This is a genomic window from Citrobacter sp. wls717 (assembly GCF_005280955.1).
Taxonomy (GTDB): domain Bacteria; phylum Pseudomonadota; class Gammaproteobacteria; order Enterobacterales; family Enterobacteriaceae; genus Citrobacter; species Citrobacter werkmanii.
On sequence record NZ_SZWW01000030.1, the window covers coordinates 57672 to 115182 of the forward strand.

Genomic DNA, 57511 nt, shown 5'->3' on the forward strand with positions numbered 1-57511 from the left:
TACCGCGAGCTGCATCGCGATGTCTGTCGTTTTGCCAATACGTTACTGGATTTAGGCATTAAAAAAGGTGATGTGGTGGCCATATATATGCCGATGGTGCCGGAAGCGGCGGTCGCCATGCTGGCCTGTGCCCGTATTGGCGCGGTGCATTCGGTCATCTTCGGTGGTTTCTCACCGGAAGCCGTCGCCGGACGTATCATCGACTCTAATTCTCGCCTGGTGATCACCGCCGATGAAGGCGTACGCGCCGGACGCGCTATCCCGTTGAAAAAGAACGTCGATGATGCGCTGAAAAACCCGAACGTGAAAAGCGTCGAACACGTTATCGTTCTCAAACGTACCGGTGGAAAAACGGAATGGCAGGAAGGTCGTGACCTGTGGTGGTCCGATATTATTGAGAAAGCCAGCCCGGAACATCAGCCGGAAGAGATGAACGCCGAAGATCCGCTGTTTATCCTGTATACCTCCGGGTCAACCGGCAAGCCGAAGGGCGTGCTGCACACCACCGGCGGATATCTGGTCTACGCCGCAACCACCTTTAAGTACGTGTTTGACTATCATCAGGGCGATATCTATTGGTGTACCGCTGACGTAGGTTGGGTAACCGGGCACAGCTACCTGCTGTACGGTCCGCTGGCCTGCGGCGCAACCACGCTGATGTTCGAAGGCGTGCCCAACTGGCCTACCCCGGCGCGTATGGCGCAGGTTGTGGATAAGCACCAGGTCAATATTCTGTATACCGCGCCGACCGCCATCCGCGCTCTGATGGCAGAAGGCGATAAAGCGATTGAAGGTACTGACCGTTCGTCGCTGCGCATCCTGGGTTCCGTTGGCGAGCCAATCAACCCGGAAGCGTGGGAGTGGTACTGGAAGAAGATCGGCAACGAAAAATGTCCGGTCGTCGATACCTGGTGGCAGACCGAAACCGGTGGATTCATGATCACCCCGCTGCCGGGCGCCACCGAGCTGAAAGCCGGTTCCGCAACCCGTCCGTTCTTTGGCGTGCAGCCTGCGATTGTCGATAACGAAGGTAATCCGCTGGAAGGCGCAACCGAAGGCAACCTGGTGATTATTGACTCGTGGCCAGGCCAGGCGAGAACGTTGTTTGGCGATCATGAACGTTTTGAACAGACCTACTTCTCTACCTTCAAAAATATGTACTTCAGCGGCGACGGCGCACGCCGTGATGAAGATGGTTATTACTGGATCACCGGACGTGTGGACGATGTGCTAAACGTCTCTGGTCACCGTCTGGGCACGGCAGAAATCGAATCGGCGCTGGTGTCGCATCCGAAGATTGCCGAAGCCGCGGTGGTCGGTATTCCGCATAATATTAAAGGCCAGGCGATCTACGCCTACGTCACGCTGAATCACGGCGAAGAACCGTCGCCTGAGTTGTATGCCGAAGTTCGCAACTGGGTGCGTAAAGAAATTGGCCCGCTGGCAACGCCAGATGTGCTGCACTGGACCGATTCACTGCCGAAAACCCGCTCCGGCAAAATTATGCGCCGCATTCTGCGCAAAATCGCGGCGGGCGATACCAGCAATCTGGGCGATACCTCAACCCTCGCCGATCCAGGCGTCGTTGAGAAACTGCTCGAAGAGAAGCAGGCCATCGCGATGCCATCATAACCATAACCGTGAAATGTCCGATGGCGCGCTGCTTATCGGGCCTACAAATCCTATCCCTACCCCTCCCCTGAGCGGGAGGGAAATATAAAAACCCTCCCCCAAAGGATTTCGTGTTACAGGAAGGCGGCAAGCGAGCACATCCCCAGGAGCATAGTTCACTATGTGACTGGGGTGGGCGAGTGCGGCCAACGAACCTGTAGCGCGAAAGACGCAGGGGACCTCTGGAGAGCTCTGTGATGAATGACAATATTTATCAGCGGATAGAAGACAGTGCGCGTTTCAGGGAGTTAGTTGAAAAACGGCAACGGTTTGCCACCATTCTGTCCATCATCATGCTGGCAGTTTACATCAGCTTTATTTTACTGATTGCCTTTGCGCCTGGTTGGCTGGGTACTCCGCTGCACGCGGGAACCAGCGTCACCCGGGGTATTCCGATTGGGGTCGGCGTGATCCTTATCTCCTTCATCCTGACCGGGATCTATATCTGGCGGGCAAACGGTGAATTCGATCGCCTGAACAATGCGGTTCTGCACGAGGTTAAAGCATCATGAAGAGAGTCCTGACGGCGCTTGCCGCCACGCTGCCCTTCGCCGCAAACGCGGCGGATGCTATAAGCGGAGCAGTCCAACGCCAGCCAACCAACTGGCAGGCGATTATCATGTTCCTGATTTTCGTCATCTTTACGCTTGGTATCACCTACTGGGCGTCTAAACGCGTGCGTTCGCGTAATGACTACTACACCGCTGGCGGTAACATCACCGGCTTCCAGAACGGGCTGGCGATTGCAGGCGACTATATGTCTGCTGCATCGTTCCTCGGGATTTCCGCGCTGGTCTTTACCTCCGGTTATGACGGACTGATTTACTCGCTCGGCTTCCTGGTCGGCTGGCCGATTATCCTGTTCCTGATTGCTGAACGCCTGCGTAACCTTGGTCGCTACACCTTTGCCGACGTGGCCTCTTATCGCCTGAAACAAGGTCCGATTCGTATTCTCTCGGCGTGTGGTTCCCTGGTGGTGGTCGCGCTGTATCTGATCGCGCAGATGGTCGGCGCGGGTAAACTGATTGAGCTGCTGTTTGGCCTGAACTACCACATTGCCGTCGTGCTGGTTGGCGTATTGATGATGATGTACGTCCTGTTTGGCGGCATGCTGGCAACCACCTGGGTACAGATCATTAAAGCCGTTCTGTTGCTGTTCGGCGCCAGCTTTATGGCCTTTATGGTGATGAAGCACGTCGGCTTTAGTTTCAACAATCTGTTCACCGAAGCGATGGCGGTACACCCGAAAGGTTCAGCCATTATGAGTCCGGGCGGACTGGTGAAAGATCCAATCTCCGCGCTGTCGTTAGGTCTCGGCCTGATGTTTGGTACGGCGGGCTTGCCGCACATCCTGATGCGTTTCTTCACGGTCAGCGATGCCCGCGAAGCGCGTAAGAGCGTGTTCTATGCCACCGGTTTTATGGGTTATTTCTACATCCTGACCTTTATCATCGGCTTTGGCGCGATCATGCTGGTTGGTGCCAACCCTGTGTATAAAGACGCTGCTGGCGCGCTTATCGGCGGTAACAACATGGCGGCGGTACACCTGGCGAATGCGGTGGGCGGGAACCTGTTCCTCGGTTTCATCTCGGCAGTGGCGTTTGCCACCATTCTGGCAGTGGTTGCTGGTTTGACGCTGGCGGGCGCATCGGCAGTTTCTCACGACCTGTACGCCAACGTATTCCGCAAAGGCGCAACCGAGCGCGAAGAGCTGAAGGTGTCGAAAATTACCGTACTGGTGCTGGGTGTGGTTGCCATCGTGCTCGGCGTGCTGTTCGAAAACCAGAACATCGCCTTCATGGTGGGACTGGCATTTGCTATCGCAGCCAGCTGTAACTTCCCCATCATTCTGCTCTCCATGTACTGGTCAAAACTGACCACGCGTGGCGCAATGATGGGCGGCTGGTTAGGTCTCCTGACGGCCGTCGTGCTGATGGTGCTTGGTCCAACAATTTGGGTACAAATCCTGGGTCACGAAAAAGCCATTTTCCCGTATGAATATCCGGCGCTGTTCTCCATCAGCGTAGCGTTCCTCGGGATCTGGTTCTTCTCTGCCACCGATAACTCAGAAGAAGGTAACCGCGAACGCGAGCAGTTCCGTGCTCAGTTCATCCGTTCCCAGACCGGGTATGGCGTAGAACAAGGTCGCGCGCACTAATCTTCCCTCTCCTCCGGCTTCCGGGCCGGAGGATTACTGCCTTTCTCAGAACATCAGCCTTGCGACCAGCGGCGATACCAGCACCATCACCACACCGGAAAGCATCATCACCAGGCTAGCCACTACGCCCTCCTGTTGGCCGAGCTCATATGAGCGAGCCGTGCCTGCGCCGTGCGATGCTGCGCCAAAACCTGCGCCTTTCGCCATCCCTTCGCGAATAGAGAGCCGCAAAAACAGCACATCGCCGACCGCCATCCCGAATACGCCCGTCACGACCACGAACAATGCCACCAGATCCGGCTGACCGCCCAATGGCTCTGCCGCCGCCAGCGCAAATGGCGTAGTAACGGACCGCACCGCCAGACTGCGCTGAATTTCATCAGGCAGCATAAACAGGCGCGCCAACCAGACGGAACTGGTGACCGCCACCAGTGTCGCCGTCACCACACCCGCCGTCAGCGACATCCAGTGACGTTTAATCACGGCGAGGTTGTCATAAACCGGAACGGCGAAGGCAATGGTTGCGGGACCTAGCAGCCATAGCAGCCAGTGCGATTCACCAATATAGTTTTGCCAGGAGATATGTCCAAAGACCAACATCAGCACCAACAGCGCCGGAGTAAGCACTAACGGCATCAGCGGTAATTTACGAAAGCGGCGATACAGGCGCTTGTTGGCAAAATAGATGCCCAGCGTAATCACCAGACACAGCACGCTTAACTGGAAATTACTCACGGTTTAACCTGCTCATTTCATAGCGATACACTTTATCCACGACCCATGCCGTTGCGCCGAGCACCATCATCGTACTTATCGCAATAACGGCAAAAATACGCCATCCATCAACCAGTAGCAGTTGCGTATAGTTAACGACGGCGACCACCGCCGGGACAAAAAACAACAGCATTTCAGCCAGTAACCAGCGAGCGCCTGCGCGGATCCAGTTCAGCGGGATAACCCGGCAGACAATCAACGCCAGCATCAGCACCATCCCAACCAGGTTGGCAGGAAGCGGCAGATGCAGCCAGGAGACAAGATATTGAGCAAAAACAAAGAGACCTGCGTACAACAGAACCTGAACGGGGATCTGGAGTCGATGAATAACGGCAGGCGTCACGCGGCTTATCGCCACAGCCATGAGGGTATGTCCTTAAAAAATAGAGAGCGCCAGTATAGAGAGCCCCCGTCCAGGACTGAAATGAATTAAAATCATTGCAGGCATAGTCTTAAGGAATAATCATGGATATCAGAACGCTGCGATATTTTGTTGAGGTGGTGCGTCAGCAGAGCTTTACCCGCGCAGCGGAGAAACTCTTTGTCACCCAGCCCACTATCAGCAAAATGTTGAAGAACCTTGAAGACGAGCTTAATTGCACGTTGCTCATCCGCGACGGACGGCGGCTGTTGTTGACCGATACCGGCCAGGTCGTGTTCGAACGCGGCCTGGCGATCCTCGCCGAGTTCCGCCAGCTCGAAGCAGAACTCAGCGACATTAATCACCTCAACAAGGGAATATTGCGCCTCGGTATCCCGCCCATGGTGGGTATGTTGATGGCTAGCCCCATCAGCCTTTTTCGCCAGCGTTATCCCGGCGTGGAACTGAAAGTGTCTGAATTTGGCGGTTTAACCGTCCAGCAGGCGGTGATGAACGGCGATCTGGATGTTGCGATGACCGCGTTGCCGGTTGAAGAAGAGAGCGGTCTGGCGACCTTACCACTTTTCAGTCATCCGCTCTGCGTGCTGGTCCCCCGCTCCGGTCAATGGACAACGTGCGACTCCATTTCCCCCGAAGCGCTGGCGGAGCATCCGCTGCTTATCTACAACGAAGATTTCGCGTTGAGCCGTCAACTGCTTGAGTTGTTTAACCAGCACAACGTAAAACCGCGTATCGCTGTGCGCAGCGGGCAGTGGGATTTTCTGGCGGCAATGGTGCAAGCCGGCGTCGGGATCGCCATTTTACCGGAGCCGATTTGCCAGCGGTTGGATAAGCAAACGCTGCGCTGGATCCCTCTGGAAAGCGACTTACGCTGGCAGTTGGGCATGATTTGGCGCGAAGGTGTGTATCTGTCGCACAGCGCCCAGGCGTGGCTGAAATGCTGCGAAGGGTTTTGGTTAACGCAGGAGTCGTAAAATGCCGGATGCGGCTTAACGCCTTATCCGGCCTACAATGAGCTACCCCGTAGGCCTGATAAGCGTAGCGCCATCAGGCACGTTCACCCGCATTAAAATCCATTATTTCACCTGCCCAATTTTGCGGGAACAAACCACGCCTCACATCGCGATGAAATGTTGAAAAAGGCCATGTCTGTACCTGTTTTACCCACCCGTGCTTCACTGGGTTAATGTAAATATAATCAACATGCTGGCGATAATCGTGCTCATCGCGGAGAGTGTGTTCCCAAAAGCGAGGTTGCCAAATATGTCGGGCAGACAACGATCGAGTGAAATGCTTCTTAATTTCCCGCCAGCGGGATGAAAAATCAGCGTCATTTTCAGGCAAAGTCCAGATGCAATGCATATGCTCAGGCAATACGACCCATGCATTGATCCGAAATGGTCTAGCCGTTTTGACCGCAGCGATTGCACACCGAAGCGCGTGAATGTTGGCTGTCAGAAGCTGGCTTCGACGGTCCTGCAGATTCACCGTAAAAAACCAGGTTCCTCCGTTGATGTAATTTCGTCGATAGTTGGACATGTTTCCCCCTTTTCTCAACCGTATGGAGAAAAGAGGGAATCGACAAGACAAGCAGATCAGTTCAGGAAAGCGGCTCGCAAATTACATGATGGATAATTTTTTGTAGGCCTGATAAGCGCAGCGCCATCAGGCACATCTTTCGCCGGATGCGGCTTAACGCCTTATCCGGCCTACAACGAGCTACCTTTTATTGGTTCTCAATCAACAGCGCTTCCAGCAAATCCAGATCGTGCAATAGCTTTTGCAGCGTTTCATTGCTGATTTCACGCGTGGCGCGCAGATGATAAAGCTCGGCGCGTTCTGAACGCAGCGCCGCCAGACGGAACCGTCGCTCCAGGTTCTCTTCCTGCATTGAGCTTTCTACATCGTTTCGCCCATCGGCGCGACGACGCAGGTTACCAATGACACGGGAGCTCACCTCAGTCAGTAGCTGATTATCAATGTTCTCTTCGCTATCCGCAGCCAGACGCTCCTCCATTTTCTGGATCGCGACAATCGCGACTTCCGCCGTGGCAGCACGGGCAATGCGCTCCTCTTTTTGCTGTTGCGAGTGGTCTGCAACTTCCAGATGCTGTAGCAGAATCGGCAGCATCACCACGCCGACAAACAGCGAGAACAGAATCACGCCCGCGGCGAGGAAGATCAGCTCATAACGCGCCGGGAAGCCGCTCCCGTCCGGTAACAACAGAGGAATGGAGAGCACACCGGCGAGGGTAATGGCCCCGCGAACTCCCGCAAAGGAGGCAATCAGGATTTCACGCGTCGTCCAGGAGCCAAACTCCATCGGCTTTTTCTTCAGGAAGCGCAGGCTGAACTTCTTCATGGTCCACAGCCAGCCAAAACGTACCAACATCAGCGCGGCATAAATCAGCACGATATCGGTAAACAGCATCCAGATTTCAACGTTCGGATCGACTTCCGCCGCCGCCAAAGATGACTCCAGAATGCCCGGCAACTGCAGTCCTAACAACAAGAAGACCATGCCGTTAAACACAAACTCCAGCATCGCCCAGGTGCTGTTAGCACGTAAACGCATCGCCAACGGCGCGCGGCGCATCACGCCAGAGCGGGTAATCGTCATCCCGGCAGCAACCGCCGCGAGAATGCCTGAAACACCGATGTGTTCCGCAATCAGATAAGACGCAAACGGCAGCAGGAACAGCAGGACGATTTGCGTTGCCGGCTCATCGCCGCCCCAACGGCTAAGAAAACGCAGGGAGCGTCCGTATAACCAACTGACGACAAAACCGGCCAGGATGCCGCCAACCGCCACTTTGAAGAACTCAAGCGTCGCGCCGCCGACGGTAAACACCATCGTGCCCATCGCCACGGCAACGGCAAATTTCAGCGAGACCAGGCCGGACGCGTCGTTCATCAACGCTTCGCCCTGCAGGATACCCATGATTTTCTTCGGGATGCGCCCCTCACCCACAATACCGGAAAGGGCGACGGCATCGGTTGGCGACAGCACGGCAGCCAGCGCAAAAGCAGGAATGAGAGGGATCCCCGGCACCAGCCAGTAAATCATAAAGCCAATCCCGACCACCGTGACCAGAACCAGCGCCAGCGCAAGGCCGAAAATCTCTCGCCCGTGCTCCAGAAACTCACGCGTCGGCGTCTTCCAGCCATCGGCAAACAGCAGCGGCGGGATAAATAGCACCAGAAACAGCTCAGGATCGAATTCCACATGCAAACCAAACGTCGGCCACGCCAGCAAGGCGCCGATGGCGATCTGCATAAGGGGTAATGGGAGTTGGAAGGGCAATACGCGAGTAAATACCCCCGACAGCGAGACCACAAGGGTCATGATGAGTATGGTGAAAAAGATTTCCATGCGTTCCCTGTTTGCGATGTTTCTTATGATTGATGATAAAGGCGTCGTGCCTTAATTCTATCTACTTGAGAGTATCGCAAAAGACAACGAGTGTGTTCTGAAAATAAAAACGGGCGGCCTGGGCCACCCGTTTTCAGGAGCGTCATCGAAGCAAAATCAAATAGCCCAACCGCCCGCGTAAAAGGCCACCAGCGCGATAGCAATTACCACCGTACCGATGTTCAGTTTGCGCCATTCGCCAGAGACAATGCGACCAATGACCAGGGTAGCAAAACCAATCATAATGCCGGTAACGATGTTACAGGTCAGGACGATAAATACAGCAGTGACCAGACCCGCCATCGCGTCGACAAAGTCAGCAAAGTCGATTTTCGCCACGTTGCTCAGCATCAGCAGCCCCACATACATCAGCGCAGGCGCCGTTGCGTAAACAGGAACAAGATAAGAGAGCGGAGAAAGGAACAGGATCAGCAGGAACAATACGCCAACGGTGATCGCCGTCAGGCCGGTCTTGCCGCCTGCCGCCGTACCCGCTGCGGATTCAATGTAAACCGCCGCCGGTGCAGCCCCTACCAGACCAGAGAACACGCTGCTCAGGGAGTCGGTGGTCAGCGCTTTGCCGCCATCGATAATTTGTCCGTCTTTATCCAGCAGATTCGCCTGTCCGGCTACCGCGCGGATGGTTCCGGTCGCATCGAAGACCGCGGTCATAACCAGCGCCAGCACGCTCGGCAGAACGATCGGGTTCAGTGCGCCCATAATATCCAGGCTGCCGATCAGCGAGTTGCCGTTTTCATCGCTCAGCGACGGCATGGCAAAAATACCGGAGAAATGTACGGCCGGATCGAAAATCAGGCCGACGATGGAGATACCGATAATGGTCAGCAGGATGCCGCCCGGTACTTTCAGTTTTTCGAGACCAATAATCACCGCCAGACCAACCAGCGACATAATCACCGGGAAAGTATCGAAGTCGCCCAGCGCAACCGGCAGGCCGTCCAGCGGGTTCTTAATCACCAGACCAACGCCATTGGCCGCAATCAATAGCAGGAACAGGCCGATACCAATCCCCGTACCGTGCGCAACGCCCTGCGGCAGATTGCGCAGGATCCAGCTACGGATACCGGTCGCAGAAATGATGGTAAACAGAACCCCCATCAGAAACACCGCGCCCAGCGCTACGGGCACGCTAATATGTTGTCCCAGTACCAGGCTGAATGCGGTAAACGCGGTCAGCGAAATGGCGCAGCCAATCGCCAACGGCAGGTTCGCCCACAGGCCCATCACAATAGAACCGACGCCCGCAACCAGACAGGTTGCCACAAACACAGCGGCAGGCGGGAATCCGGCTTTACCCAGCATCCCCGGAACCACGATAACGGAGTAGACCATGGCCAGGAACGTCGTTAATCCGGCAACGACTTCTTGACGAACGGTACTGCCGCGATGCGAAATTTTAAACCAGGCGTCGAGTGAACCGCCGGTACGCGCTGAAGGCGTAGACATAGAAAACATCCCCTGAGAGTTTATTTTTTCGTCATTATGCGTGGTGGACAATCCACTGCCTGCTAAACGATTTCTCCATGTGCCAGCTTTGCGTCAATAGGGGTGTCGCAAAAAAGCAAACGTTTAGCTCCGCGCATAAAAAACGGGTGATAAAAAAAAGCAAACGATTATCCAGCGATCATACGTTGGTTTTCAACTGAACTTTGCCGCTTTTTACTCATTTCTTCTTATAATGCGCAAGAAATAGCCAGACGATGCGCAAACGTTATCGTCAATGCGCAATCTGGCAACAAATTTCGCTGAGTTATTACAAGATTTGCATTTATTTTTCACGCCTGCTCGCACAAAAAAATGCATGAAGATGCGGAAAAATTTTTGGCTAAAAAGCAATCAATTCACTGGCAAATAGAGAGGGGTGGCTTACACTTACATTATCAACACAGACCGGAACCTCCCCAAACGTGCTCGACTGAGGGGTGTTGATGTCGGGGGAAACCCTCCCGTGAACCAACGGGATAGAGTGAAAGACAAAGACCGGAACCAAACTAAAGCGCCCTCTGTGGCGCTTTAGTTTTATACCCGTTATATCCGCCACATACTTTAAACCAATCAATCATCTTCCAGCAGGCGCGCCCCGGTCCCCTGCTCGCCAAGCTGATCGCCAGGGTTACGCAACGGGCAATCACTGCGGGATAAACAGCCGCAGCCAATACACCCATCCAGCTCATCGCGTAACGCCACCAGAGTATGAATGCGTCGGTCTAACTCCTCGCGCCATTGCGAAGAGAGCTGCTTCCACTCTTTGGCGCTGAGCGAATGCCCTTCAGGTAATACACCTAACGCGTCGCCGATCGTGGCCAGTGGAATGCCGATACGTTGGGCAATCTTGATAATCGCGACATAACGCAACACATCGCGTTTGTATCGACGCTGATTGCCGCTGTTGCGCATACTGCTGATTAATCCTTTGCTTTCATAGAAATGCAGGGTCGATACCGCCACACCGCTACGCTTTGCAACTTCACCTGGCGTGAGCAACGCTTTTATCCGGGGTAATTTCTTTTCCATAAATCGCTTTACCTCAAGTTAACTTGAGGAATTATACTCGCCCACAGACAAAACGACGAATCGAACACTGAGAAAGAGGCAACTCTATGTCCCATCAGCAGATTATTCAGACCCTTATTGAATGGATTGATGAACATATCGATCAACCGCTGAACATTGAGGCGGTTGCGAAAAAATCAGGTTACTCAAAGTGGTATTTGCAGAGAATGTTCCGCACGGTGATGCGTCAGACGCTGGGTGACTACATCCGCCAACGTCGGCTTCTGCTGGCCGCCGTTGAACTACGGACGACCGAACGGCCTATATTCGATATTGCGATGGATCTTGGCTATGTATCGCAGCAAACCTTCTCGCGCGTATTTCGCCGAGAGTTTGATCGTACTCCCAGTGATTACCGCCACCGCCTGTAAAATTATTGCCCGCTCTGCGTCAGTATGGCGGGCGAGCGTTTTATCCAACGCATGAACTCCTGCGGCGGCAGCGCCTTCGCAAAATACCAGCCCTGGCAATACTGTACGCCGTGTTCAAGCAACCACCCGATTTGCTCCGCCGTTTCCACCCCTTCCGCAATCGTCTTCAGGTTTAGGCTTTGCGCCATCTCGATGATATGTTCGGCAATCAAGTGACTGGTGCTGTTAGTGGCCAGCGTGCTAATAAACGATTTGTCGATCTTCAGGATATCGATATTCAACGCTGACAAATTATGGAGGTTGGAATATCCCGTGCCAAAATCGTCAAACGCCACTTCAAAACCGGCCTGCCGAAACGCCTGGATGATGGGTGTCATTTTATGTACATCGATAAAGCCGCGCTCCGTCACCTCAACTTTAATTTGCTGGGCCGCCACGGAGTACTCATGGTTTTTTTCGGCAATCAGAGCAATCAGTCGGGATGAATGAAAGTCAGAGGCCGAGAGGTTAATCGAGATATACAACTGAGGATTCGCCGAAAGAAAAGCCCCTAAATCTTTGAAGACCTCCTCAACAACATAATCCGTGATCTGCTCAATCATCCCCTCTTTTTCCGCCAGCGGAATAAACTCCGTCGGGCTCATCACCTCGCCGTTACAGCCTGGCCAGCGTAGCAAAGCCTCGGCCCCGACACATTGTCCATTTTTGATGTCAATGATCGGCTGATAGTACAGACAAAGCTGACGTTTCTTGATCGCACGTTTTAATAAGCGGCGGGGAGAGAGGTATTCCTGACGCGTACGCCACCACATGAGCAGTATCAGGATGCTGCAGATAATCCCAAAGGGGATCGTTAACGCCGCCTCATGATAGAAAATCTGATTCACACGAGCGTCGGAGGTCGAAACAATAATCGCGATGGGGCGTTTTTCTGAATGTACGATGGTATAGAATCGCTCGCCCTGCTGGAATGTTGAGGATTCACCGCTTATCAGCGGCGAGAACTGCGCAATATTCGCCCCTTCGCTGGCAGAGAAAAAGGTGTCCGTTACCGTGTCATACACTCCCCAGGACAGATCCGGATCATCAGACATGACTTCGCTGTAAGATAATGGATTGATGACGACAACGTAGTTTCCTCGTTGCATGTACGTCATTTTGTAGCCAGCGAAAAAGGGGGTGTCGCGGTAGTAATAGATGAAGACGTCTGGCGCGCGTTTATAGTCGGCTGTCGCCATAATATATGGGACTCGCGGCATCATTGACGTAGAGCACAAAAAATGATCGCCCTGCGCATAAATTAGCTCACTGATATATAAACGACCACGAATAATATTCAGCATACTTTTCTGATGGGCAGAGGTACACATCTTACCCTGATACAACTGGGCCATATCACGCGCTAAATCAGCCTGGAGGATCACCAATTCCGTTTTATTTAACACCAGTTGAGCAAAAGAGCTGAGTTGATTACGGGTTTCGGACATCGCCCGGATGTGAGCAAACCATAACGCCAGCACCACGGGGAGCAATACCACCATGAATGTTCCGAAGAACTTCAGCATCTTGCGTCGCGCACTGTGATTCATGTCAGCCCTATTTCCCTGTTTCGTATATGCCAGAACCCATTAGGCGGGATGCTATAAACACTGACTGATTAAGTTGCATGAATCTATCATTATTAGCAACAGACTTCTCTATGTAAAAGTCTGATAATAGATGATGCTGATATTATTTTTCCGTAAGGCAAACTCAAAGTTATGCTTATTTCATAACATTATTATCAATAAGTAGTAATTTTTTATGAGCATTATCCTGGTCGTGTTTAAGAAATTCATTAAATTTCTTAACGAATAATTTAGGATAAACATAACAGGTAATCCATATGCATCTTTTTATTAGATTATTTGTTATCGTTTTTTATTAAAAATAACCATGCAAATAACATGGTTATTATCCTGCAAAAATAACCTCTAACACTGGTGAACAAACGAGCAAATGTGATATAGTTCACACAATTCATGTAACAGAAACAATGTTTCATTCGTGTTATTGCCCGTCGAGAGCCAGAGTACTACACCCTCGGTGAACACCCCCGCGCTGTCATGGGCATCAAGACTTTCTGAGGACGTTTTTTCATGGCAACGATAACAACTGGCGTGGTTCTTCTGCGATGGCAGCTACTCAGCGCGGTGCTGATGTTTTTAGCCAGCACGCTCAATATCCGTTTTCGTAAATCAGATTATATTGGCCTGGCCGTCATTAGTAGCGGTTTGGGACTGGTTTTCGCCTGCTGGTTTGCAACCGGGCTGCTCGGCATAACCCTGGTGGATATGTCCGCAATCTGGAAGAACATTGAAAATGTGATGGTTGAAGTGATGAGCCACACACCGCCAGACTGGCCGATGGTGTTGAACTGATAAAAAATTACATATGGCTACCCCTGTTATGAGGTAGCCATAATTTTTCGTATAAAGCAGAAAAATTAGAACGGAATATCGTCGTCAAAATCCATCGGCGGCTCGTTAGACGGCGCTGCCGGAGCTGACTGCTGCGGGCGAGACTGCGCGCCGCCGCTGAACTGATTGCCGCCCTGCGGCTGCTGAGGCTGACCCCAACCGCCCTGCTGCTGACCGCCACCTGCCGGAGCACCACCACCCTGACGACCACCCAGCATTTGCATGGTGCCGCCAACGTTAACCACAACTTCAGTGGTGTACTTTTCTACGCCGGACTGATCGGTCCATTTGCGGGTACGCAGTTGGCCTTCGATATAGACCTGAGAACCTTTACGCAGATATTCGCTGGCTACTTCCGCCAGTTTGCCGAACAGCACGACACGGTGCCATTCAGTCTGCTCTTTCATTTCGCCGGTCGCTTTATCACGCCAGGATTCGGAAGTAGCCAGCGTAATGTTGGCAACTGCGCCACCATTCGGCATATAGCGTACTTCCGGGTCCTGGCCCAGATTACCGACGAGAATCACCTTGTTTACGCCTCTGCTGGCCATGATCGTGTCTCCTGAAAAACGTTACTGAATAAGTGTAAGCGCGGGATTGTAGCATTTCCAATAGCGCTTTTACTACGTTGCGAGATCGATTCCAGTAAACAACCCCGGATAGACATTGTTGCACAGACACCTGCGTTTTGCATTCCAATACTGTATATCCATTCAGGTCAGGTTGTGTCATAATTAACCGTTTGTGATCGCCGGTAGCACCATGCAGCCAGGCAAAAAAGCGTTTAATCCGGGAAAGATGAATGGATAAGATCGAAGTTCGGGGCGCCCGCACCCATAATCTCAAAAACATCAACCTCGTCATCCCGCGCGACAAGCTGATTGTCGTCACCGGGCTTTCGGGCTCAGGCAAATCTTCGCTCGCTTTCGACACCTTGTATGCCGAAGGACAGCGTCGTTACGTTGAATCCCTTTCCGCGTACGCGCGTCAGTTTCTGTCACTGATGGAAAAGCCGGATGTCGACCACATTGAGGGGCTGTCTCCCGCCATCTCAATCGAGCAAAAATCGACATCTCATAACCCGCGATCCACGGTAGGTACGATTACCGAAATTCACGACTATCTGCGCCTGCTGTTTGCCCGCGTTGGCGAACCGCGCTGCCCGGATCACGACGTTCCCCTGGCGGCGCAGACCGTGAGTCAGATGGTGGACAACGTCCTGTCGCAGCCGGAAGGCAAGCGTCTGATGCTGCTGGCGCCGATAATTAAAGAGCGTAAAGGCGAGCACACCAAAACGCTGGAAAACCTGGCTGGCCAGGGCTATATCCGTGCCCGTATCGACGGGGAAGTGTGCGACCTGTCCGATCCGCCCAAGCTTGAGCTGCAAAAGAAACACACCATTGAAGTGGTGATTGACCGCTTTAAAGTACGTGACGATCTCACCCAGCGCCTGGCGGAATCGTTTGAAACCGCGCTGGAACTGTCCGGCGGTACGGCAGTGGTTGCCGATATGGACGACCCGAAAGCGGAAGAGCTGCTGTTCTCTGCCAACTTCGCCTGCCCGATCTGCGGCTACAGCATGCGCGAACTGGAACCGCGTCTGTTTTCATTCAACAACCCGGCGGGCGCATGCCCGACCTGTGACGGCCTCGGCGTACAACAGTATTTCGATCCTGACCGGGTGATTCAAAACCCGGAACTGTCGCTGGCCGGTGGCGCTATCCGCGGCTGGGATCGCCGCAACTTCTACTACTTCCAGATGCTTAAGTCACTGGCGGAACACTATAAATTCGACGTCGAAGCCCCATGGGCAAGCCTGAACCCCGCCGTGCATAAAGTGGTGCTGTACGGTTCCGGTAAAGAGAATATCGAATTTAAATACATGAACGATCGCGGCGATACGTCCGTACGTCGCCATCCGTTCGAAGGCGTATTGCACAATATGGAGCGCCGTTATAAAGAGACGGAATCCAGCGCGGTACGCGAGGAATTAGCCAAATTCATCAGCAACCGCCCGTGCGCCAGCTGTGAAGGGACGCGTTTGCGCCGGGAAGCCCGCCACGTATTTGTTGAAAATACGCCGCTGCCCGCAATTTCCGACATGAGCATCGGTCATGCGATGGATTTCTTCAACAACCTGAAGCTTGCCGGTCAGCGAGCGAAGATTGCAGAGAAAATTCTTAAAGAGATTGGCGATCGTCTGAAATTCCTGGTCAACGTCGGCCTCAACTACCTGACGCTGTCACGTTCAGCGGAAACGCTCTCCGGCGGCGAAGCCCAGCGTATTCGTCTGGCAAGCCAGATCGGTGCGGGTCTGGTCGGCGTGATGTACGTCCTGGATGAACCGTCTATTGGTCTGCATCAGCGCGATAACGAACGTCTGTTGGGCACGCTCATCCATCTGCGTAATCTGGGTAATACCGTGATTGTGGTCGAGCACGATGAAGATGCGATTCGCGCCGCTGACCACGTTATCGATATCGGCCCGGGCGCTGGCGTTCACGGCGGCCAGGTGGTTGCCGAAGGGACGCTCGACGACATCATGGCGGTGCCTGAGTCGCTGACCGGCCAGTACATGAGCGGTAAGCGTAAAATTGAAGTACCGAAACAGCGCGTGGCGGCCGATCCGGAAAAAGTGCTGAAGCTTACCGGCGCGCGCGGCAACAACCTGAAAGATGTCACCCTGACGCTGCCGGTTGGCCTGTTCACCTGCATTACCGGGGTTTCTGGTTCCGGTAAATCGACGCTGATCAACGACACGCTGTTCCCGATTGCGCAGACGGCGCTGAACGGCGCCACGCTGGCTGAACCTGCGCCGTACCGCGATGTTCAGGGCCTGGAACATTTCGACAAAGTGATCGACATTGACCAAAGCCCGATTGGTCGTACTCCGCGATCCAACCCGGCAACCTACACCGGTGTGTTTACGCCGGTGCGCGAACTGTTTGCTGGCGTACCAGAGTCCCGCGCGCGCGGTTACACGCCGGGTCGTTTCAGCTTTAACGTTCGCGGCGGACGCTGTGAAGCCTGTCAGGGCGACGGCGTGATCAAAGTTGAAATGCACTTCCTGCCGGATATCTACGTGCCGTGCGACCAGTGTAAAGGCAAGCGCTATAACCGCGAAACGCTGGAGATTAAGTACAAGGGCAAGACCATCCACGAAGTGCTGGATATGACCATTGAAGAAGCACGCGAGTTCTTCGATGCCGTCCCGGCGCTGGCGCGTAAGCTACAAACGCTGATGGACGTGGGCCTGACGTATATCCGTCTCGGCCAGTCGGCCACTACGCTCTCCGGCGGCGAAGCGCAGCGCGTGAAGCTGGCGCGCGAACTGTCAAAACGCGGCACCGGGCAGACGTTGTATATCCTTGATGAACCGACCACCGGTCTGCATTTTGCGGATATTCAGCAGTTACTGGACGTGCTGCATCAGTTGCGCGATCAGGGCAACACCATCGTGGTGATTGAGCACAATCTGGACGTAATCAAAACCGCTGACTGGATTGTCGATCTCGGTCCGGAAGGCGGTAGCGGCGGCGGGGAAATTCTGGTCTCCGGCACGCCAGAAACGGTCGCTGAGTGTGAAGCTTCACACACGGCCCGCTTCCTCAAACCGCTGTTGTAATTGCGCAACACTTATCTGGCCTACAGAATATGCATAATGTCTTGTAGGCCGGATAAGGCGCTTGCGCCGCATCCGGCGAAACAGATCAGGGCTGCGCCAATATCCGACGTTTATCTTCCGGCAGCGTGTTTACCGCCAGCTGATAAGAGGCATCAACCAGATAATAAATCTGCGAATCCGGCAGCGAGCCGTCCAGATACACCGTGCTCCAGTGCGCTTTATTCAGATGCCTGCTTGGTCGTACATCGCTATGCTGCTGACGCAGTAATTCCGCCAGTTCAGGGCTGGTTTTCAGAGAGACCGCCGGGCGTTCTTCTACCTCTTTTACCATGGCAAAGAGTACATCTTCGACTTTGATTTGTGTGGCTTTCCAGTCACTGTGCACGCTCTGCTCCGCGCCCGTTTTTGCCATGCAGTATTGCAGCAACTCCGAATTCGTCATCTTTATTCCCCTTACCAGCACTCGCCTAATGAGAACATCGTTTATTCAGTGTGCAGCAAGTCCGCAAAAGGTAAAAGCCGGTAACGCAAATTTGTTTAAAAAACCACCAAACAGCAGCCTGCGCCTTTAATACTCAGAATTTACGATCACCTCTTCACCAAACGCGCCGGCCTGGGGTAGCGGTTTATAGGTGGAGTTGGAAGCACGTAAAATACGAATACCGCGAATACCCACGTCGCGAGCGGCGGTGATGTCATTGTCAGAATCGCCGTAGAACATGCGCACGTTTTTATCCTGTAACCACTGCGTTTTGGTGTTCTGGCCCGGCTTGTCGCCGGCAAAAATGACCGGATTCATATTAGCGGCCGGGATGTGAAAGTTATCAGCCAGCGTTTTCGATACCGTTTCAGTCTTCGTCGGGCTACGTCCGGTGACGAAGAAAATGCTATCGCCACGACGCACATGCATATCAATTAACTGGCGCGCCACTTCTTTTGGAATACTGAACTCGTCCCAGCCGTTGTTCATTTTCTCCCAGAAAGCCGGATTCTTCAGGTAATCTTCACTGTCCGGAGAGTACGTTTTCTTACCGCGCCAGAAGCCCGGACTGGAAAAAAGGACGGTATCATCGATATCAAACCCGACGGCCATCGGCGGGCGTCCAGTCAGACTGTTTTCAATTTGCGCCACGGAAACCCAGTGAATGGGGGCCTGCTCGGCGAGTTTTGCAACGTTGGTGCCTGGATTGAGCTGCGAGGGAGAAGAAACTAATGCCTGAGCAGGCTGATTTAACGTGAACAATAAACAAACGGCACTCAGTGCCAACGTAAACTTGCGCATATTTTTCCCTAAGTAGTCAGTTAGTTATCATTTTTTTATTAACAACTGGTCAAAAAACTATCTGACCTTACCCCCTGAGGGAAGGGAAAGGAAGGATTTTCTCTGGTTTTGTTACAGAAAAAGAGCACGATCACACAGAAAAGCGTGCCTGATGGCGCTACGCTTATCCGGCCTACAAACGATAAAAACCAATGCTCTTGTAGGCCGGATAAAGCGTTGACGCCGCCATCCGGCAAACCAGATTGTTACATAACGGCAGCAAAGGCCTTCGCCACGCGCTGCACGTTAGCGTGATTCAATCCGGCCACGCACATACGACCACTGGCAATCAGGTACACACCAAACTCATCACGCAGGCGATCGACCTGAGCGGCGCTAAGCCCGGTATAGCTGAACATTCCGCGCTGTTGCAGCAGATAGTCAAAGTTACGACCAGGGATTTCAGCGCTCAGCACGTTAACCAGCTCCTGGCGCATTGCCAGAATGCGGGTACGCATCTCTTCGACTTCCGCCAGCCAGCTGGCTTTCAGCGCGTCATCACCCAGTACCGTAGCGACCACCTGCGCACCAAAGTTCGGCGGGCTGGAGTAGTTACGACGTACGGTCGCTTTTAATTGCCCCAGAACGCGGCTTGCCGCATCGGCGTCTTCACATACCACAGACAGCCCACCGACGCGCTCGCCGTATAAAGAGAAAATTTTAGAAAATGAGTTACTGACCAGAGCGGGTAATCCGGCGCTGGCTATAGAGCGGATCGCGTAAGCATCGTCTTGCATTCCGCCGCCAAAGCCCTGATAGGCAATGTCGAGGAACGGGATCAGATCGCGCGATTTCAGAATCTCAATAACGGCATCCCATTGCGCAGGGGTTAAATCTGCACCGGTCGGGTTATGGCAGCACGGATGCAGCAGCACGATGCTGCGCGCTGGTAAGGTATTCAGCGTGGCCAGCAGGTCATTGAAACGTACCCCGTTGGTTTCATTGTCATACCAGGGGTAAGTACTCACTTCGAATCCAGCCCCTTCAAAAATCGCAATATGGTTTTCCCATGTTGGATCGCTGACCCATACGCCAGAGTCAGGGAAATAGCGTTTCAGGAAGTCTGCGCCAATTTTTAGCGCCCCGGAACCACCCAGCGTCTGAATGGTTGCGACACGCTGTTGCAGGAGAACCGGATGATCCGCGCCAAACAGCAGCGGCGCAATGGTATTACGATACGTGTTCAGACCTTCCATCGGTAGATACAGCGAAGCGCCATGCGGTTGGGCATTAAGTCGGGCTTCCGCCTCCGCCACCGCTTTAAGCTGAGGAATAATGCCGTCTTCGTTGTAGTACAGACCAATGCTGAGGTTCACTTTGTCGCTACGTGAATCTTCTTTGAATCGCTCCATGAGCGATAAAATCGGGTCGCCAGCGTAGGCGTCAACTTTTTGAAACACGAGGTGGTTCTCCAGGTTTACAGGCAGAGGATAAGAACACAATAAACCGGAAGCGGAAGAAGATCGAGAGGATGTTGCAGTTGGCGAGCATATTGCCGGATGGCGGCGTTCCGCCTGTCCGGCATATCATGAACTTAGTCGATATACTTCATCGCCACCCTTGAGGTCAGGCGCGTGATAAGTTCGTAAGCACTTACTTTCGTCATTTCAGCAATGCGTTCCACGGGCAAACCTTCACCCCAAAGAATCACTGAATCACCGGCCTTATCCTGTGCCTCAGGGCCTAAATCGACGCAGATCATATCCATCGCGACGCGACCAACGATCGGCACTTCACGGCCATTGACCAGCACCGGTGTTCCAGACGGCGCCGCACGCGGGTAACCATCACCATAACCCATCGCCACCACGCCTAAACGCGTGTCGCGCTCGCTCTGCCAGGTACCGCCATAGCCGACCGGTTCGCCCGCTTTGTGATCACGCACCGCAATCAGGCTGGAGGTTAGCGACATCACCGGCTGGCAGCCAAAATCGGCACCGATAGAGTGGTTTTCCAGCGGTGAGACGCCGTACAGAATCAGCCCCGGACGCGCCCAGTCGAAGTGAGATTGCGGCCACAGCAGAATACCACCGGATGCGGCAATCGAACGCTGCCCCGGTTTGCCTTCACAGAAGCTATTAAAGATATCGAGCTGCTTTTCAGTCGCGCCACACTCAGGCTCGTCCGCGCGTGCAAAGTGGCTGACGATATTGACCGGCTGGCGCACATTTTCACATTGCGTCAGGCGCTGATAAAACGCCTCGGCCTGCTCAGGACGCACGCCCAGGCGGTGCATGCCCGTGTCGAGCTTCATCCAGACGGTGACCGGTTCAGCCAGTTTTGCGGCCTCCAAGGCCTCGAGCTGCTCCAGGTTGTGTACGGCGGTATGCAGACGCTGCGCGGAAATAGTCGGCAGATCGGTGGCATCGAAAAATCCCTCCAGTAGCAGGATAGGCTGCGTGATGCCCCCCGCGCGCAGCCGCAGGGCTTCTTCAAGACGAGCGACACCAAAAGCGTCCGCATCGGGGAGCGTTCGCGCGGTCTCTAACAGACCATGGCCGTAAGCGTTCGCTTTCACGACCGCAACCAGTTTACTGGCAGGAGCCAGTTCACGCAGACGTTGCAGGTTGTGTCGCAGAGCGCGGCGGTTAATAACTACAGTTGCCGCTTGCATGTGTATTCCTTAATAAAAGAATCTCCTAAATCATTCGTGTTGCAGAAAGGCGACAAGCCTGAGAATCCCCGGAAGCTTAGTAAACTAAGTGACCGGGGTGAACGGGCGAAGTCAACGCATCTGCAGCATGAAGGATGACGGAGATTTATTCGTCGTCGTATTGTGGGCCCGCATAGTTGTCGAATCGCGACCACTGTCCGTTAAAAGTCAGGCGAACCGTTCCGATCGGACCGTTACGCTGCTTACCAATAATAATTTCGGCGATGCCTTTTAAGTCGCTGTTTTCGTGATAAACCTCATCACGATAGATAAACATGATTAAGTCGGCATCCTGCTCGATGGAGCCGGATTCACGGAGATCTGAGTTGACCGGACGCTTGTCGGCGCGTTGTTCCAGAGAGCGGTTAAGCTGCGACAGCGCCACCACCGGCACATGCAGTTCTTTCGCTAACGCTTTCAGCGAGCGGGAAATTTCAGCAATTTCCAACGTACGGTTGTCGGAAAGCGACGGCACGCGCATCAGCTGCAGGTAGTCGATCATGATAAGTCCGATACCGCCGTGTTCACGGGCGATACGACGGGCACGCGAACGCACTTCCGTCGGCGTCAGGCCGGAAGAGTCATCAATATAGATGTTTCGTTTCTCCAGCAAAATACCCATTGTTCCGGAAATTCGCGCCCAGTCTTCGTCATCCAGTTGACCAGTACGAATTTTTGTTTGGTCTACGCGTGAAAGCGAGGCCAGGGAACGCATCATGATCTGCTCTGAGGGCATTTCAAGACTAAAGATAAGAACCGGCTTATCCTGCAACATCGCCGCATTTTCGACGAGGTTCATTGCAAATGTCGTTTTACCCATCGACGGACGCGCGGCGACGATGATGAGGTCTGACGGCTGCAAACCAGCGGTTTTTTTGTTGAGGTCGTCATAACCGGTGTTCACCCCGGTGACGCCGTCGTGCGGCTGCTGGAATAGCTGCTCGATACGCGCGACGGTAGCGTCGAGCACATCGGTAATGTTTTTCGGGCCTTCGTCTTTGTTGGCGCGGCTTTCAGCGATTTTAAAGACGCGAGACTCCGCGAGATCCAGCAGGTCTTCACTGGAACGTCCTTGCGGATCGAATCCGGCTTCCGCAATTTCGTTCGCGACCGAAATCATGTCACGGACAACGGCACGTTCGCGGACGATATCCGCATAAGCGCTAATGTTGGCCGCACTTGGCGTATTTTTCGATAACTCAGCCAGGTACGCAAAACCGCCGACGCTGTCCAGTTGGCCCTGAACCTCCAGCGACTCTGCCAGGGTAATCAGATCGATGGGTTTTCCCATCTCCTGCAGGCGATGCATTTCCGTAAAGATATGCCGGTGCGGGCGGGTATAAAAATCTTCCGCCACCACGCGTTCGGCCACGTCATCCCAGCGTTCGTTATCCAGCATTAAACCGCCCAACACCGACTGTTCCGCTTCAATCGAGTGCGGCGGTACTTTTAGCCCGGCGACCTGGGGATCGCGCTCACGAGCATCAGTCTGTTGTTTGTTGAAGGGTTTATTTCCTGCCATAGTGAATGGAGTTACCGAGATAATGATTGGGTCGAAAGATTACCACATTTCTTTTGGAGGAAGCATGGCAACACGTATTGAATTTCACAAGCATGGTGGGCCTGATGTACTCAAGGCTGTGGAGTTTACGCCGGTTGACCCGGCGGAAAACGAAATCCAGGTCGAGAATAAAGCGATAGGGATCAACTACATCGACACCTACATCCGCAGTGGTCTTTATCCGCCGCCTTCTCTGCCCAGCGGTCTGGGTACCGAAGCCGCAGGCGTGGTCAGCAAAGTTGGCAGCAAAGTGACGCACATCAAAGCTGGCGATCGCGTGGTGTATGCTCAGTCTGCGCTTGGCGCTTACAGCTCAGTGCATAACGTGCCGGCTGATAAAGCCGCTATTCTGCCTAACGCTATCTCGTTTGAACAGGCCGCCGCCTCGTTTCTGAAGGGGCTGACCGTTTTTTACCTGTTGCGCAAAACCTACGAAATCCAGCCTGACGAACCGTTTTTATTCCACGCAGCCGCAGGTGGCGTCGGTCTGATCGCTTGTCAGTGGGCGAAAGCGTTGGGAGCGAAACTGATTGGCACCGTCGGCAATGCGCAAAAAGCGCAAATTGCGCAGCAGGCCGGCGCGTGGCAGGTGATTAACTATCGTGAAGAAAGCATTGTTGAGCGGGTAAAAGAGATCACCGGCGGTAAAAAAGTGCGGGTGGTGTATGACTCGGTGGGGAAAGATACCTGGGAGGCGTCTCTCGATTGTCTGCAGCGCCGCGGACTGATGGTCAGTTTTGGCAACGCGTCCGGACCCGTGACTGGTGTAAATTTAGGGATTCTTAATCAGAAAGGTTCGCTGTACGTGACCCGCCCTTCGCTCCAGGGTTACATCACCAACCACCATGAATTAACCGAAGCCAGCAATGAGCTGTTCTCGCTGATTGCCAGCGGGGTGATCAAAGTGGATGTCGCACCTGGTCAGACATTTGCGCTACACGACGCGCAACGGGCCCATGAAGTGCTGGAAAGTCGCGCCACGCAGGGATCGAGTCTGCTGATCCCGTAAAGAATTAGGGCTTCCCGCAGGAAGCCCTTTCTTTTTTTTAGTTCGGCTGTATGTAGGGTACAGCTCGATGAATTCGTTAACCAGGCAATAGTGACAGATTTGATAATCAATTCCTATTTGGTTCTAAAGGCAATGTTTCAGGTTGTGACGGACCACTCAATACCTTAGTAAAATCGGCGGTTATTGCGCTGATACTGTGGGACTTTTGGCGCTTTTATCGCCTTGATCACCCACACCACGGCAACGGCCAGTAACAGCCAGGGCAACAGTTTAATCATCAAGGCAAATAGCCCGCCCAAAAACATGACGACGGTGGCTACGACCAGCGCGGCCAGCACCCCCAGCAACGAGACGCCGGTGACCATCAGCATGATAAAAAATCCAATCACAAAAAGTAGTTCCAGCATGACTCTCTCCCGAAATAAAATACTCTCCATTCCTTTACAAGAAACATGCCAAAGTTAATCCACTGATTTATAAAACAAAAAACCCTGTGACAACGCACAGGGTGTGGTGAAATTAACTAACTTTTAGTGAGAAACTAACGCTTATCGGCCACCAGCTTCAAAGCATGTTCCAGGACGTTAATATCGGCTCCGGCTTTATGCGCGTTCTCACTCAGGTAACGACGCCACTGACGTGCGCCGGGGATTCCCTGAAACAGTCCCAGCATATGGCGCGTCACATGCCCCAGATAAGTACCCTGACTCAGTTCACGCTCAATATATGGGTACATGGCACGCACCACGGCGACCGGATCGGCATCATGAGTAGCGGCAGCAAAAATTTCGCGGTCGACCGACGCCAGAATTCCGGGATTTTGATAGGCTTCACGCCCCACCATCACGCCATCCATATGTTGCAGATGCTTTTTCGCTTCTTCCAGCGATTTAATACCGCCGTTGATCGACATCGTCAGATGCGGGAAATCACGCTTTAACTGATAAACACGGTCATAATCCAGCGGAGGGATCTCGCGGTTTTCTTTCGGGCTTAATCCGGACAGCCAGGCCTTGCGGGCGTGAATGATGAACATCTCGCATTCGCCGTTGCCAGATACCGTGTTGATGAAATCGCACAGGAATTCGTAGCTGTCTCGATCATCAATGCCGATTCGGGTCTTCACCGTCACCGGAATCGACACCACATCGCGCATCGCCTTGACGCAATCGGCGACCAGTTGCGCATTCCCCATCAGACAGGCGCCAAACATGCCATTCTGTACGCGGTCGGAAGGACAACCCACGTTGAGGTTAATTTCGTCATAGCCCCGCTGTTCAGCGAGCTTCGCACACTGCGCCAGCGCAGCCGGATCGCTCCCGCCCAGTTGCAACGCGACCGGATGTTCTTCTTCGCTATACGCCAGATAATCGCCTTTACCATGAATGATCGCTCCGGTAGTCACCATCTCCGTATACAGCAGCGTCTGGCGGGACAGTAAGCGCAAAAAGTAGCGGCAATGTCTGTCCGTCCAGTCGAGCATCGGCGCGATAGAAAAACGATGAGCGGGAAAAGCGGTAGACTGAGATTCAGGCAGCATGGCGAATATTCAAGCATCCGGTTAAAAAAGGGGCGCTACTATAGCATAGACCGGTGCGATAGTGCGCCCCATCATCGTGGCTCGCACAGCATATTCTCACAGAGCGTTATTTGCGCCCCGGCTTGCCGTCATGTGGGCCAAAAAACTGCGGCGGATGGTCAACCCAGCGATCCTCGCGCGTGGCGGCATAGACCGGGTTAAGCGGGTAATAAATGCGATTATATTTTTTGTTTGCCTCACCCACGACCAGCAAGCGCACCTCTTCACTGGTGTTATTGATAAAGGTATGGCACACCCCGGTTCCTGCCGGAAAACCGACGCTGTCGCCAGGTTCGAGCTTCCATAAATAGCCGTTAATCCAGGCTTCCGGATAACCTTCCAGCACATAGATAAACTCTTCTTCATCGCTTTCGGCATGAGGATAAGATGTGCGACGCCCCGGCGGCAGGCGTTCATGATGAATACCTAGTCTTCCTAACCCCAGTTTACGGGCAAGCGGCGCGCCAATAGCAAAAAGTTCATTGCTGTCGGGGTAGGTGGAGTCATCAGCCCCCTCCACCTCTCGCCAGTGGCGAATACAGTCGGGTCTTTTCATGTGGATTCTCCAGAATACGATGCGTCAGGTATAGCACACGGCGGCGGATCTCGGCGTTTTAAGCAGAACATGATAAAGTAAGGGATTAACCTTTCACACAAATCGAGGCGCCAAATGGACAAAACCACCACGCAGGAGTTATTGGCTCAAGCTGAAAAACTCTGTGCGCAACGCAACGTGCGGCTAACGCCACAGCGCCTCGAAGTGCTGCGCCTGATGAGCCTGCAGGAAGGCGCTATTAGCGCTTATGACCTGCTCGACCTGCTACGGGAAACCGAGCCGCAGGCCAAGCCACCGACTGTTTATCGTGCGCTCGATTTTCTGCTGGAACAAGGTTTTGTACATAAAGTGGAATCGACCAACAGCTACGTGCTGTGTCACCTGTTCGATCAACCGACCCACAGTTCTGCGATGTTTATTTGCGATCGCTGTGGCGTGGTAAAAGAAGAGTGTGCGGAAGGTGTGGAAGACATCATGCATATGCTGGCGGCAAAAATGGGTTTTGCTCTGCGGCATAACGTGATTGAAGCTCACGGGCTGTGCCCGGCATGCGTGGAGGTTGAAGCCTGTCGCCATCCAGGCGAATGTCAGCATGACCACTCAATTCTGGTGAAAAAGAAAGTCGGTCGCTAAGCCAGAGAGCGTACATCCTTGTACTCTCAGGAGGGGACTAATTACCAGCGGTAATCATTGCGGGTTTCCCAGTCAGTGACTTCTTTCTCCGCCTGATCTTTTGCATAACCGTAACGCTCCTGGACTTTACCGACCAGTTGGTCACGTTTGCCTTCAATGACCGTCATATCATCGTCGGTCAGTTTGCCCCATTGCTCTTTCACTTTACCTTTGAACTGTTTCCAGTTGCCGCCGACTTCGTCTTTATTCATCATCAAATCCTCATCGTTAGGTTGTGAATAGCCAGAGTATCTCGTCCAACTCCGCTATCTTTTCTGCTGGACGTGAGAATAAGTGTAGTCACTGATTCGGCATTCGATTCACTATTCAGAATTTTTAACCGTCAGGCTTCAACAAACCACGTCCCGTTGCGCCAGTGACGTCGCCAGATAAAGGCCAGCGAAAGCCCGCGCAGGGCGAGAAACACAGTGAGTGCCAGCCACAAACCGTGGTTACCCAGCAGCGGTAAAGCCAGTAACGTTAATGCGAATCCCGCGGCGGCAACGGCCATGCTGTTGCGCATTTCTGCAGCCCGTGTTGCGCCGATAAACATACCGTCCAGCAAATAACACCAGACGCCAACCAGCGGCAAAATCACCTGCCAGATAAGATAACGATCGGCCAGCAGTTGAATCTGCGGGAGCGAGGTCAGCAACGCTATAATGTGCTCGCCAAACAGGGCATAAACCAGCGAAAACAGAATCGCCACAAGACCGGACTGTCGGCAGGCTGCGCGCCAGACATCCAGTAACTGGCTGCCATCCCGTGCACCATAGGCCTGACCGGAATGCGCTTCAACGGCGTAGGCAAACCCGTCCAGCGCGTAGGCGGTAAAGGTCAGCAGGGTCATCAGAACGGCATTTACCGCAATGATATCGCTCCCCAGGCGCGCGCCCAGCACCGTAATGGCACCGAAACAGAGCTGTAGCAACAGCGAGCGCAGCATGATGTCGCGGTTAAGCGCCAGTAAGCGGCGGAAATTGCCACGCCAGGCCTGTTTCAACATTGCCAGCGAAATTCCGCGCATATGCAGGACTTTGCGTACCATTAACAGACCGATCAGCAAGGTGGCATATTCGGCGGTGACCGTTGCCAGCGCCGCGCCCTGCACGTTCATATGCAGGCCCATCACCAGCCATAAATCGAGCACAATGTTGAGAACATTACCGACAATCAGCAGGATAACCGGCGCCCGCGCATACTGAACGCCAAGCAGCCAGCCGAGCAGTACCAGATTCGCCAGCGAGGCGGGGGCGCTTAACCAACGGATTTCCAGGAAACGTCGGGCCTGCTCCAGTACTGCTTCACTGCCGCCGACAATATGCAGAGCCAGATCGATAATCGGCGTACGAAACAGTGCGATAAGCAGCCCCGCCCCCAGCGCCAGCATTAGCGGCTGCACCAGCGCACGCGCCAGTGCCTGCGGATCTTTCGCGCCAAATGCCTGGGCGGTAAGACCTGTGGTGCTCATGCGTAAAAAAAGCAGCAGCATAAAGAGAAAACTGGTCGCGGTGGCGCCAACGGCAACGCCGCCAAGATAGACCGGACTATCCAGATGACCAATGACCGCGGTATCGACCAATCCCAGCAAGGGAACGGTGATATTGGAGAAGATCATCGGTAAGGCAAGACGCCAGAGTGCTTTGTCGGAGGAGGTAAAGAAAGGCATGAAATGGAGCCTGAAAAGAAGTTAGAGGTACTGGAAGATGTTGCCCTGGCCCGGTAAGCGCAGTGCCACCGGGCGAGTTGCCGGATGGCGACGCAAACGTCTTATCCGGCCTACAGGGACTCAACAGAGTATTACAGCCATTCCCCGTTACGAATGACGCCTACCGCCAGCCCTTCAATAGTGAAGCTTTGCTCGCGCAGGTCGACCACAATGGGTTTGAATTCGCTGTTTTCTGGCAGGAGTTCAACCTTGTTGCCCTGTTTTTTCAGGCGCTTCACCGTCACTTCGTCGTCAATGCGCGCAACAACAACCTGACCGTTACGCACATCCTGTGTTTTATGCACGGCCAGCAAATCACCGTCCATAATCCCGATGTCTTTCATCGACATACCGCTGACGCGCAGCAGAAAATCGGCATTGGGTTTGAACAGTGAAGGATCGACCTGATAATGGCCTTCGATGTGTTGCTGCGCCAGAAGTGGCTCACCTGCCGCAACGCGACCGACAAGCGGTAAACCTTCTTCTTCTTCCTGCAACAGACGAATACCACGCGATGCGCCGGATACAATTTCCAGCACGCCTTTACGCGCCAGCGCTTTCAGATGTTCTTCAGCAGCGTTTGGGGAACGGAACCCCAAACGCTGCGCGATCTCCGCACGCGTCGGTGGCATACCTGTCTGGCTGATGTGATCTCTAATAAGATCAAACACCTCTTGCTGCCTGGCCGTTAACGCTTTCATTCCGCCCCCTGGGTGTATATACAGTTATGCTGTGAGTATATACAGCTAAAGGTGATTTTGGAACCGCAAACTGCACAAAAAACAGGAGAATGATGAAGTTGTGGAATCTTTATCGCAAATGCGACCACAACAGGATGCCCCAAGTGATCAAGGCGACAAAAATCGACAGCAATACCGCCGCCGACCCCATGTCTTTCGCACGACCAGACAATTCGTGGTACTCGGAACCGATACGATCAACCACCGCCTCAATCGCACTATTGAGGATTTCAACGATCATCACCAGCATCACGGAACCAATCAGCAACACGCGCGTAATGGCGTCGACGTCCAGCCAGCAGGCGATGGCAACGCCTAGCAGAACGGCAACGCTTTCCTGACGAAATGCCGCCTCATTAATCCATGCGGCGCGAAAACCTTTCCAGGAATAGCCTGCAGCTTTGATAATTCGGGTGAATCCAGTGGTATTATTGGCCATCAAAAAGAACCTTTTTACATTATTAGCGTCAATGTCATTGTAACGTTACCCCGTTTGTTTCAGGGTGTGGCAAAGCAGCGCGAAGTATGACCGGATACACCAGAAATTCACTAAACTTTCTGATATCCTTGCAGCGCATTTGCATTATTAACCAGAGGCTTTACATCGTTTATGTCCGGCTGGCCACGAATTTACTACAAATTACTGAATTTACCATTAAGCGTACTGGTAAAAAGCAAGTCTATTCCGGCGGAACCCGCACCGGAATTGGGGCTCGATACTTCTCGCCCCATTATGTACGTCCTACCGTACAACTCCAAAGCAGACTTGCTGACGCTGCGCGCCCAATGTCTGGCGCACGATCTCCCGGATCCCCTGGAACCGCTGGAGATAGACGGAACTCTACTGCCGCGCTACGTGTTTATTCACGGCGGCCCACGTGTCTTCACCTATTACACGCCAAAAGAAGAGTCTATTAAGCTGTTCCATAACTATCTCGACTTGCATCGCAGCAATCCAGACCTGGATGTGCAGATGGTGCCGGTTTCGGTAATGTTTGGCCGTGCGCCTGGACGCGAAAAAGGCGAGGTCAACCCGCCGCTGCGTATGCTGAACGGCGTACAAAAATTCTTTGCTGTGTCCTGGCTGGGTCGCGACAGCTTTGTCCGCTTCTCCCCGTCGGTTTCTCTGCGTCGCATGGCGGATGAACACGGTACAGATAAAATTATCGCCCAGAAGCTGGCGCGCGTAGCGCGTATGCACTTTGCTCGCCAGCGCCTGGCCGCAGTCGGTCCGCGCCTCCCTGCGCGTCAGGATCTGTTTAACAAGCTGTTGGCCTCAAAAGCTATCGCGCGCGCGGTAGAAGATGAAGCGCGCAGTAAAAAAATCTCCCACGAAAAAGCGCAGCAAAATGCGATAGCGCTGATGGAAGAGATTGCCGCCAACTTCTCCTACGAGATGATCCGTCTGACAGACCGTATTCTGGGCTTTACCTGGAACCGTCTGTATCAGGGCATTAACGTTCATAATGCAGAGCGTGTACGCCAGTTGGCGCACGATGGCCATGAAATCGTCTATGTTCCGTGCCACCGCAGCCATATGGACTATATGCTGCTGTCGTACGTTCTGTATCATCAGGGTCTGGTTCCGCCGCACATCGCGGCAGGCATCAACCTGAATTTCTGGCCAGCAGGTCCCATCTTCCGCCGCCTGGGCGCGTTCTTTATTCGTCGTACCTTCAAGGGCAACAAGCTTTATTCCACCGTTTTCCGCGAATACCTGGGCGAGTTGTTCAGCCGCGGCTACTCGGTTGAGTACTTTGTCGAAGGCGGTCGTTCACGTACTGGTCGTTTGCTCGACCCGAAAACCGGCACGCTGTCGATGACCATTCAGGCGATGCTGCGCGGCGGTACGCGTCCGATTACCCTCGTACCGATCTACATCGGCTACGAGCACGTCATGGAAGTGGGCACGTATGCGAAAGAACTGCGGGGCGCGACGAAAGAGAAAGAGAGCCTGCCGCAAATGCTGCGTGGCTTAAGCAAGCTGCGTAATCTGGGTCAGGGTTACGTTAACTTTGGCGAGCCGATGCCGTTGATGACTTACCTCAACCAGCACGTGCCGGAGTGGCGTGAATCTATCGATCCTATCGAGTCTATCCGTCCAGCCTGGCTGACGCCGACGGTAAATAACATTGCCGCCGATCTGATGGTACGCATTAACAACGCAGGCGCGGCCAACGCCATGAACCTGTGCTGTACCGCGTTACTGGCTTCCCGCCAGCGCTCTCTGACCCGTGAGCAGTTGACTGAACAACTCGATTGCTATCTGAGTCTGCTGCGCAACGTACCGTATGCCCCGGATGCGACGGTTCCTGCGCAGAGCGCCAGTGAACTGATTGACCATGCCTTGCAGATGAACAAGTTTGAGGTCGAGAAAGACACCATTGGCGACATCATCATTCTGCCGCGCGAGCAGGCGGTATTGATGACGTACTACCGCAACAACATTGCGCATATGCTGGTTCTGCCTTCGTTAATGGCGGCCATCGTAACCCAGCATCGTCATATTTCACGCGCCGCGCTGCTGCAGCATATTGAAGCGCTATACCCAATGCTGAAAGCGGAGCTGTTCCTGCGCTGGGAGCGTGACGAACTCGCTGGCGTGATCGACGAACTGGCCAGCGAAATGCAGCGCCAGGGACTCATCACCCTGGACGATGACGAACTGCATATCAATCCGGCCCGCTCCCGTACGCTACAGCTGCTGGCGGCGGGTGCTCGTGAGACGTTGCAGCGCTACGCTATTACCTTCTGGCTGCTGAGCGCTAACCCATCTATCAACCGTGGTACGCTGGAGAAAGAGAGCCGCACCGTGGCACAGCGTCTTTCCGTCCTGCACGGCATTAACGCGCCGGAATTCTTCGACAAGGCCGTGTTCAGTTCTCTGGTGCTGACGCTGCGTGACGAAGGATATATCAGCGATACCGGAGATGCCGAACCGGAAGAGACGATGAAGATCTATCAGATGCTGGCCGAACTGGTCACGTCGGATGTGCGTCTGACCATCGAGAGCGCCACACAAGGCGAGTAAGCATAAAAAAACCGGTCGAAATGACCGGTTTTTATTTTGCAGGCTAAGCCAAACTCAAAAATGCCAGTAGCTCATTGCCAGGCCTAAGAACAGCACCAGACCAACATAGTTATTGTTCATAAACGCTTTAAAGCAGGCGTCACGTTCACGGTTGACGATCAGTTTCTGCTGATACACAAACAGCGCCCCAGCCACTAACAGAGACCAGTAATAGCCCAGCCCCAACCCGTTTAACCAGCCCACCAGCGCCATCAGCACCAGCACGCCCACCTGCAGAATACCAATAATCAGCTTGTCGTTCTGGCCGAACAGAATCGCGGTCGATTTAATACCGATCTTCAGGTCATCATCGCGGTCAACCATTGCATACTGCGTATCATAGGCCACCGCCCAGAGGATATTGGCGAGGAACATCAGCCAGCAGCTCAGCGGTACGGACTCGCTCACGGCGGCGAACGCCATCGGGATCGACCAGCCAAACGCCGCCCCCAGCACCACCTGCGGCAGATGCGTATAGCGCTTCATAAACGGGTAAACCCACGCCAGCGCTAATGCCGCAACGGACAACAAAATGGTCATCGTATTAAGCGTCAATACCAGCAGGAAGGCCAGCAATACCAGTACGACAAACAGCGTTCGGGCTTCTTTCTCGGTGACAGCCCCGCTCGGCAGCGGTCGATTCGCGGTACGCTTAACGTGGCCGTCAAACTTCCTGTCGGCATAGTCATTCACCACGCATCCGGCAGCGCGCATTAACCATACGCCGGCGACAAAAACCGCCAGGATCCACAGTTGCGGCATGCCAGGGGTTGCTACCCATAATGCCCACAGCGTAGGCCAGAGCAGCAGTAAGGCGCCGATTGGCTTATCCGTACGCATCAAGCGGTGAAACGCCAGCAGCTTATTCTGCGTCAGACTCCACTCCATCTTTATCTTCCTCTCAGTACAACGGCGATGCAGGCAGAAAAAGCTCGGTAAGCATCAACGGCTTACCGCTCAGCCGCAGGCGGGAACGACGCCCCCACAGCGCTGCATCGCGGCCAATCTCAATAAAATCTCGGGTCAATGTCGATGACGTAAACAGGTAGCGTCCGAGCGGGGTTTTCCCCAGATTTTGTAAGGCCAGTTCAGGGCCACACAGGGTGGATTCAGGCACCACGGTACGCCCGGCAAGCCAGGGTTCACCATCCGCGCATAACAGGATTTCGCGTAACCAATAGCGGGACTCTTTAGGCAGCAGCATCAGTTCTTCAGCCACTTCATTTTGCCCAACGAACGCTTCGCGAATCAACGTGACGGTGACTTCTTTGCCCTGCTGCTCAAAACGTTTGGTCATGGAATCTTCCAGTAACAACCAGTCGAGCAGTTGCGGGTCCAGCGCCGGGATCGCATCAAAATAACGCAGCGCACGCAGTTGCGTTAACGCAGGGTGTGGCATGCCTTACTCTCCGATTTATAACCTAAAGGCATTGTATCGCAGAAAAGGCATTACGGGGTGAGCAAACACAATTAAGTGATCGACAGAGCAACATAAGCGTAACAATTCGCACTGAAGGATAAAAAAAGGTGCGCCAGGAGACGCACCAGTTGTTGCAAAATCAACAATGTGGGGAGATGTTTACCCCTTGCCTTTTACACTGCTGATAAAGGTGGATCGAGCTGATTTGGATCCCAGACGTTCAGCTTCATCAAGCAGCTTCAGCGCTTTATCGACATCGCCTTTCGCCACGGCATCCTTAATCGCCTGATTAAAATAGCTTTCGGTGTCGTTCAGCATCGGCTCACTTTTCTTCACCGGCTGCGGCGCAGGAGCGGCAACCGCTGCTGCCGGAGCCGCATAAGTCACCGCAGGCGCTGCGGTATTGCCGACAGTGACAGGGCCAGGGCCGGAAGAACCGAACAGCGGCCCGACCAACACACTGGAGGACGAGCTGGTTTTGACTTTCAATTTCAACAGACCATCGGTGGTATGACGCGCGATCGGGTCCGGAATATCGGGAACGGCGTTACCGACGCCCTTGGCATAGGCTTTTGCCGGATCAAGCAGGGTCGTGGTCTGCTGGAGGTCTTTATCCGTCGTAAAGACCAGAACATAAAGCTTTTGCTGGCCCAGCGCTGGCGTCAGACGCATTACGCCTTCCAGGCGATCGGCACTCATTACGCCGGGCTCCTGGTAGGTGAAATAGCTGCTGGGGAAGAACGCAGATGGCGTCATGTTCTGATCAAGAATTAAGACGTTTGGCGCAAATACGCTGGTTTGTTTGTTTACTTCGCTGGTTAGCGTCAGAGTTAACTCGCCAATATTGGCCGGTACGCTCCAGGCCGCGACCGGACCGGTAATACCAGCAACATCCAAACGCTGGCCCGCGCTCGCAAGCTGCGTGGACTGAGTTTTGGATTGATCAACAGGCGTCCAGGTTAGCTGTTGCAACGCAGCAGTGGGAATAGCAGGCGCCGCGGTGGTGTTCTGCGGAACAATATTCACATCGGCCAGGCTGATGCCAGGCGCGCTGGCAAATAACCCTGCAGATAAACAAAGGGCAACGAGACTTTTCTTCATTTTCATTGTTATCACCTCAGATAGCATGGGTTCAGCGGTGGCCAGGCAATAGCGCGCTAAACCGTAATCAAGAGGGGCGTAAGCCCCTCTTTCGGTCTTTACGTCAGGTTAGTGCTGAATTACCACCAGATTTCCATCTGAGCCCCGAAGGACCACTCATCGCTGTCGCCACGGCTGGTGGTGCTGATACCAGAGTTCGTTGCAACTGCATATTTGGTTACGTCGTTACCATTTTTGACGTAGCCCCACTCCTCATCCCACTTGGCATAGGTTGCGAAGACACGAATTGCCGGGCGGGACCAGATGCTGTCGCCAGCCTGCCACTGTTGCGCGAGGGTGATTTTGTACTGGCTGTTGCGATCGCCAGTCTGCTGAGATTTGACGTTGTCGTAGCCGACTTCCATCAGGGTGCTCATGATTGGCGTCCATTTGTACATCGGGCGGATACCGACGGTGTACCATTCGGTACCCAGATCGTTATCCATATCGAGGTTCTGGTACATACCGACGTACATCAGATCCCATTTGTCGCCCAGGGAGATGGCGCCGTGGTCGAGAATACGCACCAGGCTACCGTTGTTATTAATCACGTTATTGGCGTAATTGGTTTTACTACCATCTGGATTAGTAATGGTGAAGGAAGAAGAACCGTAAGAACCCTGGTTCAAACCTTTACCCTGCGTGGTCATGGAGTCTGTCGCGTACTGAACAACAAACTTGTTGTAGCCCTTCAGCATGCTCTGAGTATGTTCAGCGGTGAACATCCAGCCATCTTTTGATGCGCCGTCTGCCAGGCTGTAATCATCTGTCGTATTCGCACGACCGTAGTCAACACCCAGTTCCAACATACCGTCAGTGTTCGTTGCCAACTGCGCTAAACGAACGTCAAATACGTCGTTGGCGGTGTCTTTGGTACGATCATAGATATTCTGGCTGCTGAACGCGTATGAACCACCCGCTTCCTGAGAACGGCTCGCGGCCAGAGACAGTTTACCGAAGCCCAGATCGATGTTTTCAATACCGGCGCCAGGACCTGAAATATCCCAGTAGTAGAAGTCGATCATGTGCACGTCATGACGTTGGTAGAAGCGCTTACCGGCCCAGATAGTAGAGCCTGGCAGCCATTCAATCAGGTTTTTACCCTGCACGTTGGCTTCACGGAAGGCTGGATCAGTTCCTTCCCAGTCATTCTGCTGTGCTACGGAGTAGGCGACGTTGGTGTCGAAGTAGAAGCTCTTATCGCCTTCTTTCCACACTTCCTGACCTAATTTGATTTCCGCATAGGTTTCACATTCGTTACCGAGACGGTATTTACTTTGTGCACCTGTTGCCTGGAAACATTGTTGTTCGCCGCCGCTACCCGTCCAACCGATACCGGAACGAGCATAACCATGGAAATCCACAGCCATTGCCTGAACAGACATAATGCCTGCTGCCACAGCAACCGCCAGAGGAAGTTTGCGCAGAGTAATCATCGTTCTATCTCCTGAGATCATTGCTTTTCTTTAAACGCTGCCACCTTCTGAAACTGCGAATGGTTTTGCGTTTCGTTTTTTTATGGGGACCTTAAACGCCCGGCTCCTGGTGCAACCGACGACATGCAGTGCCATCCTCACGGAACAGATGGCAACGCTCTGGCGGCAGGCCGATAGCGAATGTGGCACCCTCTTCTACCAACACCACGTCGTTCTGGCGGTAAACCAGGTTTTGACGGATGGCGGGGATCTGGATATGAATTTGTGTTTCGTGACCAAGTTGTTCGACCACCTGGACTTCACCTTCGAGGGTGACATCGGCGATTTCACTGGGCAGCAGATGTTCCGGGCGGATACCTAAAGACATATTGGCACCCACCTGAACGCGGGCACTGTCGACGGGTAACCAGACTTGCTGGCGGTTTGGTAATTCAACCTGCACCTGATCAATTGCCGTTGCGGTAACTTTCACCGGCAGGAAATTCATCTTTGGCGAACCGATAAAGCCCGCGACAAAGCGGTCGGCAGGATAGTGGTACAGCTCCAGGGGTTTACCGACCTGCGCCACACGACCGGCATCCAACACCACAATTTTGTCTGCCAGGGTCATCGCTTCGACCTGATCGTGGGTGACGTAAATCATCGTGCGGCCAAGACGTTTATGCAGGCGGGAGATTTCAATACGCATCTGGACGCGCAGCGCGGCGTCAAGGTTCGACAACGGTTCGTCCAGCAGGAATACTCGCGGCTCGGCAACCAACGTACGGCCAATCGCCACACGCTGACGTTGGCCGCCGGAAAGCGCTTTCGGTTTACGGTCCAGCAGGTGCGCCAGTTGCAGAACTTCAGCTACCTGATTAACGCGCTGGTTCATTACCTCTTTTTTCGCGCCGGCCAGTTTGAGGCCGAACGACATGTTTTCCGCGACGGATAAATGGGGGTATAACGCATAGGACTGGAAGACCATGCCCACACCGCGTTCGGCGGGTGGAATGTCGTTCATCCGGGTCTCCCCGATAAACAGGTCGCCGCTGGTGATGGTTTCAAGTCCGGCGATCATACGCAGCAAGGTCGACTTACCACAGCCTGACGGTCCGACAAACACCACGAACTCCCCTTCGTGAATGTCGAGATTGATATCCTTCGATACCACCACGTCACCCCAGGCTTTCGTTACATTTCGCAGCTGTACGCTCGCCATGCCCTTCTCCCTTCGTTACAACCTGTCATCGACAGCAACATTCATGATGGACTGACTATGCGTTATCCCTCACGGGCGTGAATCCTCCACCCCCCAGCTTTTTTATGGGGGAGGAGGCGGGAGGATGAGAGCGCAGCGTCTGAGACCCGGACCACCAGCCTCAGAGGAATTTCGTGATGCAGCTTGCAAAAATGGGTGGGGTTTTATGTGCGCCAGTGCGCAATACTCACATTTATGTAACACAGATCACATAAAGAACGGGTGGGGCGTAGGTGTAAGGAGGATGGAAAGAGGTTGCCGTATAAAGAAACTAGTACCCGTTAAGCCACCTCTGCAAAATCACCAAACAGGATGGGAACTATGAATATCAAAACTGGCGCACGCATCCTCGCATTGTCTGCATTAACGACGATGATGTTTTCCGCCTCGGCTCTCGCCAAGATTGAAGAAGGTAAGTTGGTCATCTGGATTAACGGCGACAAAGGCTATAACGGCCTCGCTGAAGTGGGTAAAAAATTCGAGAAAGACACGGGTATCAAAGTTACCATTGAGCACCCGGACAAGCTGGAAGAGAAGTTCCCGCAGGTTGCCGCGACTGGCGACGGCCCGGACATCATCTTCTGGGCGCATGACCGTTTTGGCGGCTACGCACAATCTGGCCTGCTGGCTGAAATCACCCCAGACAAAGCGTTCCAGGACAAGCTCTATCCGTTCACCTGGGATGCCGTACGCTATAACGGCAAACTGATTGCGTACCCGATCGCCGTGGAAGCGCTGTCGCTGATTTACAACAAAGACCTCGTTCCGAACCCACCGAAAACCTGGGAAGAAATTCCGGCGCTGGATAAAGAGCTGAAAGCGAAAGGTAAATCCGCGCTGATGTTCAACCTGCAAGAACCGTACTTCACCTGGCCGCTGATTGCCGCCGACGGCGGTTACGCGTTCAAGTTTGAAAACGGCAAGTACGACGTGAAAGACGTGGGCGTGGATAGCGCTGGCGCGAAAGCGGGCCTGACCTTCCTGGTCGACCTGATCAAAAACAAACACATGAATGCGGATACCGACTACTCCATCGCCGAAGCGGCCTTTAACAAAGGCGATACCGCGATGACCATCAACGGTCCGTGGGCGTGGTCCAACATCGATAAGAGCAAGGTGAACTACGGCGTTACGCTGCTGCCAACCTTCAAAGGCAAGCCGTCTAAACCGTTCGTTGGCGTACTGAGCGCGGGTATCAACGCCGCCAGCCCGAACAAAGAACTGGCGAAAGAGTTCCTCGAAAACTACCTGTTGACCGACCAGGGTCTGGATGAAGTGAACAAGGACAAACCACTGGGCGCGGTTGCGCTGAAATCCTTCCAGGAACAGTTAGCGAAAGACCCGCGTATCGCGGCCACCATGGATAACGCCCAGAAAGGCGAAATCATGCCGAACATCCCGCAGATGTCCGCATTCTGGTATGCCGTGCGTACCGCCGTGATCAACGCCGCCAGCGGTCGTCAGACCGTCGATGCCGCGCTGAAAGACGCGCAGGGTCGTATCACCAAGTAATACAGTTGTGAACGTGCCGGATGGCGGCATACATGCCTTATCCGGCCTACAACGTATGTAGGCCGGATAAGCGCAGCGCCATCAGGCACGCTGACCAACAGGTTTTCATTGTTGTTGAGGATTGAACCCCATGGATGTCATTAAAAAGAAACACTGGTGGCAAAGCGACATGCTGAAATGGTCAGTAATGGGTCTGCTTGGTCTGCTGGTCGGTTACCTTGTTGTTTTGATGTACGCTCAGGGGGAGTATCTGTTTGCCATCATGACGCTCATTTTAAGCTCTGTTGGCCTGTATATTTTCGCTAACCGTAAAGCCTATGCCTGGCGCTATGTTTATCCTGGCGTGGCCGGTATGGGGCTGTTTGTCCTGTTTCCGCTCATTTGTACCATCGCCATTGCTTTTACCAACTACAGCAGCACCAACCAACTGACCTTTGAACGTGCTCAACAAGTCCTGATGGATCGTTCTTATCAGGCAGGTAAAACTTACAACTTTGGCCTGTATCCGGCGGGTGATGAGTGGCAACTGGCCCTCACCGACGGTGAAACGGGAAAAAATTATGTTTCCGACGCCTTTAAATTTGGCGGCGAACAGAAGCTGCAGTTAAAAGAAACCGAGGCGCTACCAGCGGGCGAACGTGCGACGCTGCGCATCATCACCCAGAATCGTCAGGCGCTGACTCAGCTAACGGCTATTCTGCCGGACGAAAGCAAAGTCATCATGAGTTCACTGCGTCAGTTCTCCGGTACGCAGCCGCTCTACTCCCTGGCCGATGATGGGACGCTCACCAACAATCAAAGCGGCGTGAAGTACCGCGCTAATAACGATATTGGTTATTATCAGGCCATTAACGCAGACGGTAGCTGGGGTACTGAAAAACTCAGCCCGGGCTATACCGTCACCATCGGCTGGGACAATTTCACTCGCGTATTTACCGACGAGGGCATCCAGAAACCGTTCTTCGCCATCTTTGTCTGGACGGTAGTGTTCTCAGTCCTGACGGTGATTCTGACCGTGGCTGTAGGTATGGTGCTGGCCTGTCTGGTGCAGTGGGAATCTCTGAAGGGCAAAGCGATTTACCGCGTCCTGCTGATTCTGCCCTACGCCGTACCGTCGTTTATCTCGATTCTGATTTTCAAAGGGCTGTTCAACCAGAGTTTTGGTGAAATCAACATGATGCTCAGCGCGCTGTTTGGTATCAAGCCGGCCTGGTTTAGCGATCCAACCACCGCGCGTTCGATGATTATCATCGTTAACACCTGGCTGGGTTACCCGTACATGATGATCCTGTGCATGGGGCTGCTGAAAGCGATTCCTGACGATCTGTATGAAGCCTCGGCAATGGACGGCGCGGGTCCGTTCCAGAACTTCTTTAAAATTACGTTACCGCTGCTGATCAAGCCGCTGACGCCGCTGATGATCGCCAGCTTCGCCTTTAACTTTAATAACTTCGTGCTGATTCAACTGTTAACCAACGGCGGCCCGGATCGCCTCGGTACCACCACGCCTGCCGGTTACACCGACCTGCTCGTCAGCTACACCTACCGTATCGCCTTTGAAGGCGGCGGCGGTCAGGACTTCGGTCTGGCGGCGGCGATTGCCACCCTGATCTTCCTGCTGGTTGGCGCGCTGGCGATTGTGAACCTGAAAGCCACACGTATGAAGTTTGATTAAGGGAGATAACGACAATGGCTATGGTCCAACCGAAATCACAAAAGTTACGTTTATTCGCAACGCACTTAGGGCTGCTGATTTTTATCGCGGCGATCATGTTCCCGCTGCTGATGGTCATCGCCATTTCGCTGCGTGAAGGTAACTTCGCTACCGGCAGCCTGATCCCGGATAATATTTCCTGGGAACACTGGAAACTGGCGCTGGGCTTTAGCGTAGAACATGCGGATGGCCGCGTCACTCCGCCGCCGTTCCCGGTGCTGCTGTGGCTGTGGAACTCGGTGAAAGTCGCCACCATTACCGCGATTGGTATTGTGACGCTTTCCACCACCTGTGCTTACGCCTTTGCCCGTATGCGCTTCCCGGGTAAAGCGACCCTGCTGAAAGGGATGCTAATCTTCCAGATGTTCCCGGCGGTGCTGTCTCTGGTCGCGTTGTACGCCTTGTTTGACCGCCTGGGCCAATACATTCCGTTTATCGGCCTGAACACTCACGGCGGCGTGATCTTCGCCTATCTCGGCGGTATCGCGCTGCATGTGTGGACAATTAAGGGCTATTTTGAAACCATCGACGGTTCGCTGGAAGAAGCGGCCGCGCTGGATGGCGCCACGCCGTGGCAGGCATTCCGCCTGGTACTGCTGCCGCTTTCCGTACCAATTCTGGCGGTCGTGTTTATTCTGTCATTCATTGCCGCTATTACCGAAGTACCGGTCGCGTCACTGCTGCTGCGTGATGTGAACAGCTACACCCTTGCGGTTGGTATGCAGCAGTACCTCAATCCACAGAACTACTTGTGGGGCGACTTTGCCGCCGCAGCTGTACTTTCAGCCATTCCGATTACTCTGGTGTTCCTGCTGGCACAGCGCTGGCTGGTCAACGGCCTGACGGCGGGTGGTGTGAAAGGTTAAGTTTTATCGAAGTACCTGCCCGGCAACGGGCAATGCCACTGCAACCCTCAACTTATGTTATCCCAACCTGTGACAGTTATTCGGCGCTCTACGGAGCGCCCTTTTTTATGTTATTTTGCATTGCTGTTACGATTATTTCCTTTCGTGGCCCCCATCACTGCAATTATATTTACCACCTGAAAACAGACAAATTAAACAGAATTAAGATCACAGAAAAGACAAAACATAATTGCAATGTAAAAAATGATAATTGTCTTCCCTGCCTGTTAAATCCACCATCACGACACTGATCAAAAGAGCTGTATCCTCTAAGGCAGGTCTGAATGAACACCCAATATAATTCCAGTTATATTTTTTCGATTACATTAGTAGCAACATTAGGAGGGCTATTATTCGGCTATGACACCGCCGTCATATCCGGAACGGTAGAATCCTTAAATACCGTGTTTGTCGCCCCGCAACATTTAAGTGAATCCGCCGCCAACTCGCTGTTAGGCTTTTGCGTTGCCAGCGCGTTGATTGGCTGCATCATCGGCGGTGCGCTGGGCGGTTATTGCAGTAACCGCTTCGGTCGCCGGGACTCGCTGAAAATCGCCGCCCTGCTGTTCTTTATTTCCGGTATTGGTTCTGCGTGGCCAGAATTAGGATTTACCACGATTAACCCAGATAATGCCGTGCCTGTTTATTTGGCCGGATACGTCCCCGAATTTGTTATTTATCGCATCATTGGTGGTATTGGCGTTGGTTTAGCCTCAATGCTCTCACCGATGTATATTGCAGAACTGGCTCCAGCGCATATTCGTGGGAAACTGGTTTCCTTTAACCAGTTCGCCATTATTTTTGGTCAACTGCTGGTGTATTGCGTTAACTATTTTATTGCCCGTTCCGGTGACGCTAACTGGCTGAATACCGATGGCTGGCGATATATGTTTGCTTCCGAAAGCATTCCCGCCCTGCTGTTTTTACTGTTGCTGTACACCGTCCCGGAAAGCCCGCGCTGGCTGATGGCGCGTGGCAGACACGAGCAGGCGGAGGGCATTCTGCGCAAAATTATGGGCAACAGCCTCGCCACCCAGGCCATGCAGGAGATCAATCAGTCACTGGAGCATGGCCGTAAAACCGGCGGACGCCTGTTGATGTTTGGTGTGGGCGTTATCGTCATCGGTGTGATGCTCTCCATCTTCCAGCAGTTTGTCGGTATTAACGTCGTGCTGTACTACGCGCCGGAAGTGTTTAAAACGTTAGGGGCCAGCACCGATGTGGCGCTCTTGCAGACTATTATTGTCGGCGTAATCAACCTGAGTTTCACCGTGCTGGCAATCATGACGGTGGACAAATTTGGTCGCAAACCGCTGCAAATAATTGGCGCATTGGGTATGGCTCTTGGGATGTTCAGCCTTGGCACCGCGTTTTACACCCAGGCTTCCGGGCTGATAGCGCTGCTGTCGATGCTGTTTTACGTCGCCGCATTCGCCATGTCCTGGGGACCGGTTTGTTGGGTGCTGTTGGCAGAAATCTTCCCGAACGCGATTCGTGGCAAAGCGCTCGCCATTGCCGTCGCCGCTCAGTGGCTGGCGAACTACTTCGTCTCCTGGACCTTCCCGATGATGGACAAAAATTCGTGGCTGGTTTCCCATTTCCACAACGGTTTCTCCTACTGGATTTACGGTTGTATGGGGATTCTGGCGGCGCTGTTTATGTGGAAGTTCGTGCCGGAAACCAAAGGCAAAACGCTGGAAGAACTTGAAGAACTGTGGGAACCCGCAGCAGAGAAAACCCAGCCAGCCTCTGCGCAGTAACCCTGACATACAACACGCCGCAGCCGGATTGCGGCGTGTTGTCTTTTACTCTCGCTTCAGCCGTTTAGAGTTACACAGCCACAGCGTAATCACCAACAGCAGGATCGCCGCAGAATAGATCAATACATCCATCGGCGCTTTATGATCGACGATGATCAACCGCACAATTGCGGTGATCCCGATATAAACAAAGTAGCGCAGCGGAAAGTGAAATCCTGACTGAAAGTACTTCACAATCAGCGCGATAAATTCAAAATAGAGAAAGTAAACCACCAGCCCTTCCACCAGCTCATACTTGCTGGTTTGTTCCGGCGCGAACAGTACATCCGCCAGGTGTAGCGTTTCTTTCCCAAGGAATACGACCAGGATCAGGCCCAGACTCAACAGCCCCAGATTCAACACGGTCTGTAAGATGGTGGAGATAAACTCCACGCGCGGACGAGATAGCGACGTCATAACGGCCCCTCCTGTTCAGTAACAAGGTTCCTGTATAACGCAGAAATGTGACAGAGATCTACATTTTTTGTTTATGTTTTGTGCAGCTCAATAATAGTGCAACAATGCTTCTGACACTAACTTCTTGAACGGAATAGAAATGCTTAAGATTGAAATGGCAACCGTCGACGATGCCAGCTTGCTAAGCGCAATGGGCTATATCAGCTATCGACATCACTTTGCGCCTTTGTGGAAAAACCCGAGCGAGCTCGACGCTTATCTTGAGCAGGAATATTCCTTACCAGCGATATCCAGCAGTCTGGCCGAACCCGGAACCTTCTGGCTTATCGCCTTTGCCGACGCGCCGGTTGGCTTTGCCAAATACAGTCTCCGCCACTCTATTGATCCAGAAGGGCGTTCAGGGGCATTGCTAAATAAGATCTACCTGATGCCAGATGCAACGGGCAAACAGTACGGTGAGCAGCTTTTTGCCGAAGTTATTCGCCAGGCCAAAGAGCAGGATGAAAAATGGCTCTGGCTTGAGGTACTGGCTGATAATCCTAAGGCACGGCAGTTCTATGAACGGCAAGGGATGACGCTTGTGAAGGAAACTGCTTTCACTACCGCCTCCCAGACCAGTATTTTGTACGTTATGGAAAAGCAGATTTAAGAGGATATAAATGATGAATATTCGTCAATCCGCTGTCCGCAACGTCACGTGCGGTGAGAATGTGGTGGTTTATGAACCGGCGAACCTGTACGACTGCATACTGGAAGACAACGTTTTTGTCGGACCATTTGTTGAAATCCAGAGCAACACGCAGATTGGCGCAGATAGCAAAATTCAGTCGCACACCTTCATCTGCGAATATGTCACCATCGGTTCCCGCTGTTTTATCGGTCATGGCGTGATGTTCGCCAACGATATGTTTCGGCAAGGAAAACCCAATGCCGACCGCACCAGTTGGGGAAGAATTACGATTGGTAATGATGTCTCGATCGGCAGTGGGGCGACCATTCTGGCAGTCACAATCTGCGATGGCGCAGTCATCGGCGCGGGAAGCGTGGTGACAAAATCGATTACCGAGAAAGGCGTGTACGCGGGCAACCCGGCAAAATTATTGCGTCGTTTGTAAGTTGCCGGATGGCGGCATAAATGCCTTATCCGACCGACAATGTAGGCCGGATAAGCGCAGCGCACCGGTTGATCAAACATTAACGGAAGTTCTCGCTTCTGTCGCTGGTCATATCATACAGACCAAACTTACGTCCCAACTGCTGCCCACCGTCACGCGTCAACGGCGTCCAGCCAATCGCCGCACGACTGCGGGTTGGACCTGAAGAGAAGAGATCCAGCGGCACAGAAACGTACACCCCTTTGGTAAAATCACCCTCGCCATATTCATCCGGCGAGGCGTCGGTGATGGTCGCATAGCCGCCCACCACCACACCGCTGTCGAAGCGTTTGGCAATTTCCAGCGTTCCCCCCTTATCTCCCGCCAGATACTGGCCCACACTGGCTTTCACCAGTACATCCTGGGCGAATGAAGGATTCCAGTAAGCCGTCAAATGCCCGGTCTTCACGCTGTAGTCGGTGAATTTCATCATATCCTGCGCGCTACGCCAGTCACGCTGTTTCACATAGTTGGCGTCAATGCCAAACGCCCAGTTGCTGTCTAACGGACGATACAACACTTCTGCCCCCGCCCCGCCGTACATGGTCTCCAGGTAACCAGCGTAAACCTGTCCGTAGAACCCGTTTCCGAGTGACTGGAAGTAGTTGGCCTGCAGGTTATTCACGTAGACATCGTTTTGCACATACTCGCGCACATGAGTACGCACGCGTGGTAAATGCGAATCCTGCGGCGGGTTGGTGTAGTTAAATTTGTCATAGTTATTGGCGAGGTTGGCGAACAAACTCCCGGTGGTCAGCAGATGATCGGTCACCCACCAATCCGCAGTTCCCATTACGCCCAACTGGTACATATAGAAGTTTTCCGGGCCGCCCACCGACTGATTGAGCACCGGATCGATATGAAAATCAAAGCGAGACTTATCAATATACCAACCCTGCTCGGTCGTTTTCGGCACCACGGGCTCAACGCGTTTTTGCGCCAGTTGTGTTTCATGACCCAGCGGCTCACCTTCCAGGTGTCGCTTAAGGCTGGAAACATCCGTTTCGGTCGTCACCTGCGGCAAGTTAAGGCGATTTTCGGTAATCCGGATCGTACGGATCCCGTCGGGAAGATCGTTCATCACGATCCGATTGGCGCGTTCGATCCCTTCTCGCGAATCACGGTATTTCACCTGTTCGCCGGTCACATACAGCGTATCGCCCTGCACCTGGATTTTGGGATCCGCCAGCCCGGCGTTATATTTCAGCAGCGTTAACTGATTCGCCACTACCGAATGTTGCAGAATCGCATCCTGCGGCTGTGGTTGATACTTCGGACGGGCGTTATCGTTATAGTTTGGTCGCAAGTCGTTGAAGTTAGTCCGCAGCGTGAACCCAAACATAAAGGTGTTCCCGCGCTCATAGCTGAGGTTAACGTCGGCCCAATCGGTGACGCGATAGATAGCGCCGACGTTAAACTTGCTCTTTTGATCCAGCTTGCCCGCAAAATCCTGCTGGTAATTATTGCCTTCATACTCCAGTTTCAGGCGCAGCGGCTGCCAGGGTGTCTGATATTCCACGCCGCCAAATAACGATGCCGGACCATGAAACATCTGACTGCCGTCAATAGAACCAGCCTGCTTGTAGCTGTTATCGCGATGACAGAATTTATCGCTGTATGAGCAAAACGGATTGCTGACGTTGCCGCTGGTGCCAAGATACCCCCAGCCCAGACCGAGCGAGAAATCAAACGGGCCCCAGGCTTTATTCGCCACAATATACTCCGCATCAAACAGACCCGTCCCGCCGATATCCCGCGCGCCAACGGCCACCTGCGGCATCCAGTAGCTCTCTTCCCACAGCCGCAGCTTGAGATCAAACGCTTTATCCTTGTATGTCTGATCGCCAGAAAATGACTCCACGCTGCTGTATTTTTTGGTACGCACATCGGTATAGCGCAGCGTGGTTTCCAGCCAGGGGAACAGTTGCACCGACGCAGAGTAGTAGCGGTACTGATCGTTGTCCCGGTAGTTGAGGCTCATTTCCCCTTCACGCGCCATCCGTGCTGTCGGGGTTTGCAGCAGGCCTACGCCGCCAAAATCGGACTGGGATGGACCAATAGGCGCAGGCCATGTTTCACCGTGACAGGCAACGCTTACGCCCAGCGCCAGTAAGCTGAGCAGATAAGTTTTTCTCATTATTCAGGTATCCGCTGGGTCAGGGTGTGAAGAATATCGGCATTGATTTCATCCGGGGTACTGCTCCAGAAGGCATCAGAGAGTCCGACAAAAATGATGCTGCCGGGCATCGGCTCAACGTGACGTTTGTTCCAGTAAGCGATAGGAACTTTTTGCGAGCGTCCATCGGGATAGATGACCCACGCGTAGCTGCGATCCGCTCCGCTGAGCCGACTTTGCCCATCGAGATAGCTGGCGACATCACGCCCGGGCACAAACGGTTGTTTACCCGGACGGCTTAGCAAACCAAACAATGTGATATCCGTTGGCTGCGATCCAACCCATAGCGTGTAGTTGCCCTGCAACGGCGGGTTGCCTCGCTCGCTGACGCGCACCACATCCGGGTCAAGGTTAATGTTCTGTCTGCCGGTCACCTTCAGCGCCTGAATTTGCTGGCGTAATGCGTTGATAGCCGCCGCATCGTCACCGCTTTCTTCAGCACTCAGCGCTGCCAGACGAGCCAGTAGTGTCTGCTGCTGGCGTTCTGCCGCCGCCGTTGCCCGCTCTTCGCTGATGACCGCTCCGGGCCACCAGCTATTACTCAGCCGCGGCTGTCCAACCAGATCGATCAGACGCTCCGCACCGGTCAATATTTTGGGTTCAGCGCTGCCTGCAATCATGACTTTGACATTGCCCGCAGCAAAAACAGAGGGTGCGCTCAGGCTAAAAACCAGCGCCATTACGGCTCGTTTCATCATGATTTTGCAGCCTTAATCAGGGTGGTTTTCACCGGGAAGAAGTTAGCTCCCAGATACTGTTCCGACTGACGGATTTGCCCTTCGCTATCGATCCAGTAGCGGTTATGCCAGCGCGTTTGATCGGTCGTTATCTCTTCATCAAGGATGCGCACTGGCGTTTCATCGCTGCCGACCTGAATGCTGTCAGTGCCATCCCATGTGAAAACAGAGCGGGCGGTGGCATAGCGCACCTGCTGATGTTCAGTCCAGCCCATCGTGCGGGTCCATGTTGCGCCATCGGCTATCTGATTGGGTTTGATGAGCGGGTCCGCTGCCAGATTATTCACCTCAATCAGGTTGTCACCGCCGAGCTGCGTTTTCACAATGCGCCCATGCTGCGTGACGAGAATGGCCTGATCCTGAGTCACCCATTTCTGTTGTCCGTTTTCTGCAAACGCGAGTACGACAAACAGCTGTGGACCACCATTGAGCTGCATATACTGGCTGGCGTAGGGCATGTTTTGGATTTCATCATCCGTCATCTGAACGCCGGGAGTACCAAACACACTCTCCCACAGCGAATGGCCCAGCCCTTCGGTGGTGGCCGAGCACGCCTGTAGTAACAGGCAAACCAATATGAGCGCTGGTCGCTTCACGACACTTCTCCGCATTATTGCCGGGTGCGCAACGCTTACCCGGCCTACAAATCCCGCAGGCTTTTGGCAATTCAAAATAACCACACCGAAGTGTGGTTAGAATTAATCCCCGTCATACTTCACGTTGCAGATGCGTTAGCTACGTTCACTCACCCCGGTCACATAGCTATCTATGCTCCCGGGGACTCACTCACTTGCCGCCTTCCTGCAACGCGAATTATTTAGGGGCTACGTACCGGTATTACTGGGTACTGGTGGTTGTCGTGGTTGTCGTTCCGGTATTAGAACCATCACCACCACCGGTCGCCGCAAGGGCCACCCCCACCGCAGAACTTACGGTGCTCACGCTGGTGGCAGAGGAACTTCCTGCCGAAACCGACGCGGCAGCCGACCCTGCAGCCTCACCCACCTGAACGGGGGCAGCATAGACAGAGGTCGCCGCAAGCGCAGATATAGCCCAAAGGCCATACAGAACTTTTTTCATCACAAATTCCCTTCATTTAATGAATGGAGATTTACCCAAAAGAATTTCGGGCGAGATCGAGTATACACAAGCCAAAGTGTGCAAATTACGACTGGCGGGAATTTAGGATAATGAGAAATGAAAGTAGATTGCTATTATTAATTAATAACATCAAACAGTAAAATCAATCAGTTAAAATATACACACCAGAAATACAATATCCGTAAATTCTGAAAATAACAGAAATGAAATTCCATTAAGTTAATTATTTTAGGATTATGCTCAATTAGGGAGTGAAGCAAAAGCGTAGATATCCTGGAGCAATCCTATAAAAAAGCCGATATTAATATCGGCTTTTTTATTTCATTAATGCCGGATGGCGGCTAAACGCCTTATCCGGCCTACAAATGTGTAACTGTAGGCCGGATAAGCGCAGCGTCATCAGGCGCGCCAGGACTTATAACGGTTAATCAAACCATTGGTGGAACTGTCGTGGCTGTTCACTTCGGAACCATCATTCAGCTCCGGCAGGATGCGATTTGCCAGCTGTTTGCCCAGCTCCACGCCCCACTGGTCGAAAGTGAAGATGTTCAGGATTGCGCCCTGAGTAAAGATTTTGTGCTCATACAGCGCAATTAGCGCCCCCAGGCTGAACGGCGTGATTTCACGCAGCAGGATGGAGTTGGTCGGGCGGTTGCCTTCGAACACTTTGAACGGCACCACGTGGTCCAGCGTTGCCGGATCTTTACCCTGGTCGCGGTATTCCTGCTCAACCACTTCACGAGATTTACCGAACGCCAGCGCTTCAGTCTGAGCAAAGAAGTTAGACAACAGTTTCGGATGGTGATCCGACAGCGGGTTGTGGGTAATAGCCGGGGCGATGAAATCGCACGGCACCATTTTTGTACCCTGGTGGATCAGCTGGTAGAACGCATGCTGGCCGTTAGTCCCCGGCTCACCCCAAATGATCGGGCCGGTCTGGTAATCCACCGCATTGCCGTTACGGTCCACGTATTTACCGTTGGATTCCATATTGCCCTGCTGGAAGTAGGCCGCGAAACGGTGCATATACTGGTCATACGGCAGGATCGCTTCGGTTTCAGCACCGAAGAAATTGTTGTACCAGATACCGATCAGCGCCAGCAGCACCGGCAGGTTTTTCTCCGCCGGAGTAGTGGAGAAGTGTTTGTCCATCGCGTGCGCGCCGGACAGTAGCTCTACGAAGTTGTCGAAACCGACGGACAGGATGATCGACAGACCAATCGCTGACCACAGGGAGTAACGACCGCCAACCCAATCCCAGAATTCGAACATATTGGCGGTATCAATACCGAATTCGCCAACCGCTTTACCGTTGGTGGAGAGCGCCGCGAAGTGTTTAGCAACGTGCTTGTTGTCGCCCGCGGTCGCCAGGAACCAGTCACGCGCGCTGTGGGCGTTAGTCATGGTTTCCTGGGTGGTGAAGGTTTTAGATGCGACCAGGAACAGCGTGGTTTCCGGGTTCACTTTCTTCAGTACTTCAGCGATGTGCGTCCCATCGACGTTAGACACAAAGTGCATGTTCAGATGGTTTTTGTACGGACGCAGCGCTTCGGTCACCATGAACGGACCAAGGTCGGAACCGCCGATACCGATGTTCACTACATCAGTAATGGCTTTGCCGGTATAGCCTTTCCAGCTTCCGGAGATGATCGCTTCAGAGAAGGATTTCATCTTCTCCAGCACCGCGTTCACTTCCGGCATCACATCTTTGCCGTCAACGATGATTGGGGTATTGCTACGGTTACGCAGCGCCACGTGCAGCACGGCACGGTCTTCGGTACGGTTGATTTTCTCACCGGAGAACATGGACTTGATGGCGCCTGCCAAATCGGTCTCTTTCGCCAGATCCTGCAGTTTGGCCAGCGTCTCTTCAGTGATGCGGTTTTTGGAGAAATCCACCAGCATCAGATCGTCAAACGTCGCGGAAAATTTGGTGAAACGATCGCTATCTTTCGCGAACAGATCGGCGATAGTAACGTCTTTCATCTCTTCAAAGTGTTTTTGTAGTGCCTGCCAGGCTGAGGTCTGCGTTGGATTGATGTTTTTCATTAGCAATACTCTTCTGATTTTGAGAATTGTGACTGAGATCGATTGTAACGCCAGTCACAGAAAAGTGTGATTGTTTTAATGCCATTGCCAGGGCATCCGCCAAACGAGGCTACAAAGTATAGCCGTTATCAGCGTTGTTATTAGTACCGTTACTCAACGCAGTTGCAGCATGAAAAATCCGCATAATCCCAGCGTTGACAGTGCAAGCTACACATTTTATTTATAAATACGGTATTTGCATTTGCGCCTGCACCGGTTTCCGTTCTGCCTTATGTGCCATGGTCGCTCTATTCACTCCCTGACACGAGGTAGTTATGACTGATGTAGTTGTCTCCAAGTTTGGCGGTACCAGCGTGGCGGACTTTGATGCCATGAATCGCAGCGCTGATGTGGTGCTTTCTGATGCGAACGTCCGGTTAGTGGTGCTCTCCGCATCGGCAGGTATTACCAACCTGCTGGTTGCTCTGGCGGAAGGGCTGGAGCCAACCGAGCGCTTCGAAAAACTCGACGCCATTCGCCAAATTCAGTTCAATATTCTGGAACGCCTGCGTTATCCAAACGTGATTCGTGAAGAGATCGAACGCCTGCTGGAAAACATCACCACGCTGGCAGAGGCGGCGTCACTGGCGACCTCAACCGCGCTGACCGACGAACTGGTCAGCCACGGTGAGCTGATGTCTACCCTCCTGTTTGTTGAGATCCTGCGTGAGCGCAACGTCCAAGCGCAGTGGTTTGACGTGCGTAAAGTGATGCGCACTAACGATCGTTTCGGTCGTGCAGAACCCGACGTCGCGGCGCTGGCCGAACTGGCAACGCTTCAGTTAGCCCCACGTCTGAGTGAAGGTCTGGTGATTACCCAAGGCTTTATCGGCAGCGAAAGCAAAGGCCGCACCACCACGCTGGGACGCGGCGGCAGTGATTATACGGCCGCCCTGCTGGCTGAAGCGCTGCACGCAACGCGCGTCGATATCTGGACCGATGTTCCCGGCATTTACACCACCGATCCGCGCGTCGTTCCAGCCGCTAAACGTATTGATGAAATCGCCTTCGAAGAAGCCGCGGAAATGGCGACCTTCGGCGCGAAAGTGCTGCACCCGGCAACCCTGTTACCTGCCGTACGTAGCGATATCCCGGTGTTTGTTGGCTCCAGTAAGGATCCAAAAGCAGGCGGTACGCTGGTATGCAATAAAACCCAAAATCCACCGTTGTTCCGTGCCCTGGCGCTACGCCGTAAGCAAACTCTGCTAACGCTGCATAGCCTGAATATGCTGCACTCTCGCGGCTTTTTAGCGGAAGTGTTCGGCATCCTGGCGCGCCACAACATCTCGGTAGATTTAATTACTACATCGGAAGTCAGCGTGGCGCTGACGCTGGATACCACCGGTTCAACGTCTACTGGCGATACGCTGTTAACACAGTCTCTGCTGATGGAGCTGTCTGCCCTGTGTCGGGTTGAAGTGGAAGAAGACCTGGCGCTGGTAGCGCTGATTGGCAACGACCTGTCCAAAGCCTGCGGCGTGGGTAAAGAGGTGTTCGGCGTACTGGAGCCATTCAACATCCGCATGATTTGCTACGGCGCGTCCAGCCATAACCTGTGCTTCCTGGTGCCAGGTACCGAAGCCGAACAGGTGGTACAGAAGCTGCACCATAATTTGTTTGAATAATATTTCATCACGCGATAAACAATAACTATAGCCGGGCTCGAACCCGGCTTTTTTATAACAACACAACACATTTCAATCGCAAGGAATATAACATGCTCGCTACTCTGACGCGGCTGTTCCCATTATGGGCGCTGCTGCTCTCTGTTATTGCGTATTACACGCCCTCCACCTTTACACCTGTCGGGCCATTTGTGCCGTCGTTACTGATGCTGATTATGTTCGGCATGGGCGTCCATTTGAAGGTGGATGACTTTAAACGTGTACTCTCACGTCCTGCGCCGGTCGCCGCGGGTATTTTCCTGCATTATCTGGTGATGCCGCTCGCCGCCTGGATTTTGGCGCTGGCTTTTAATATGCCGCCGGAACTGTCCGCAGGCATGGTGTTGGTCGGTAGCGTCGCCAGCGGAACAGCTTCTAATGTCATGATCTATCTGGCAAAAGGTGATGTGGCGCTCTCCGTGACTATTTCATCCGTTTCAACGTTGGTCGGCGTCGTCGCCACACCGCTGCTGACACGGCTGTATGTCGATGCGCATATTCAGGTGGATGTGATGGGTATGCTGCTGAGTATTCTGCAGATCGTGGTCATTCCGATTGCCCTGGGACTGGTCATTCACCATCTGTTCCCACGCGTCGTAAAAGTCGTCGAGCCGTATCTGCCCGCGTTTTCTATGGTGTGCATCCTGGCGATCATCAGCGCCGTCGTGGCAGGCTCTGCTTCGCACATTGCGTCCGTTGGCTTTGTGGTGATTATCGCCGTTATCCTGCATAACACCATTGGCCTGCTCGGCGGCTACTGGGGCGGAAAACTGTTTGGTTTCGACGAGTCGACTTGTCGTACGTTAGCTATCGAAGTCGGCATGCAGAATTCAGGGCTGGCCGCTGCGCTGGGCAAAATCTATTTCGGCCCGCTTGCCGCCCTGCCCGGCGCGCTGTTCTCCGTTTGGCACAACCTTTCCGGTTCGCTGCTGGCAGGCTACTGGTCCGGTAAGCCGATTAAAGAGAAAGCACGCCGCTAATTGTCGGCTGTAGGCCTGATAAGTGTAAGCGCTAGCAGGCATAATACGCGCACGTCGCCGGATGGCGGCTAACGCCTTATCCGGCCTACCCAGCCTCTGCACTTTGCCGTACACTGAGGACATCGGCTAACAGAGGGCACCCCTATGGCACTCCCCCGCATTACCCAAAAAGAGATGACCGAGCGCGAGCAGCGTGAACTGAAAACGCTGCTCGACCGCGCGCGCATAGCGCATGGTCGGCTGCTGACCAACGCAGAGACCAACAGCATCAAGAAAGAGTACATCGATAAACTGATGGCCTTGCGCGAAGCAGAAGCAAAAAAAGCCCGCCAGTTAAAGAAAAAGCAGGCTTATAAACCGGATGCGGAAGCATCGTTTTCCTGGTCAGCGAATACGCCAACGCGCGGCAGACGTTAACGCCCTTTCTTCTTACGCCCCGGCGAGGTAAAGCGTTTGCCGTTTGCTGCCGGGCGCGATTTCTCTTTCTCCGCAGATTTTTCGATTTTCACTACCGGGCGCTTAATGCCTGCGGTTTTTGGCTTCGCTTTCGCCTTCGGTTTGGCTTCCGAGGACGAGTTCTCGATCAGCTTAAAGAGTTCGATCAGTTCGTCATCCGTCAGGTCGCGCCATTCGCCAAGCGGCAGGCCGGATAAACTAACGTTCATGATACGCGTACGCTCAAGTTTGGTAACTTCATAGCCAAAGTGCTCGCACATGCGGCGGATCTGGCGGTTCAGCCCCTGAATCAGCGTGATACGAAACACAAACGGCGCTTCTTTTTTCACCTTACATTTTTTGGTGACGGTGCCGAGGATTGGCACACCAGCCCCCATTCCACGGATAAAGTCATCAGTGACCGGCTTATCTACTGTCACCAGATACTCTTTTTCGTGATCGTTACCGGCACGCAGGATTTTATTCACCAGATCGCCGTGGTTGGTCAGAAAGATAAGTCCCTGGGAATCTTTGTCCAGACGACCGATTGGGAATACACGCTTGCTGTGATTCACGAAATCAACAATGTTGTCGCGTTCGCTGTCTTCGGTGGTACTGACAATCCCAACCGGCTTATTCAGCGCGATAAAGACCAGATCTTCCGCTTCACGCGGCTCAATCAACCGACCATTCACTTTTACGACGTCGCCAGGCTTTACCTGATCGCCAATGGTGGCGCGTTTGCCATTCAGGAAGACATTCCCTTGTTCGATAAAGCGATCCGCCTCGCGACGCGAGCAGATTCCGCTTTCACTGATGTATTTATTTAGTCGGATGGATGAGTCGGGCAGCATAATTTCTCCTGTATACACTTCATCCTTCAAGCTGTCTCTGCGTTGGCTGCCCTCACTCCCCCAGGTCACATAGCAATCTATGCTCCCAGGGATTCGTTCCCTTGCCGCCTTGATACAACTTGAATGATTTTGTGTATTAAAAGCGAAATATACCCTACCTTGCGGGCGATAAAAAAGAACAGCGTGTAAATGTGCGATTGAAACTATGCCGCTTTTTCAGGTCTGTCACGCCCCGAAGAAGAAGTCTGCGAGGCGCTTTCCAGATTAGTTTAGAGAGTCGCTGACAAACAATTGCTGGTCAGCTTTCGCTTCCAATTGCGCCAGCGCGGGAATCAACTGGCTGATGTTGACCAGGCTGTGTCCTAACTGGCATATGCTCTCATACGCAAAATGTTCCTGACCTTCACCCGCCATGGTCAGCAGGCTTTCGCCCATAAAATTCAGCGTCTGGTACAACCCTGCCAGCGCCTCTTCACAGCCAAACGATAGCGCCAGATTTTCTTCGGTGGTGAGATGGCTACAATCAAGATGGCGGAATGCCTCGGCGAGTGGAAAATAAAGCAGATCGGCTTGCGGAATGGGAGAAGAAGACGCAAAACAGGCGTTAGTGGTACTATTAGCATCAGCCATAGCATTACCTCGTATAATGTTGTGGTTAGACGCCCTGATCGTGTTCCCGCACTTTCGGGGCGTTGTCATTTTGGGGGTGTGAGAGTAATGTGTCATCACACATACTCACACTACTCTTGTGTAATTAAGGTGTCAACACACATGAACGAAAGAAGAGGCAATCCTCCGTTTCAATTCCGTCTGGATCCGGAACTTCGCAAAGCGATGGAAGAAGCACAACGGCAGGATGGCGATGAATCGTTGGCTGCCTGGATTAAGCGTGTGATTAGAAAAGAGCTGAAACAGAAAGGGATCGAAGTCTAGTGGTCGGCATTATGTATCGTTTTCTGAAGGTCTGTTTAGAGCGGACAAGCTGCCATCATGAGCAGTAAGCAGATAATCGCCTCTTGATTAGTCGATTATTAAATGTAAACGGAATAGTAAGTCATTCGGTACAGGATTATGCAGTCCAATCCATCGACACAAAATAACTGTAAGGTCACAAATATGACGCCTACATTGCAAGGATCTCTTGTCACGCTCCGTCCTCTGCTTAAGACAGATGCTCAGCTATTGATTGATGCTGCTGCGGATGGAGAACTCTGGTCCCTGCCATTTACGGTAGTTCCGTCTGCTGACACAACTGAGTCGTACATTCAGAAAGCCCTGCAGGGGCAAACTGAAGGCACAGTCATGCCGTTTGCTGTAACGCTCTCATCAGACCAACGCGTCATTGGGTCAACACGTTTCTGGAAGATTGATAGAGAAAACCGAAAGCTCGAAATTGGTCATACCTGGTATTCACAAAGCTGGCAAAAAACAGCTGCAAATACCGAGAGTAAACTGTTACTGCTGCGATACGCCTTTGAGCAACTGAACTGTGTTCGCGTTCAGTTTACGACTGATGTATTGAATGAGCGCTCTCAAGCTGCCATTCTCCGTATTGGCGCAGTCCAGGAAAGCATCATCAGAAATGAACGAATTATGCCTGATGGCCGAAAACGTACTTCTATACGGTATAGCATAATTGATGATGAGTGGCCGCAGGTTCGGACTAACCTTGAGCGCCGCCTCTCCAGTTACAGCAAAGAGAAATAACTCGAGCTTTTGCGGGCGGATGGTCTGCTGTAAACGAAGCGGACACTGGGTTTACCGTTTCGGTTAAGCTTCTCTGGCAGATTTCGATACTACACCAGACCCGCTAAACAACATGCGGATACCGAGGCCTATCATGACAACTCCGGTAAACCGTTCCTGCCATTTGATAAAGCCTGGGTGTTTACCCAGCCAGTTTCCAAATGTCCCTGATGCCATCGCGACCGACCCCAGGGAAACGATTCCTGCCAGCTTTTGGATACTACCCAGAACAAGTAATTGCAGCCAGACAGGACCCGCGGTGGGATCGACAAACTGAGGAAGAAAAGCAAACATGAACAACAGGGATTTTGGGTTAGTCAGGCTATTCAGGGCGCCTTCCTTAACGGCATTCCAGTCAGAAATTTTTGCAGTTTTTCGCAGACGTGTATCAGTGCCAGAAGTCGCAATCATTTTTATGCCCAGCCATATCAGATAAGCTGCGCCAGCCCACCTTAGCAGATCTAGCGCCACCGGCCAGGCATGAACAACGGTTACCAGCCCGGACAAGAAAAGAAACTTGCACAAAACCAGCTACAAATACATTACCCAGTACCGTAAGCAGTGCAATACGTCTTCCCTGACCGACTCCTCTGGCGATAGTTAGCATCATGTCTGGCCCCGGAGAAATCTCCAGTAGAGTCAGCGCAAGAAGGAAGGTCATAAACGTTTCGATCGAAGGCATCTTGGTTGAATCCGGA

The 57511-nt window shown here is 53.1% G+C and carries 54 protein-coding genes and 1 pseudogene (1 of these 55 running past the window's edge); 21 read left to right on the top strand and 34 right to left on the bottom strand.

From position 1 onward, the window contains the following. The 3 genes from acs to actP form a co-directional block, all read left to right on the top strand. Window positions 1–1632, top strand: the 3' portion of a protein-coding gene (acs, locus tag FDX09_RS14535; protein WP_137347420.1) for an acetate--CoA ligase. It extends 327 nt beyond the left edge of the window; 1632 of the gene's 1959 nt are visible here — the last part of the coding sequence; its start codon lies off the left edge, out of view; its stop codon occupies window positions 1630–1632. A gap of 236 nt (window positions 1633–1868) precedes the next feature. After that, window positions 1869–2183 (top strand): DUF485 domain-containing protein, encoded by a 315-nt coding sequence (locus FDX09_RS14540; RefSeq protein WP_006688274.1) that lies wholly within the window; start codon window positions 1869–1871, stop codon window positions 2181–2183. After that, window positions 2180–3829: a cation/acetate symporter ActP gene (gene actP, locus FDX09_RS14545; protein WP_085049641.1), complete on the top strand. Its 1650-nt coding sequence runs from the start codon at window positions 2180–2182 to the stop codon at window positions 3827–3829. Before FDX09_RS14540 ends, actP begins: the two co-directional genes overlap by 4 nt. 45 nt (window positions 3830–3874) lie before the next feature. Here actP and FDX09_RS14550 read toward each other — a convergent pair whose 3' ends face one another. Next, entirely contained in the window at window positions 3875–4564 is a 690-nt protein-coding gene (locus FDX09_RS14550) for an LrgB family protein (RefSeq protein WP_038636296.1), read from the bottom strand. After that, complete coding sequence (locus tag FDX09_RS14555; protein WP_038636293.1) at window positions 4557–4967, bottom strand: CidA/LrgA family protein; 411 nt, start codon at window positions 4965–4967, stop codon at window positions 4557–4559. The genes FDX09_RS14550 and FDX09_RS14555 overlap by 8 nt, the downstream gene beginning before the upstream one ends. A gap of 101 nt (window positions 4968–5068) precedes the next feature. On the opposite strand from FDX09_RS14555, the gene FDX09_RS14560 reads away from it, so the two are divergent. Beyond that, window positions 5069–5959: a LysR family transcriptional regulator gene (locus FDX09_RS14560; protein WP_137347421.1), complete on the top strand. Its 891-nt coding sequence runs from the start codon at window positions 5069–5071 to the stop codon at window positions 5957–5959. A gap of 73 nt (window positions 5960–6032) precedes the next feature. On the opposite strand, the gene FDX09_RS14565 is transcribed toward FDX09_RS14560, so the two are convergent. From FDX09_RS14565 to soxR, 4 genes are all read right to left on the bottom strand, one after another. Then, window positions 6033–6524: a transposase gene (locus FDX09_RS14565; protein WP_042312972.1), complete on the bottom strand. Its 492-nt coding sequence runs from the start codon at window positions 6522–6524 to the stop codon at window positions 6033–6035. A 187-nt stretch (window positions 6525–6711) separates the two neighbouring features. Then, window positions 6712–8358 (bottom strand): Na+/H+ antiporter, encoded by a 1647-nt coding sequence (locus FDX09_RS14570; protein WP_038636287.1) that lies wholly within the window; start codon window positions 8356–8358, stop codon window positions 6712–6714. A 156-nt stretch (window positions 8359–8514) separates the two neighbouring features. Beyond that, window positions 8515–9864, bottom strand: coding sequence for a guanine/hypoxanthine transporter GhxP (gene ghxP / locus FDX09_RS14575; RefSeq protein ID WP_038636284.1), 1350 nt, complete (start codon window positions 9862–9864; stop codon window positions 8515–8517). Window positions 9865–10473: 609 nt separating this feature from the next. Then, a complete protein-coding gene (gene soxR / locus FDX09_RS14580; RefSeq protein WP_003826630.1) occupies window positions 10474–10932 on the bottom strand; it encodes a redox-sensitive transcriptional activator SoxR in 459 nt (152 codons plus the stop codon). A gap of 86 nt (window positions 10933–11018) precedes the next feature. Between soxR and soxS the strand changes: the two genes are divergently transcribed. Continuing rightward, window positions 11019–11342, top strand: coding sequence for a superoxide response transcriptional regulator SoxS (soxS, locus tag FDX09_RS14585; RefSeq protein WP_005132611.1), 324 nt, complete (start codon window positions 11019–11021; stop codon window positions 11340–11342). Between the two features lie 2 nt (window positions 11343–11344). Here soxS and FDX09_RS14590 read toward each other — a convergent pair whose 3' ends face one another. Next, window positions 11345–12931: an EAL domain-containing protein gene (locus FDX09_RS14590; protein WP_137347422.1), complete on the bottom strand. Its 1587-nt coding sequence runs from the start codon at window positions 12929–12931 to the stop codon at window positions 11345–11347. 549 nt (window positions 12932–13480) lie between these two features. Here FDX09_RS14590 and FDX09_RS14595 point away from each other — a divergent pair. Continuing rightward, on the top strand, window positions 13481–13762 hold the full coding sequence (locus FDX09_RS14595) for a YjcB family protein (protein WP_038636276.1): 282 nt from the start codon (window positions 13481–13483) through the stop codon (window positions 13760–13762). A gap of 65 nt (window positions 13763–13827) precedes the next feature. Here FDX09_RS14595 and ssb1 read toward each other — a convergent pair whose 3' ends face one another. Beyond that, window positions 13828–14352, bottom strand: a complete 525-nt coding sequence (gene ssb1, locus FDX09_RS14600; RefSeq protein WP_003826621.1) for a single-stranded DNA-binding protein SSB1 — start codon at window positions 14350–14352, stop codon at window positions 13828–13830. Between the two features lie 251 nt (window positions 14353–14603). On the opposite strand from ssb1, the gene uvrA reads away from it, so the two are divergent. Continuing rightward, complete coding sequence (gene uvrA, locus FDX09_RS14610; protein WP_038636273.1) at window positions 14604–17426, top strand: excinuclease ABC subunit UvrA; 2823 nt, start codon at window positions 14604–14606, stop codon at window positions 17424–17426. An 85-nt stretch (window positions 17427–17511) separates the two neighbouring features. Here uvrA and FDX09_RS14615 read toward each other — a convergent pair whose 3' ends face one another. The 5 genes from FDX09_RS14615 to dnaB all read right to left on the bottom strand — a co-directional run bounded on the left by FDX09_RS14615 (window position 17512) and on the right by dnaB (window position 22922). Then, window positions 17512–17868 carry an MmcQ/YjbR family DNA-binding protein gene (locus FDX09_RS14615; protein WP_038636271.1) on the bottom strand — a complete coding sequence of 119 codons (357 nt, stop codon included), beginning with the start codon at window positions 17866–17868 and terminating at the stop codon, window positions 17512–17514. Between the two features lie 126 nt (window positions 17869–17994). Further along, the gene (aphA, locus tag FDX09_RS14620) at window positions 17995–18708 is read right to left on the bottom strand and encodes an acid phosphatase AphA (RefSeq protein WP_038636269.1); all 714 of its coding nucleotides are present in this window, start codon (window positions 18706–18708) and stop codon (window positions 17995–17997) included. A 245-nt stretch (window positions 18709–18953) separates the two neighbouring features. Further along, complete coding sequence (tyrB, locus tag FDX09_RS14625) at window positions 18954–20147, bottom strand: aromatic amino acid transaminase (RefSeq protein ID WP_038636267.1); 1194 nt, start codon at window positions 20145–20147, stop codon at window positions 18954–18956. A 134-nt stretch (window positions 20148–20281) separates the two neighbouring features. Then, a complete protein-coding gene (gene alr / locus FDX09_RS14630) occupies window positions 20282–21361 on the bottom strand; it encodes an alanine racemase (RefSeq protein WP_069325108.1) in 1080 nt (359 codons plus the stop codon). A gap of 145 nt (window positions 21362–21506) precedes the next feature. After that, window positions 21507–22922, bottom strand: a complete 1416-nt coding sequence (dnaB, locus tag FDX09_RS14635) for a replicative DNA helicase (RefSeq protein ID WP_003826610.1) — start codon at window positions 22920–22922, stop codon at window positions 21507–21509. A gap of 64 nt (window positions 22923–22986) precedes the next feature. Here dnaB and FDX09_RS14640 point away from each other — a divergent pair, with 64 nt between their 5' ends. After that, on the top strand, window positions 22987–23970 hold the full coding sequence (locus FDX09_RS14640; protein ID WP_038642960.1) for a quinone oxidoreductase: 984 nt from the start codon (window positions 22987–22989) through the stop codon (window positions 23968–23970). A 164-nt stretch (window positions 23971–24134) separates the two neighbouring features. On the opposite strand, the gene pspG is transcribed toward FDX09_RS14640, so the two are convergent. From pspG to FDX09_RS14655, 3 genes are all read right to left on the bottom strand, one after another. Next, window positions 24135–24377: an envelope stress response protein PspG gene (gene pspG, locus FDX09_RS14645; protein ID WP_016155352.1), complete on the bottom strand. Its 243-nt coding sequence runs from the start codon at window positions 24375–24377 to the stop codon at window positions 24135–24137. Between the two features lie 134 nt (window positions 24378–24511). Next, window positions 24512–25510, bottom strand: coding sequence for a tRNA dihydrouridine(20/20a) synthase DusA (gene dusA / locus FDX09_RS14650; protein WP_137347423.1), 999 nt, complete (start codon window positions 25508–25510; stop codon window positions 24512–24514). A 106-nt stretch (window positions 25511–25616) separates the two neighbouring features. After that, window positions 25617–26105: a cupin domain-containing protein gene (locus FDX09_RS14655; RefSeq protein ID WP_038636260.1), complete on the bottom strand. Its 489-nt coding sequence runs from the start codon at window positions 26103–26105 to the stop codon at window positions 25617–25619. A 114-nt stretch (window positions 26106–26219) separates the two neighbouring features. Between FDX09_RS14655 and zur the strand changes: the two genes are divergently transcribed. After that, window positions 26220–26738 carry a zinc uptake transcriptional repressor Zur gene (gene zur, locus FDX09_RS14660; RefSeq protein ID WP_038636258.1) on the top strand — a complete coding sequence of 173 codons (519 nt, stop codon included), beginning with the start codon at window positions 26220–26222 and terminating at the stop codon, window positions 26736–26738. A 41-nt stretch (window positions 26739–26779) separates the two neighbouring features. Here the strand turns inward: zur and FDX09_RS14665 are convergent, their stop codons facing one another. From FDX09_RS14665 to FDX09_RS14680, 4 genes are all read right to left on the bottom strand, one after another. After that, on the bottom strand, window positions 26780–26989 hold the full coding sequence (locus tag FDX09_RS14665) for a CsbD family protein (protein WP_006688302.1): 210 nt from the start codon (window positions 26987–26989) through the stop codon (window positions 26780–26782). Window positions 26990–27120: 131 nt separating this feature from the next. Beyond that, entirely contained in the window at window positions 27121–28446 is a 1326-nt protein-coding gene (gene dinF / locus FDX09_RS14670; protein WP_085049593.1) for an MATE family efflux transporter DinF, read from the bottom strand. 131 nt (window positions 28447–28577) lie between these two features. After that, window positions 28578–29186, bottom strand: coding sequence for a transcriptional repressor LexA (lexA, locus tag FDX09_RS14675; protein WP_003031703.1), 609 nt, complete (start codon window positions 29184–29186; stop codon window positions 28578–28580). Window positions 29187–29295: 109 nt separating this feature from the next. Next, a complete protein-coding gene (locus tag FDX09_RS14680; RefSeq protein WP_003826594.1) occupies window positions 29296–29664 on the bottom strand; it encodes a diacylglycerol kinase in 369 nt (122 codons plus the stop codon). 171 nt (window positions 29665–29835) lie between these two features. Here FDX09_RS14680 and plsB point away from each other — a divergent pair, with 171 nt between their 5' ends. Further along, window positions 29836–32256 carry a glycerol-3-phosphate 1-O-acyltransferase PlsB gene (gene plsB, locus FDX09_RS14685; RefSeq protein WP_038636254.1) on the top strand — a complete coding sequence of 807 codons (2421 nt, stop codon included), beginning with the start codon at window positions 29836–29838 and terminating at the stop codon, window positions 32254–32256. A gap of 54 nt (window positions 32257–32310) precedes the next feature. On the opposite strand, the gene ubiA is transcribed toward plsB, so the two are convergent. From ubiA to malK, 5 genes are all read right to left on the bottom strand, one after another. Then, window positions 32311–33183: a 4-hydroxybenzoate octaprenyltransferase gene (ubiA, locus tag FDX09_RS14690; RefSeq protein WP_003826589.1), complete on the bottom strand. Its 873-nt coding sequence runs from the start codon at window positions 33181–33183 to the stop codon at window positions 32311–32313. Between the two features lie 13 nt (window positions 33184–33196). Then, window positions 33197–33694 (bottom strand): chorismate lyase, encoded by a 498-nt coding sequence (gene ubiC / locus FDX09_RS14695; protein ID WP_137347424.1) that lies wholly within the window; start codon window positions 33692–33694, stop codon window positions 33197–33199. Between the two features lie 180 nt (window positions 33695–33874). After that, entirely contained in the window at window positions 33875–34822 is a 948-nt protein-coding gene (gene malM, locus FDX09_RS14700) for a maltose operon protein MalM (protein ID WP_069325183.1), read from the bottom strand. A gap of 113 nt (window positions 34823–34935) precedes the next feature. Then, window positions 34936–36291, bottom strand: coding sequence for a maltoporin (locus FDX09_RS14705; RefSeq protein ID WP_137347425.1), 1356 nt, complete (start codon window positions 36289–36291; stop codon window positions 34936–34938). 91 nt (window positions 36292–36382) lie between these two features. Then, window positions 36383–37492 (bottom strand): maltose/maltodextrin ABC transporter ATP-binding protein MalK, encoded by a 1110-nt coding sequence (gene malK / locus FDX09_RS14710; protein WP_038636246.1) that lies wholly within the window; start codon window positions 37490–37492, stop codon window positions 36383–36385. A 360-nt stretch (window positions 37493–37852) separates the two neighbouring features. Between malK and malE the strand changes: the two genes are divergently transcribed. From malE to xylE, 4 genes are all read left to right on the top strand, one after another. Further along, on the top strand, window positions 37853–39043 hold the full coding sequence (malE, locus tag FDX09_RS14715; protein ID WP_032940895.1) for a maltose/maltodextrin ABC transporter substrate-binding protein MalE: 1191 nt from the start codon (window positions 37853–37855) through the stop codon (window positions 39041–39043). Window positions 39044–39173: 130 nt separating this feature from the next. Next, complete coding sequence (gene malF, locus FDX09_RS14720; RefSeq protein WP_038636244.1) at window positions 39174–40718, top strand: maltose ABC transporter permease MalF; 1545 nt, start codon at window positions 39174–39176, stop codon at window positions 40716–40718. Window positions 40719–40732: 14 nt separating this feature from the next. Then, window positions 40733–41623, top strand: coding sequence for a maltose ABC transporter permease MalG (malG, locus tag FDX09_RS14725; RefSeq protein ID WP_038636242.1), 891 nt, complete (start codon window positions 40733–40735; stop codon window positions 41621–41623). 323 nt (window positions 41624–41946) lie between these two features. After that, window positions 41947–43422: a D-xylose transporter XylE gene (xylE, locus tag FDX09_RS14730; protein WP_038636240.1), complete on the top strand. Its 1476-nt coding sequence runs from the start codon at window positions 41947–41949 to the stop codon at window positions 43420–43422. A gap of 45 nt (window positions 43423–43467) precedes the next feature. On the opposite strand, the gene psiE is transcribed toward xylE, so the two are convergent. Then, window positions 43468–43878, bottom strand: coding sequence for a phosphate-starvation-inducible protein PsiE (psiE, locus tag FDX09_RS14735; protein WP_003031674.1), 411 nt, complete (start codon window positions 43876–43878; stop codon window positions 43468–43470). A 139-nt stretch (window positions 43879–44017) separates the two neighbouring features. Between psiE and FDX09_RS14740 the strand changes: the two genes are divergently transcribed. Together FDX09_RS14740 and FDX09_RS14745 are read left to right on the top strand one after the other, a co-directional pair. Then, window positions 44018–44527, top strand: a complete 510-nt coding sequence (locus FDX09_RS14740) for a GNAT family N-acetyltransferase (protein WP_137347426.1) — start codon at window positions 44018–44020, stop codon at window positions 44525–44527. 10 nt (window positions 44528–44537) lie between these two features. Beyond that, complete coding sequence (locus tag FDX09_RS14745; RefSeq protein ID WP_170973242.1) at window positions 44538–44993, top strand: acyltransferase; 456 nt, start codon at window positions 44538–44540, stop codon at window positions 44991–44993. Between the two features lie 79 nt (window positions 44994–45072). On the opposite strand, the gene FDX09_RS14750 is transcribed toward FDX09_RS14745, so the two are convergent. The 5 genes from FDX09_RS14750 to pgi form a co-directional block, all read right to left on the bottom strand. Beyond that, entirely contained in the window at window positions 45073–47169 is a 2097-nt protein-coding gene (locus tag FDX09_RS14750; RefSeq protein WP_038636233.1) for a YjbH domain-containing protein, read from the bottom strand. Beyond that, on the bottom strand, window positions 47169–47906 hold the full coding sequence (locus tag FDX09_RS14755) for a capsule biosynthesis GfcC D2 domain-containing protein (RefSeq protein ID WP_137347427.1): 738 nt from the start codon (window positions 47904–47906) through the stop codon (window positions 47169–47171). The genes FDX09_RS14750 and FDX09_RS14755 overlap by 1 nt, the downstream gene beginning before the upstream one ends. Continuing rightward, entirely contained in the window at window positions 47903–48541 is a 639-nt protein-coding gene (locus FDX09_RS14760; protein WP_137347428.1) for a YjbF family lipoprotein, read from the bottom strand. The genes FDX09_RS14755 and FDX09_RS14760 overlap by 4 nt, the downstream gene beginning before the upstream one ends. 241 nt (window positions 48542–48782) lie before the next feature. Next, entirely contained in the window at window positions 48783–49025 is a 243-nt protein-coding gene (gene yjbE / locus FDX09_RS14765) for an exopolysaccharide production protein YjbE (RefSeq protein WP_003826562.1), read from the bottom strand. Window positions 49026–49445: 420 nt separating this feature from the next. Then, on the bottom strand, window positions 49446–51095 hold the full coding sequence (gene pgi, locus FDX09_RS14770; protein WP_137347429.1) for a glucose-6-phosphate isomerase: 1650 nt from the start codon (window positions 51093–51095) through the stop codon (window positions 49446–49448). A gap of 314 nt (window positions 51096–51409) precedes the next feature. Between pgi and lysC the strand changes: the two genes are divergently transcribed. The 3 genes from lysC to FDX09_RS14785 all read left to right on the top strand — a co-directional run bounded on the left by lysC (window position 51410) and on the right by FDX09_RS14785 (window position 54195). Next, complete coding sequence (lysC, locus tag FDX09_RS14775) at window positions 51410–52759, top strand: lysine-sensitive aspartokinase 3 (protein WP_038636225.1); 1350 nt, start codon at window positions 51410–51412, stop codon at window positions 52757–52759. Window positions 52760–52851: 92 nt separating this feature from the next. Next, window positions 52852–53778: a ketopantoate/pantoate/pantothenate transporter PanS gene (gene panS, locus FDX09_RS14780; RefSeq protein WP_085049585.1), complete on the top strand. Its 927-nt coding sequence runs from the start codon at window positions 52852–52854 to the stop codon at window positions 53776–53778. Window positions 53779–53922: 144 nt separating this feature from the next. Next, complete coding sequence (locus FDX09_RS14785) at window positions 53923–54195, top strand: DUF3811 domain-containing protein (protein ID WP_003826541.1); 273 nt, start codon at window positions 53923–53925, stop codon at window positions 54193–54195. On the opposite strand, the gene rluF is transcribed toward FDX09_RS14785, so the two are convergent. Beyond that, entirely contained in the window at window positions 54192–55067 is an 876-nt protein-coding gene (gene rluF / locus FDX09_RS14790; RefSeq protein WP_069325173.1) for a 23S rRNA pseudouridine(2604) synthase RluF, read from the bottom strand. The genes FDX09_RS14785 and rluF overlap by 4 nt on opposite strands. Before the next feature lie 264 nt (window positions 55068–55331). Beyond that, window positions 55332–55697, bottom strand: coding sequence for a hypothetical protein (locus FDX09_RS14795; protein WP_137347436.1), 366 nt, complete (start codon window positions 55695–55697; stop codon window positions 55332–55334). 141 nt (window positions 55698–55838) lie between these two features. On the opposite strand from FDX09_RS14795, the gene FDX09_RS14800 reads away from it, so the two are divergent. Together FDX09_RS14800 and FDX09_RS14805 are read left to right on the top strand one after the other, a co-directional pair. Further along, entirely contained in the window at window positions 55839–56000 is a 162-nt protein-coding gene (locus FDX09_RS14800) for a phage protein (RefSeq protein ID WP_003841416.1), read from the top strand. Between the two features lie 183 nt (window positions 56001–56183). After that, window positions 56184–56774: a GNAT family protein gene (locus FDX09_RS14805; RefSeq protein ID WP_137347430.1), complete on the top strand. Its 591-nt coding sequence runs from the start codon at window positions 56184–56186 to the stop codon at window positions 56772–56774. A 63-nt stretch (window positions 56775–56837) separates the two neighbouring features. Here FDX09_RS14805 and FDX09_RS14810 read toward each other — a convergent pair. Continuing rightward, window positions 56838–57495: pseudogene (locus FDX09_RS14810) on the bottom strand (LysE family translocator). Window positions 57496–57511: the final 16 nt, after the last annotated feature.

Bases quoted from the DNA above. Each gene is read 5' to 3' on its own strand.
- xylE (WP_038636240.1), top strand. From the start codon at position 41,947: ATGAACACCCAATATAATTCCAGTTATATTTTTTCGATTACATTAGTA.
- aphA (WP_038636269.1), bottom strand. From the start codon at position 18,708: ATGCGCAAGTTTACGTTGGCACTGAGTGCCGTTTGTTTATTGTTCACG.
- FDX09_RS14560 (WP_137347421.1), top strand. From the start codon at position 5,069: ATGGATATCAGAACGCTGCGATATTTTGTTGAGGTGGTGCGTCAGCAG.
- pgi (WP_137347429.1), bottom strand. From the start codon at position 51,095: ATGAAAAACATCAATCCAACGCAGACCTCAGCCTGGCAGGCACTACAA.
- FDX09_RS14570 (WP_038636287.1), bottom strand. From the start codon at position 8,358: ATGGAAATCTTTTTCACCATACTCATCATGACCCTTGTGGTCTCGCTG.
- FDX09_RS14555 (WP_038636293.1), bottom strand. From the start codon at position 4,967: ATGGCTGTGGCGATAAGCCGCGTGACGCCTGCCGTTATTCATCGACTC.
- actP (WP_085049641.1), top strand. From the start codon at position 2,180: ATGAAGAGAGTCCTGACGGCGCTTGCCGCCACGCTGCCCTTCGCCGCA.
- FDX09_RS14805 (WP_137347430.1), top strand. From the start codon at position 56,184: ATGACGCCTACATTGCAAGGATCTCTTGTCACGCTCCGTCCTCTGCTT.
- lysC (WP_038636225.1), top strand. From the start codon at position 51,410: ATGACTGATGTAGTTGTCTCCAAGTTTGGCGGTACCAGCGTGGCGGAC.
- FDX09_RS14540 (WP_006688274.1), top strand. From the start codon at position 1,869: ATGAATGACAATATTTATCAGCGGATAGAAGACAGTGCGCGTTTCAGG.
- ghxP (WP_038636284.1), bottom strand. From the start codon at position 9,864: ATGTCTACGCCTTCAGCGCGTACCGGCGGTTCACTCGACGCCTGGTTT.
- yjbE (WP_003826562.1), bottom strand. From the start codon at position 49,025: ATGAAAAAAGTTCTGTATGGCCTTTGGGCTATATCTGCGCTTGCGGCG.
- malG (WP_038636242.1), top strand. From the start codon at position 40,733: ATGGCTATGGTCCAACCGAAATCACAAAAGTTACGTTTATTCGCAACG.
- panS (WP_085049585.1), top strand. From the start codon at position 52,852: ATGCTCGCTACTCTGACGCGGCTGTTCCCATTATGGGCGCTGCTGCTC.
- FDX09_RS14615 (WP_038636271.1), bottom strand. From the start codon at position 17,868: ATGACGAATTCGGAGTTGCTGCAATACTGCATGGCAAAAACGGGCGCG.
- ubiC (WP_137347424.1), bottom strand. From the start codon at position 33,694: ATGCCACACCCTGCGTTAACGCAACTGCGTGCGCTGCGTTATTTTGAT.
- FDX09_RS14785 (WP_003826541.1), top strand. From the start codon at position 53,923: ATGGCACTCCCCCGCATTACCCAAAAAGAGATGACCGAGCGCGAGCAG.
- FDX09_RS14595 (WP_038636276.1), top strand. From the start codon at position 13,481: ATGGCAACGATAACAACTGGCGTGGTTCTTCTGCGATGGCAGCTACTC.
- lexA (WP_003031703.1), bottom strand. From the start codon at position 29,186: ATGAAAGCGTTAACGGCCAGGCAGCAAGAGGTGTTTGATCTTATTAGA.
- ssb1 (WP_003826621.1), bottom strand. From the start codon at position 14,352: ATGGCCAGCAGAGGCGTAAACAAGGTGATTCTCGTCGGTAATCTGGGC.
- FDX09_RS14755 (WP_137347427.1), bottom strand. From the start codon at position 47,906: ATGATGAAACGAGCCGTAATGGCGCTGGTTTTTAGCCTGAGCGCACCC.
- malM (WP_069325183.1), bottom strand. From the start codon at position 34,822: ATGAAAATGAAGAAAAGTCTCGTTGCCCTTTGTTTATCTGCAGGGTTA.
- FDX09_RS14745 (WP_170973242.1), top strand. From the start codon at position 44,538: ATGATGAATATTCGTCAATCCGCTGTCCGCAACGTCACGTGCGGTGAG.
- FDX09_RS14800 (WP_003841416.1), top strand. From the start codon at position 55,839: ATGAACGAAAGAAGAGGCAATCCTCCGTTTCAATTCCGTCTGGATCCG.
- soxS (WP_005132611.1), top strand. From the start codon at position 11,019: ATGTCCCATCAGCAGATTATTCAGACCCTTATTGAATGGATTGATGAA.
- malF (WP_038636244.1), top strand. From the start codon at position 39,174: ATGGATGTCATTAAAAAGAAACACTGGTGGCAAAGCGACATGCTGAAA.
- FDX09_RS14655 (WP_038636260.1), bottom strand. From the start codon at position 26,105: ATGAAAAGACCCGACTGTATTCGCCACTGGCGAGAGGTGGAGGGGGCT.
- FDX09_RS14740 (WP_137347426.1), top strand. From the start codon at position 44,018: ATGCTTAAGATTGAAATGGCAACCGTCGACGATGCCAGCTTGCTAAGC.
- FDX09_RS14705 (WP_137347425.1), bottom strand. From the start codon at position 36,291: ATGATTACTCTGCGCAAACTTCCTCTGGCGGTTGCTGTGGCAGCAGGC.
- FDX09_RS14795 (WP_137347436.1), bottom strand. From the start codon at position 55,697: ATGGCTGATGCTAATAGTACCACTAACGCCTGTTTTGCGTCTTCTTCT.
- malK (WP_038636246.1), bottom strand. From the start codon at position 37,492: ATGGCGAGCGTACAGCTGCGAAATGTAACGAAAGCCTGGGGTGACGTG.
- FDX09_RS14590 (WP_137347422.1), bottom strand. From the start codon at position 12,931: ATGAATCACAGTGCGCGACGCAAGATGCTGAAGTTCTTCGGAACATTC.
- FDX09_RS14680 (WP_003826594.1), bottom strand. From the start codon at position 29,664: ATGGCCAATAATACCACTGGATTCACCCGAATTATCAAAGCTGCAGGC.
- soxR (WP_003826630.1), bottom strand. From the start codon at position 10,932: ATGGAAAAGAAATTACCCCGGATAAAAGCGTTGCTCACGCCAGGTGAA.
- dusA (WP_137347423.1), bottom strand. From the start codon at position 25,510: ATGCTGCCTGAATCTCAGTCTACCGCTTTTCCCGCTCATCGTTTTTCT.
- plsB (WP_038636254.1), top strand. From the start codon at position 29,836: ATGTCCGGCTGGCCACGAATTTACTACAAATTACTGAATTTACCATTA.
- zur (WP_038636258.1), top strand. From the start codon at position 26,220: ATGGACAAAACCACCACGCAGGAGTTATTGGCTCAAGCTGAAAAACTC.
- FDX09_RS14565 (WP_042312972.1), bottom strand. From the start codon at position 6,524: ATGTCCAACTATCGACGAAATTACATCAACGGAGGAACCTGGTTTTTT.
- ubiA (WP_003826589.1), bottom strand. From the start codon at position 33,183: ATGGAGTGGAGTCTGACGCAGAATAAGCTGCTGGCGTTTCACCGCTTG.
- malE (WP_032940895.1), top strand. From the start codon at position 37,853: ATGAATATCAAAACTGGCGCACGCATCCTCGCATTGTCTGCATTAACG.
- rluF (WP_069325173.1), bottom strand. From the start codon at position 55,067: ATGCTGCCCGACTCATCCATCCGACTAAATAAATACATCAGTGAAAGC.
- psiE (WP_003031674.1), bottom strand. From the start codon at position 43,878: ATGACGTCGCTATCTCGTCCGCGCGTGGAGTTTATCTCCACCATCTTA.
- FDX09_RS14640 (WP_038642960.1), top strand. From the start codon at position 22,987: ATGGCAACACGTATTGAATTTCACAAGCATGGTGGGCCTGATGTACTC.
- dnaB (WP_003826610.1), bottom strand. From the start codon at position 22,922: ATGGCAGGAAATAAACCCTTCAACAAACAACAGACTGATGCTCGTGAG.
- FDX09_RS14750 (WP_038636233.1), bottom strand. From the start codon at position 47,169: ATGAGAAAAACTTATCTGCTCAGCTTACTGGCGCTGGGCGTAAGCGTT.
- alr (WP_069325108.1), bottom strand. From the start codon at position 21,361: ATGCAAGCGGCAACTGTAGTTATTAACCGCCGCGCTCTGCGACACAAC.
- dinF (WP_085049593.1), bottom strand. From the start codon at position 28,446: ATGCCTTTCTTTACCTCCTCCGACAAAGCACTCTGGCGTCTTGCCTTA.
- uvrA (WP_038636273.1), top strand. From the start codon at position 14,604: ATGGATAAGATCGAAGTTCGGGGCGCCCGCACCCATAATCTCAAAAAC.
- FDX09_RS14665 (WP_006688302.1), bottom strand. From the start codon at position 26,989: ATGAATAAAGACGAAGTCGGCGGCAACTGGAAACAGTTCAAAGGTAAA.
- pspG (WP_016155352.1), bottom strand. From the start codon at position 24,377: ATGCTGGAACTACTTTTTGTGATTGGATTTTTTATCATGCTGATGGTC.